Raw genomic sequence first — 54,270 nt, forward strand, 5'->3', positions numbered from 1 at the left:
CCCTGCGACGACAGCGAGATGAGCATACATGTGGGGGGCACCGCTCATGGCACCCCCCACATGTTGTGTGTCGGGCGCTTCCGTCCCTTGTGTCCTACGGCGTGTTCCCGAGCTCCAGGGCGTAGGCGAGCAGCGTGAAGTCCACCCCCGGGAGGGGCTGCCAGTCGCGTTCCGGGGCGCGGACGAAGCCCACGCGCGCGTAGATCCGGTGCGCCCCGGCCATCGACTGCTGGGTGGACAGGACGATCCGCGCGCAGCCCGGGACGGCCCGCGCGCGCTCGACGCACGCCCGTACGAGCGCCTCGCCGACGCCCCGGCCGCGGCCCTCGTGGCCGACGGCCAGCATCCGGAACTCGGCCTCGTCCGGGCCGGCTATGTCCGCCCACTTCCCGTCGCCGGTGGTGAAGGTCACCCCGCCGAGGACCGTCCCCGCCTCGTCGGCCGCGACGAGCACCTCCGCGTCGGCGGCGCGCCCGGCCACGTCGCGCAGCAGGTGCGCGTACTCGTCGTCCTCGCCGAACGCGAGGAAACCGTCGTCGCGGTAGGCCCGTACGGTGATCTCGCCGAGTGTCTCGTAGTCGTCGGGTCGTGCGGTCCTGATCGTGAAGTCCATGCGGCGCATTCTGCCGAGGATCAGCCGCCCACGCCCACGCTGTTGTCGGGCGCTCCGTCGCCCACGGGCGGCAGGTCGCCGCGCTCGACGGGCTGCCGGCCGCCGGCCGGCTTCTCGGGCAGGACGCCGTCCAGTTCGCGGTCGTCGGCGCGGTGCGCGTGCTCGGCGGCGGCGCGCAGCAGGTCCTTGCGGACGGTGGGCGGGGCGCCGACCTCGATGCGTACGCCGCCCTCGGCGCGGATGTACGTGTGCCGTTCGGCGGAGACGCGGTACCAGCCGGGCTTCTCCGCCGTACAGCGGTCGCCCCGCGAGGTGGCGGCGCACTCCTTGTCGCCGAAGGTGCCGCGTTCGGCGGTGAGCGTGATCTGGGTGCCGTCCGGGGCGACGTACGTGGCCTGGAAGCCGTCGTCGCCGACGACCCCGGCCGACTGGCGGGCGAGGGTGAAGCCGTCGGCCTCGGTGACGTACACGTGCTTCGGGTCCACCTGCGCGTACCGGGCGCGCTCCTCCAGCTCGGCCCTCGGCGGCGCACCGGGCGTCGGGGTGCCGGTCGCCTGGCCGGCCGGGTCACCGGCGGTGGTGCCGGTCTCGGTGCCGCAGCCGGCGAGGGCCAGGCTCAGGGGCACGAGCAGCAGACAGCAGGCGGATATCGCACGGGAGTTCATCCACCCATCCTCGCCCGGGAAACGACGGGGCCGCCGGGGTTCCCCCGAAGGGAAGGCCCGGCGGCCCGTGGTACGTCAGGTCGGAGCGTACCGAGGTCGGAGCGTGCTCGGGTCGGAGCGGCGGAGGGTCAGTGCCCGGCGGCGCCGACCTTCGGCAGCTCGGTGACGACACCCTTGTCGCCCGCGTCCGCCGTGTAGTCCTCCGGCGAGGTCTCGTCGACCCCGTCGGGCGTCCCGACGGCGCGCAGCACGAGGGTGAGGACGACGGTGACGAGCACGTTGAGCACGAAGGCGGTGAGGCCGATGTAGCCGATCTCGCCGATGCCCGGGATCTCCGCGGACGAGCCGCCGAAGTGCTTCTGCGTGGGGCTCGCCACCCCGTACGCCGCGGCCGTGCCGTAGATCATGCCGACGCCCCAGCCGACGAGCAGCGCCCAGCGGTGGAACCAGCGGGTGAACAGACCGCCGACCAGGGCCGGGAAGGTCTGCAGGATCCAGATGCCGCCGAGCAGCTGGAAGTTGATGGCGACGGTCTTGTCCATGGTGAGGACGAAGACCAGGGCGCCGACCTTCACCAGGAGCGAGACCAGCTTGGAGACCTTGGTCTCCTGTTCCGGTGTCGCGTCCGGCTTGATGAAGTCCTTGTAGATGTTGCGGGTGAAGAGGTTGGCCGCGGCGATCGACATGATCGCGGCCGGGACCAGCGCGCCGATGCCGATCGCGGCGAAGGCCACGCCCGCGAACCAGGACGGGAACATGTCCTCGAAGAGCTGCGGGATGGCGAGCTGACCGTTGCTCACCTTCACCCCGGCGGCGATCGCCATGAAGCCGAGCAGCGCGAGCAGGCCCAGCATCAGCGAGTACAGCGGCAGGATGGTGGTGTTGCGGCGGATCACCTCGCGGCTCTTGGAGGAGAGCGTCGCGGTGATCGAGTGCGGGTACATGAACAGCGCGAGCGCCGAGCCGAGCGCCAGGGTGGCGTAGGTCCACTGGCCGGCCTCGCCGGGCGCGAGGGCGCCCTTCGGCTTGCCGGTGGCCGGGTTGACGGCGGAGAACGCCTCGCCGGACTTGGCGAAGATCTCGTCGAAGCCGCCCAGCTTGATCGGGATGTAGATGATCGCCACCGCGATGACGATGTAGATCAGGGTGTCCTTGACGAACGCGATCAGCGCGGGCGCCCGCAGGCCGGACGAGTAGGTGTACGCGGCCAGCACGCCGAAGGCGATGAGCAGCGGCAGGTCCTTGACGAACCAGTTGGTGTCCTCGCCGCCGCCGACGCCCATCACGTCCAGGACGGCCTGGATGCCGACGAGCTGGAGCGCGATGTACGGCATGGTGGCGAGGATGCCGGTGACGGCGACCGCCAGCGACAGGCCACGGGAACCGAACCGGCCGCGGACGAAGTCCGAGGTGGTGACGTAGCCGTGCTTGTGGGACACCGACCACAGGCGGGGCAGGAAGGTGAAGATCAGCGGGTAGACCAGGATGGTGTACGGCACGGCGAAGAAGCCGGACGCGCCCGCCGCGTAGATGGCCGCCGGGACGGCGACGAAGGTGTACGCGGTGTAGAGGTCGCCGCCGAGCAGGAACCAGGTGACCCAGGTGCCGAACGAGCGGCCGCCCAGGCCCCATTCGTCGAGGCTCTGCTCGTTCTCGGCCCGGCGCCACTTGGCCGCCAGGAAGCCCATGACCGTGACGGCCAGGAAGAAGAAGATGAAGACGCCGAGCGCGACGCCGTTCACGCCGTCGTTCATCGCGCGTCACCTCCCTTGCGGGCACGCTGGTCGAACTGCCACAGCTTGTACGCGATCACGGTGAGCGCGGTCGAGATGAGCACCCACGCCATCTGGTACCAGTAGAAGAACGGGATGCCGATGAAGGTGGGGTCCACCTTCGCGTAGGAGCTCACCCACAGCATCGCGACGAACGGCGCGACGAGGAGGAGCCCGATCACCACCCTCAGGGGTGTGACGACTGGTGGATTTCCTTGCGTGGCTTGTGACATGGCTCCCGTCCCTGGCTGATCACCGCGTGAAGTGGGGGAAATCTAGGGGACGGGTTCGCCTCCGCGTAACCCCTGCCCGCATAACGGATCCGACTCACCGAGGCCGCGTTTTCGATCGAATCCGGCCATACGTAGCCATGGTTGGCCGGCATCGGGCCAACGGCATCTGTCTGATCCTCGTCGGGTGGCCGAAGACGCCGAACGGCCGCGTCCCGCCAGGGGGACGCGGCCGTTCGCCGTCTTCGATTACGGAGAGGAAGGGATCAGTCGAGCGGACGCTTGAGGCGTGCGACGAACTTGTAGCGGTCGCCGCGGTAGACCGAGCGCACCCATTCGACCGGTTCGCCCCGTCCGTCCACGGAGTGACGGGAGAGCATCAGCATCGGCAGGCCGACATCGGTGCCCAGCAGCCCGGCCTCGCGCGGGGTGGCCAGCGAGGTCTCGATGGTCTCCTCGGCCTCGGCCAGGTGCACGTCGTACACCTCGGCCAGGGCCGTGTAGAGCGACGTGTACTTGACGAGGGAACGGCGCAGCGCGGGGAAGCGCTTGGCCGAAAGATGCGTGGTCTCGATGGCCATCGGCTCGCCGCTCGCGAGCCGCAGCCGCTCGATGCGGAGCACCCGGCCGCCAGGGGTGATGTCGAGCAGCCCGGCGAGGGTGTCGTCGGCCGTCACGTACCCGATGTCGAGGAGCTGCGAGGTGGGTTCGAGGCCCTGGGCGCGCATGTCCTCGGTGTACGAGGTGAGCTGGAGCGCCTGGGAGACCTTGGGCTTGGCCACGAAGGTGCCCTTGCCCTGGATGCGTTCGAGCCGGCCTTCGACGACCAGCTCCTGGAGGGCCTGGCGTACGGTGGTACGCGAGGTGTCGAACTCGGCCGCGAGGGTCCGCTCGGGCGGGACCGGGGTGCCCGGCGGCAGGGTCTCCGTCATGTCGAGCAAGTGCCGCTTGAGCCGGTAGTACTTGGGTACGCGTGCGGTGCGGGTGGCGATCCCGTTGTCCGTCTCCGTACTGCCCGCGTCCGTGGCCATGGCCCGCCTTCCCGACTCCTGTGCTGTTGCCGTCACCGGCTCCTCCGTCTGTCGCGGCTCACATGGTGGCACGGACCGGTCACGGGTCTTCGCCCTCCCTCAGGTGTCGGTCCGATAACGGACGCGACTGCCCTTCTTATACACCCTTGACACCCCTAAAGGTCTAGGCCAAGCTCCGGGTACTGGTCTAAACCATTAAAGACCAGGTCCCAGCCCCACAGCTGTACTCGACGTATGTCTTCGCGCGGTGGGAGGGGGGAGCAGGCATCCCTGAGGAGGGTGGCGTGAAGCGCAAGCTCATCGCGGCGATCGGCGTCGCGGGCATGATGGTCAGCATCGCGGCGTGTGGTGGGGGCGACGACAAGGGCGGTGCGAAGGCCGGCGGCGACGCCAAGGAGCTGACCGTGTGGCTCACGGTCGACGCCCAGAACAACTGGCCCGAGCTGGTCAAGGCCGCCGACGACGCGGTGACCAAGAAGCACCCCGGCATCAAGATCAAGCACGAGTACTACGGCTGGCCGGACAAGAACACCAAGCTCGACGCGGTGCTCGCGACCGACAAGGCCCCGGACGTTGTCGAGATGGGCAACTCCGAGATGATCAGCTACATGGCCAAGGGTGCCTTCGCCGAGGTCGACCCGTCGAAGTTCGAGAACTCCGACAAGTGGCTCGACGCCCTCAAGGACTCGGTCACCTACAACGGCAAGACCTACGGTGTCCCCTACTACGCCGGTGGCCGCGTGGGCACCTGGCGCAAGGATGTCGCCGCCGAGGCGGGCGTCAAGGCCGCCCCGAAGACCTGGGCCGAGCTGACCGCCGCGCTCGACGCCATCCAGCAGAAGAAGGGCGACAAGTTCAGCGCCTGGTACCAGCCGTCGCCGGACTGGTACGCCGCGATGTCCTTCGTCTACGACGCCGGCGGCTCCATCGCCAAGCAGGACGGCGAGACCTGGAAGTCGAACCTCTCCTCGGCCGAGTCCCTCAAGGGCCTCACCGAGTACAAGAACATCGTCGACAAGTACATGCACGGCGACAAGACGAAGGACGAGGCCGACCGCCCCGTCGTCTTCGGCCAGGGCAAGTCCGCGACGATCTTCGCCGCCGGCTGGGAGGGCGCCACCGCCGCCGACCCGAAGACCGACAAGGTCGGCGGGCTGAAGGACAAGCTCGAGAACTTCGTGATGCCCGGCCCGTCCGGCAAGAACCTCCCGGTCTTCCTCGGCGGTTCGGACCTGGCCGTCCCGGTCAAGTCCAAGGCGCAGGACGTCGCCGCCGAGTGGATCGCCGCCTTCACCGGCTCCGAGGGCCAGAAGGGCCTCGTCGCCAAGGGCAACCTGCCCAACAACAAGGCGGACCTCGCGCCGCTGAAGAGCGACCCGGCCACCGCCGTCCCGGCGACCGCCGCCGAGTCCAGCTGGTTCGTCCCGACCGCCCCCGGCTGGGGCCAGGTCGAGAAGGGCCAGATCCTCAAGACGATGCTCATCGAGATCGCCAACGGCAAGAAGCCGGTCGAGCAGGCCGCCAAGGACGCCGACGCCGCGATCGACAAGGTCATCAACACCAAGTGACCTGATGTCGCAGGGCCCCGCCGATCCGGCGGGGCCCTGCCGCCCGTATCACGAGAGGGATCGCTGAGGAGCACGGGATGAGTGCCGCTGACACAACCACCGCGAAGGTGCCGCCGGTGCGGCAATCGCCCCCATCGGGCTCCGGGGCCTCGGGCCCGGCCCCTCAGGGCGGCAAGAGGAAAGGCGGGGCGGGCATCCCCTGGCTGCTCCTCGCCCCCTGTCTGATCGTGCTGATCCTGGTGCTCGGCTATCCGCTGGTGCGCCTGGTCACCCTCTCGTTCCAGCACTTCGGCCAGCCCCAGCTCTGGGGCTTCCAGGAAGCCGAGTCGGCCGGCTTCGACAACTTCACCGCGATCCTCGGCGACGGCGAGTTCTGGGCCGTCGTCCTGCGCACGGTGATCTTCGCGGCCGGCGCCGTGATCGTCACCATGGTGCTCGGCATGCTGATCGCGCTGCTCCTCCAGCGCGTCTCCGGCTGGGTCAAGGCCCTGATCAACATCGTGCTGGTGGCCAGCTGGGGCATGCCGATCATCGTCTCCACCGCCATCTTCAAGTGGCTCTTCGACGCCGACTACGGCGTGCTCAACTGGATGCTCAGCAGGCTCCCGGGCGTTGACATGATCGGCCACAACTGGTTCGCCAGCGGCCCGCAGGGCCTGGCCGTGATCATGCTCCTGGTGGTCTGGGGCGCCGTGCCCTTCGTCGTCATCACCCTGAGCGCCGGCCTCACCCAGGTGCCCAAGGAGCTGGAGGAGGCCGCCCGCCTCGACGGCGCCGGCGCGATCGGTGTCTTCCGCTACGTCACCCTGCCCATCCTCAAGCCGATCATCGTGATGCTCACGACACTGTCGGTCATCTGGGACATGGGTGTCTTCCCGCAGGTCTACGTGATGCGCAACGGGCACCCCGAGGCCGAGTTCCAGCTCCTCACCACGTACTCCTTCGACAAGGCGTTCGTCGTCAACGACTACGGCACCGGCTCCGCGATCGCCGTCGTCACCGTGCTGCTGCTGCTCGGAGTCGTGGCGGTGTACATGCGCCAGATGCTCAAGATCGGAGATGTCGAGTGAGCGTCACCAAGGCACCCGCCGAGGTCCCCGCCGTCGCCAAGGCACCCGCCGCCTCGCGTCCGCACCCGCGCAAGCCGCGCAAGACCAAGGCCGGCTGGAACCTGCTCGGCCTGCTTCTCTTCGTCACCCTCGGCTTCCCCGTCTACTGGATGCTCAACACGGCCTTCAAGCCGGCCAAGGACGCGATCGACCCCGACCCGCACTTCTTCCCGTCCACCTTCACGCTGGAGAACTTCCGGCGCGCGCTGGACATCGCGGACTTCTGGGGCCCGGTCGGGCGCAGCCTCGTCGTGTCGGCCGTCGTGGTCGTCATCGGCATCGCGGTCGGCCTGCTCGCCGCCCTCGCCATCTCGCGCTTCGCCTTCCGCGGCCGCAAGATCGTCATCGTCGGCATCCTCGCCGTCCAGATGGTCCCGCTCGTCGCGATGATCATCCCGGTCTTCCTGCTGCTCAACGACCTCGGTCAGTACGACAAGCTCACCGGCCTGATCATCACGTACCTGACCTTCATCCTGCCCTTCACGGTGTGGACGCTGCGCGGATTCATCGTCAACATCCCCAAGGAGCTGGAGGAGGCCGCCCAGGTCGACGGCTGCACGCCGACCGGCGCGTTCCTCCGGGTGGTCTTCCCGCTGCTCGCCCCGGGCATGGTCGCCACCTCCGTCTACGGCTTCATCCAGGCGTGGAACGAGTACCTCTACGCGCTGATGCTGATGAGCCAGCAGAACCAGACGGCCACCGTCTGGCTGTCCAACTTCATCACCAAGAACGGCACCGAGTACGCCCCCATGATGGCCGGCTCGACCATGATGGCCGTCCCCATCGTGATCCTCTTCCTCATCGTCCAGCGCAAGATGGCCGCCGGTCTGACGGCCGGCGCGGTGAAGGGATAACGGCGCCCCATGACCACTCTCGTACGCGGTGCGGACACCCTGACCCGTGACGCGCTCACGGTGCTCCAGCCCGGATTCGTCGGCACCACCGCCCCCGACTGGCTGCTCCGCCGCATCGGCGAGGGCCTGTCCTCCGTCGGCCTCTTCGGACGCAACGTCGTCGGCCCCGAGCAGCTCGCCGCGCTCACGGCGCGGCTGCGCGCCGAACGCGACGACGTGCTCGTCGCGATCGACGAGGAGGGCGGCGACGTCACCCGCCTGGAGGTCAACGAGGGTTCCTCGTTCCCCGGCAACTACGCCCTCGGCCACGTCGACGACGTCGAGCTGACCCGGGCCGTGGCCCACGAGCTCGGCCGCCGGCTCGCCGTCTGCGGCATCGACCTCAACTGGGCGCCGTCCGCCGACGTCAACTCCAACGCCGACAACCCGGTCATCGGGGTCCGCTCCTTCGGCGCCGACCCCGAGCTGGTCGCCCGGCACACGGTGGCCTACGTCGACGGCCTTCAGGCCGCCGGTGTCGCCGCCTGCACCAAGCACTTCCCGGGCCACGGCGACACCAGCGTCGACTCGCACGACGCGCTGCCCCGGATCGACGTGGACGCGGCCACCCTGCACGCGCGGGAGCTGCGGCCTTTCCGGGCCGCCGTCGACGCCGGTACCAAAGCGGTCATGAGCGCGCATATCCTGCTTCCCGCGCTCGATCCGGAGCACCCGGCCACCCTGAGCCCGCGGATCCTCACCGGTCTGCTGCGCCGGGAGCTGGGCTTCGACGGGCTGATCGTCACCGACGGCATGGAGATGCGGGCCGTGGCGGCGACGTACGGCATCGAGCGCGGATCCGTCCTCGCGATCGCCGCGGGCGCCGACGCCATCTGCGTCGGCGGCGGGCTGTCCGACGAGGACACCGTGCTGCGGCTGCGCGACGCGCTGGTGACCGCCGTACGGACCGGTGAACTGCCCGAGGAGCGGCTGGCCGACGCCGCCGAGCGCGTCCGCGCGCTGGCGGCCTGGACCCAGGCGCACCGGGCCAGGGGGGCCGCTCCGGAGCCGGGCGCGGCGCCACAGGAGGGGACCGCGCCCGGCGCCGGCGCCGAGGTCGGACTCGTCGCGGCCCGCCGGGCCCTGACGGTCACCCCGGGAGCGGCGCCGTTCGCGCCGCTCACCGAGGCTCCGTACGTGGCCTCCTTCACGCCCGTCGCCAACTTCGCGGTCGGCGACGAGACCCCCTGGGGCGTCGCCGCCGAGCTGGACCGGCTGCTTCCGGGCACCAGGGCCGGCTCGTACGGGACCGACGCCACGGTGGACGGCGTCCTGACGGCGGCCGGGGAGCGGCGCGTCGTCGCGGTCGTCCGCGATCTCCACCGCCACCCGTGGATGTCCGCCGTCCTGGACGCCCTGCTCGCGGCCCGCCCGGACACCGTGGTGGTGGAGATGGGGCTGAACGAGTCGGAGCCGCGCGGCGCCCTGCACGTCGCCACCCACGGCGCCGCCCGCGTCTGCGGCCGCGCCGCGGCGGAGGCGATCACCGGCCGCTGAGGCCGTCGCTCCGTCCTCCGACGAGGCATAGGCCGAGGCCCGGCACCTGGATCAGGTGCCGGGCCTTCGGCATATGCCTCGTCGGGGTCGCCGGTGAGGCTCAGATGCCCTGCCAGGCGGGCTTGTTCGCGAAGGTGTGGCGGAAGTAGTCCGCGAGCTTCAGCTTGGAGGCGGCGGCCTCGTCCACGACGACGGTCGCGTGCGGGTGCAGCTGGAGCGCGGAGGCCGGCACGAGCGCGGCGACCGGGCCCTCGACCGTCTGCGCCACGGCCTCGGCCTTGCCCTCGCCGGTGGCGAGCAGCACCAGGTGGCGGGCCTCCAGGATGGTGCCGATGCCCTGGGTGATCACGTGGTGCGGCACCTGCTCGATGTCGTCGAAGAAGCGCGCGTTGTCGACCCGGGTCTGCTCGGTGAGCGTCTTGATCCGGGTCCGGGAGGCGAGCGAGGAGCAGGGTTCGTTGAAGCCGATGTGCCCGTCGGTGCCGATGCCCAGGATCTGGAGGTCGACGCCGCCGGCCTCGGCGAGTGCCTTGTCGTACGCCTCGCAGGCCGCCTGGACGTCCTCGGCCGAGCCGTCCGGGCCCATGAACTGGTCCGCGGAGAGGCCGAGCGGCTCGACGACCTGGCGCAGCACGGTCGAGCGGTACGACTCCGGGTGCCCGGCGGGCAGGCCCACGTACTCGTCGAGCTGGGCTATCCGGGCGCGGGACGCGTCCACGGAGCCGTCCCGGACCCGGGCGGTCAGGGCGTCGTAGATGGGCAGCGGGGTCGAACCGGTGGCCACGCCGAGCAGCGCGTCGGGCTTGCGGCGCAGGAGGCCGGCGATGCCGTCCGCGATCAGTTCGCCGCCCGCCTTGGCGTCCTTGACGATGACAACTTCCACGCTGTGCCTGCCGATCTGATCAGGGGCTGGTGAGGACCGATGTGGTATAGACCAATCTTCCTCAAATCTAGCAGAGCGGGGGCCGTTTGTGCGGGTCCCGTACGGGCCTTGCGGGAGGCGGGAAGAGGCTCTTTCATCGTCTGTCCCACGGGCCCCGGCGGCCACTCGGAAGGAGGGGCCGGGGGCGGGCCGCGGCGGCGGGAGGAGGCGCGGGTGGGGCGCGGGGGAGGGCCCGGGAGGGGCGCGGAGGCCGGGGCCGAAAAGAGGCCCGGAAGCGGTCCGGGAAGAGGTCCGGAAAACCCGCGGGCCGCGGCGCCCGACGGGACCCTCAGCCCGTCCGGCACCGCAGCCCGGAGTTGCCCGGCCGTGGGTGTGCGGTCCCCGGCCGTGTGGAGGCCTCGGCGCGGTCAGGGCAGAGAGCGCCGGGTGCCTCGTCCATCCTCCTGTGCGGGGAGGATGGAGGCTTGCGGAAATCATTGTGGACTAGACCATTCTCGGCTGTCCATGCGTGTGAACGATCGTTTCCGCGCCCCCCATACTCCACCACGGATGCCCGGAGATCCAGGTTCACCGGCCCTTGAATCCACGGGTACGCTCGCACCCGTGCCCTCCATGAACGACCTCGTACGCCAGCACACCGCCCTCGGTGAGTCCGACCTCGAATGGCTCCACCTGCTGGTCTCGGAGTGGCAGCTGCTCTCCGACCTCTCCTTCGCCGACCTGGTCCTGTGGGTGCCCACCCGCGACGGCACCCGGTACGTCTCCGTCGCCCAGATGCGACCCAACACCGGACCGACCTCCTACCAGGACGACATGGTCGGCCATCTGGTCCCGCGCGGCCGCCGCCCGCTCCTCGACGCGGCGCTCGACGAGGGCCGGATCGTGCGCGAGGGCGACCCCGAGTGGCGCGAGGAGGTCCCGGTCCGGGTCGAGTCCATCCCCGTACGCCGCGAGGGCCGCGTCCTCGGCGTCATCGCCCGCAACACCAACCTGCTCACCGTGCGGACCCCGTCCCGTCTGGAGCTCACCTACCTCCAGTCCGCGTCCGACCTCGCGCAGATGATCGCCGCCGGCGCGTTCCCCTTCCCCGGCGAGCAGGTCGACATGGACTCCTCGCCCCGGGCCGGCGACGGGCTGATGCGCCTCGACGCCGACGGTGTCGTCCAGTACGCCTCGCCCAACGCCCTCTCCGCGTACCACCGGCTCGGCCTCGCCGCCGACCTGGTCGGCCAGGACCTCGGCCAGATCACCGCCGAGCTGGCCCCGTCCCGCGGCCCGGTCGACGAGGCCCTGGTCAAGATGGCCTCCGGCTACGCCCCGCGGGAGTTCGAGGTCGAGGGCGACGACGGCGTGATCCAGCTGCGCGCCATCCCGCTCAAGCCCAAGGGCCCCCGCATCGGTTCGCTCGTCCTGCTCCGGGATGTCACCGAACTGCGTCGCCGCGAGCGCGAGTTGATCACCAAGGACGCGACGATCCGGGAGATCCACCACCGGGTCAAGAACAACCTCCAGACGGTGGCGGCGCTGCTGCGGCTCCAGGCCCGCCGGATGGACTCCGAGCGGGGGCGCGAGGCACTCAACGAGGCGGTACGGCGCGTCGGTTCGATCGCCATCGTCCATGAGACGCTGTCCCAGAATCTGGACGAGCGGGTCGAGTTCGACGAGATCGCCGACCGGGTGATCTCGATGGTCGCGGAGATCTCCCCGGGCAAGGTCATCTGCCGGCGCAACGGCCGCTTCGGCATCCTGGACGCCGAGGTCGCCACCCCGCTGTCCATGGTGCTCACCGAGATCCTCCAGAACGCGCTGGAACACGCCTTCGCGCCGGGGGAGCAGGGCACCGTCGAGGTCACCGCCGTCCGCGGCGACTCCCGGCCGGCCTCCCGACTGCTGATCACCGTGAAGGACGACGGCCGCGGGCTGCCCGAGGGCTTCGATCCGCAGCGGGCCGGAAATCTCGGCCTCCAGATCGTCCGCACCCTGGTGGAGGGCGAACTCGGCGGCAGCTTCGACATGCAGCCGGGCGCGGAGGGCGGTACCCGTGTGGTGCTCGACATTCCCGTCCATCCGCAGAAATAGACGAACCGTCAGTCTTTCCTTGGTCTTTTCCAACAGCCTTATGGGAAAAGGCCGTTCGAAGGTGATCTTTGAAGTGCTTTCGAAGGCGTTCGGGCCGCCGGGCGGTGGATCACATAAAAACGGACGTGTCGCGGACACAGCAGCGAGCCCCGAACCGAATGAATCGGCTCGGGGCTCGAATGCTGTGGGTTACTGCGCGCGCTGCGGCTCAAGGGGCGGTGATTGCGCACACGATGTGCGCGCCGCCGACCTCAGTCCGTAACGGGTGGCTCAGGCGCTGGCGTTGCGCGCCCGGTTGCGGGCGGCGCGGCGCTTCATCGCGCGGCGCTCGTCCTCGCTGAGGCCACCCCAGACGCCGGAGTCCTGGCCGGACTCGAGCGCCCACTGCAGGCACTGCTCCATGACGGGGCAGCGGCGGCAGACGGCCTTGGCTTCCTCGATCTGCAGCAGCGCAGGACCGGTGTTGCCGATGGGGAAGAACAGCTCGGGGTCTTCCTCACGACAAACGGCGTTGTGACGCCAGTCCATGGCTGCTACCTCTCTTGGTGCTACTTGCAGGATGCTTGTGAATGTGAACGCTTTCACGAATCCCTCGACAAGGGAAGGGCCGACTGCCAGGTGAACTGGTGTGGTCCTGAGTTTGAGGAGGGGTTCTGGCTTTCAGTGGAGGCTGGTCTTGCGAGCCGTCCCGATCGCCAAGAAGAGACTCGCAAACCTCGGCAGCGGATACAACCCCTTCTGGAAAGTTTTTTTGGAATCCTCGGTGTCGGCTCCGTCACAGCCGTACATCTAGGGGGTGGATGGCAGCCTAAACGTTCGAGTGGAAGGACTTTCGGTCCTTCTGGTCACACAATCACACGCAGTGCACGGCGTACGCCTGTGAACGTCACGCTCGTACGCAGTCCGAGGTGGTCTCCGTCCATCTGGAGGGGGAGCGGCACCTTCGAATGCAAGGTGAAGTCGGTGAGGTCGTGCAGGGATATCGCGTGCTTGCCGCGCGGCCCGCGCTCCGGGGTCGACGTGAGCAGCTGGGTGCCGATCCGGGCCACCGACGCGGTCGACAGCCGGCTCAGTCCGAGCACGTCGAGCGCCGTGTCGAAGGACGCCTCCGGAGAGGCGTATACCGGACGGTTCCCCAGGTAGGTCCAGGGGGAGGTGTTGCAGATGATCGCGAGGACGAGATCCTCCACCGGATTTTCACCCGGGCGCTCCAGGGTGATCGTCCCATGCCGGCGGTTCCGCTCGCCCAGGAGCTGACGCATCACCTGACGCACATAGAGCGCGTGCGTCGAACGCTTGCCGCGTTCGCGCTGCTGTTCGACCCGGCCGATCACGCTCGCGTCGAAACCGAGCCCCGCGCAGAAGGTGAACCAGCGCTCCGGCACCGCCTCGTCCTCGGTGCCCGGCGTCCCGGACGCGAGCCCGAGGCTGACCGTCCGGGTGCGCCGCTCGCGCAGCGCGTCGAGCAGGGCGCCGGTGGCCTCGACGGCGTCGTTCGGCAGACCGAGCGCCCGCGCGAAGACGTTGGTGGAACCGCCCGGCACCACCGCGAGCCCCGGCAGCCGCTCCGGGTCGGGCCCGCCGTGCAGCAGCCCGTTCACCACCTCGTTGACCGTGCCGTCGCCGCCGAGCGCGACCACGAGGTCGATGTCGTCCGACTCCGCGGCCTTGCGGCCCAGGTCACGGGCGTGTCCGCGGTACTCGGTGGTCACCGCGTCCAGCTTCATCTCGCTGGCCAGCGCGTGGATCAGCACGTCACGGGTGCGCGCACTGGTGGTGGTTGCTGCCGGGTTGACCACGAGAAGCGCGCGCATGACCGCCAGCGTACCTACCCGGCGGTACACGGGCCCACTCCGGTGCCGGACCCGCTCCGGCTACCCTGCCTGGTATGAGCAGTGCCGACAAGCGCAGTACGGAGCGGGGCGCGCGGCCCGCGAACCAGGGCTCCGACCAGGGCGCCGACCAGGGCCGGGACCAGGGTCCGCGGCCCGGGCGGCTCACCGCCGCCGCCGCGGTGGCCGGCCTTGAGGCCCTCGCCCTCCTGGCGGGCGGCCTCTACCTCCTGGTGACGACTCTCACCGGCGATCCCGGGGATCCGACCTCCGCCCTGATGGGCGCGGTCACCCTGATCGCGCTCGGGCTGATCCCGTTCGCCGCCGCCCGCGGACTGCTGCTGCGGCGCTCCTGGAGCCGCGGCCCCGCGGTGATCACCCAGATCCTGGCGCTGCCCGTCGCCTGGCAGCTGCTCCAGGCCGACAGCCTCATGATCCCGGCGGGCATCGTCCTGGCCGTGATCGCCGTGACCGGACTCGTCCTCCTCACGAGCCCCACCACCACCGAGGCGCTCGGCATCAGGCGCCCCGGCCAGGACGCTTCGTAACCGCGTCACCACCGTCATATGCCAGGACCCGCCGTCGGGAGCCGTGTGCTCCGGCGGCGGGTCCTGGCATATGACCGGTGTACGAGGTGCGGGGACGTCCCGTGCTCACTCCTCCACGAGGAGCTTGTCCCGCAGCTGCGCGAGGGTGCGCGCGAGCAGCCGGGACACGTGCATCTGCGAGATGCCGACCTCCTGCGCGATCTGCGACTGTGTCATGTTCCCGAAGAAACGCAGCAGCAGGATCCGCTTCTCCCGGGGCGGCAGGTCCTCCAGGAGCGGCTTGAGGGACTCCCGGTACTCGACCCCCTCAAGGGCCTCGTCCTCCGCGCCCAGGGTGTCCGCGACCGCCGGCGACTCGTCGTCCGTGTCCGGCACGTCCAGGGAGAGCGTCGAGTAGGCGTTCGCCGACTCCAGCCCCTCCAGGACCTCCTCCTCGGAGATCCCGAGCCGTTCCGCCAGCTCGTGCACCGTCGGTGAGCGCCCGTGCTGCTGGGACAGCTCCGCGGTCGCCGTCGTCAGCGAGAGCCGCAGCTCCTGGAGCCGGCGCGGCACCCGTACCGCCCAGCCCTTGTCGCGGAAGTGCCGCTTGATCTCGCCGACCACCGTCGGGGTCGCGTACGTGGAGAACTCCACCCCGCGGTCCGGGTCGAACCGGTCCACCGACTTGATCAGGCCGATCGTCGCCACCTGGGTCAGGTCGTCGAGCGGCTCGCCCCGGTTGCGGAAGCGCCGGGCCAGGTGCTCCACCAGCGGCAGATGCATCCGGACCAGCCGGTCGCGCAGCTCGGCGCGCTCGGGGGAGCCCTCCGGCAGGTCGCGCAGCTCGACGAAGAGGGCCCGGGCCCCGCTGCGGTCGTGCGGATCGGCGGCCTTGTGACCCGCCGCGTGCCCGGCCCGGTCCTCGGCGGTTTCTCCGGCGTGCTCGTCGCGGCCCGCGTCGGCCGCGCGCTCGCTCTCGTGGCCGCCCGGGGCGGACGGTTCCTTCGGCGCCGCGCCGTGCTGCTCGTGCTCGCTCATCTGGTCCGCCTGCTCCGCGTGATCCGTAGCGACCTCGTCGGCCCCGGCCTCCGGACGCGGCCGTGCCTGCTGTTCAGGGACGCCGGCCGTCGCCTCCCCGTTCCTCACGCCGGGCCTGGCCCCGCGCCGCGCTGTTTGTACAGGCTGATGGAGACCGTCCGGTCGTCGGCCACGGTCGACTCCACCTTCCCGGCGAGCGCCGAGAGCACCGTCCACGCGAAGGTGTCCCGCTCCGGCGCCCGGCCGTCCGTCGTCGGAGCCGAGACGGTGACGTCGAGCGAGTCGTCGATCAATCGGAACACGCAGCTCAGTACCGACCCCGGCACCGCCTGCTGCAGCAGGATCGCGCACGCCTCGTCGACGGCGATCCGAAGGTCCTCGATCTCGTCGAGGGTGAAGTCCAAACGTGCCGCGAGACCGGCCGTGGCCGTACGCAGCACCGACAGGTAGGCACCCGCAGCGGGCAGCCGGACTTCCACGAAGTCCTGGGTCCCGGGCTCGCCTGCGATCTGGGACACCCTCACCTCCAAGGTGGCACATGCTCTTTCGGGGTCCGGGGAGGAGCTCTCCGGACCGGGGGCGGTACGCGGTGGTCGCGCAGTCCGCCGAGACGCTATCGCGATCCTTCCCGCCGTGTCGCCAGGGGTCCGGAAGGACCGCCTCCACTCGGCGGCCGCGGGAGAATCCGCGGAGGGGTGACGTACCCAGCCCTCAGACGATCGAACCGTCCACGAAGCACCAGCGCCAGTGTTCGCCCGGTTCGAACGTACGCATCACGGGGTGCCCGGTGGCGCCGAAGTGCGCGGTCGCGTGCCGCCCCGCCGAGGAGTCGCAGCACCCCACGTGCCCACAGCTCAGACAGAGCCGCAGCTGGACCGGGTGCGTGCCCTCGGCCAGACACTCGGGGCAGGTGGGGTTCAGCGGCTCCGGAACCGGGCGCGGCAGTTCGGCAATATGCGGGCACTCGCTCATGGTCGCCAGGTTACGTTGTGGCACGAGGGGCGTACGCGACCCGCGGAAGCCCGTGACGGGACCCGACGGGACCGACAAGGACGCGACGGCCGGGGAGACGAGGGCGGGCAGGCATGGACGCGTTGCAACTGGTGGCACTGGTCGCGGCGAGCGCCGCCGTCGCGGGCTTCGCCCGCCGGACCCCGGTGCCCGCGCCGCTGCTCCTGGTCGCGGTCGGGCTCGTCGCCTCGTACGTGCCGGGCGTCCCGGACTACACCCTCGACCCGCACATCGTGCTGCCGCTGATCCTGCCGCCGCTGCTCTACACGGCCGCGGTCGAGTCCTCGTACCTCGATCTGCGCGCGAACATCCGGCCCGTCGCCCTGCTCTCCGTCGGCTACGTGCTCTTCGCGACGGTCGCGGTGGGCTGGCTCGCGTACGCCCTCGTGCCCGATCTGCCGCTGACCGCCGCGCTGGTGCTCGGCGCGGTCGTGGCCCCGCCGGACGCGGTCGCCGCCACCGCCATCGCCCGCAAGCTCGGGCTGCCTGGCCGGATCACCACCATCCTCCAGGGCGAGTCCCTGGTGAACGACGCCACCGCCATCACCGCGTACAAGGTCGCCCTCGCCGCCGCGGTGGGGGAGGGCATCAGCTGGGCGGGCGGGCTCGGCGAGTTCGCGCTCGCGGCGGTCGGCGGCATCGGCGTCGGTCTGATCCTCATGGTGCCGATCCACTGGCTGCGCCGGCATCTGCGCGAGGCGCTGCTCCAGAACACGCTGTCGCTGCTCATCCCCTTCGTGGCCTATGCCGCGGCCGAGGAGGTCGGCGCCTCCGGAGTCCTCGCGGTCGTGGTGGTCGGCCTCTTCCTGGGGCACCGGGCCTGGCAGGTCGACTTCGCCACCCGGCTCCAGGAGGAGGCGGTGTGGAAGATGGTCGCCTTCGTCCTGGAGTCCGCCGTCTTCGCGCTGATCGGCCTCCAGCTGCCGTACGTGGTGCAGGGCCTCGGCCCGTACGGGATCGGGGAGGCCGCCGGGTACGCGGCCGGGGTGTTCGTCTTCGTGGTCGTGGTGCGCTTCGTCTGGGTCTTCCCCGCCACCTTCCTGCCCCGGTGGCTGTCCGTCCGGATCAAGGAGCGGGAACCGGAGGTGGGCTGGCAGGCGCCGGTGGTCGTCGGCTGGGCCGGGATGCGCGGGGTGGTCTCGCTGGCCATCGCGTTCTCCATCCCGGTCGTGGTGAACGGCGGCGAGCCGTTCCCGGCCCGCAACCTGGTGCTCTTCCTGACCTTCACCACGGTCATCGGCACCCTCGTCGTCCAGGGCCTGACCCTGCCGCCGCTCATCCGGGTCCTGAGACTGCCCGGGCGTGACCGCTACCAGGAGACCCTGGTCGAGGCGCAGGCCCAGAGCGAGGCGTCCCAGGCCGCCGAGGAGCGGCTGGCGGTCCTGCTGGAGGACGAGCGCAACGTCCTGCCGGGGCCGCTGGCCGACCGGCTCCGTACGGTCATGGAACGGCGCCGCAACGCCGTCTGGGAGCGGCTCGGCGCGGTCAACGAGCTCACCGGCGAGACCGCCGACGACACCTACCGGCGGCTGGCCCGCGAGATGCTCGACACCGAGCGCGAGGTCTTCGTACGGATGCGCGACGCCCGGCGGATCGACGACGAGATGATGCGCACGCTGCTGCGCCGGCTCGACCTGGAGGAGGCGGCGGCCTACCGGGAGACGGACTGAGGCGCGGAGCCGGACCCGGATTCGGGGCCGCGGCCGGTGGGCTCCGGCGCGCCCGTGATCACGGCGGCGATCCGGGTGCCGGGGGCGAAGACGCCCTCGGCGGCCAGCGTCACCACCCCGTGCAGCATTTTGGCCACATACAGTCGTTCGATGGCGAGTGTGCGCCATGGACCATGCCGCTCTTCGAAATCCTGTGCGAAAGCGTCGAGTTCCGGGGTGGTACGGGCGTAGCCGCCGCAGTGGAAGCGCTCGTCGAGCCACCAGTCGCCGCGCGGGCCGCCGAACGCCGTCTCCTGGAGCGCCCGGACCTCCGCGCCGAGGAAGCCGCCCTTGAGGACCGGGACGCCGAGCGCCCGCTGCCCCGGGGCGAGTCCGGCCGCGAGGCCCGCCAGGGTGCCGCCGGTGCCCACCGCGACGGCCGCCACGTCGGCTTGCCCCGCCAGCTCGCGGCCGAGTTCCACGCAGCCCTGGACGGCGAGGGAGTTGCTGCCGCCCTCCGGGACGACGTACGTCCGCGGCGGGGCGCCGGCCAGCGCGAGCAGTCGGGCCAGGGCCTCGGGCCGGTGCTTCTCGCGGTACGTGGCGCGGTCGGCGAACACCAGCCGCATGCCGTCGGCGGCGCACCGCGCGAGCGACGGGTTCAGCGGCCGGCCGGCCAGCTCGTCGCCCCGGACGACGCCGATCGTGGCGAAACCGAGGAGCCGGCCGGCGGCGGCCGTGGCCCGCAGGTGGTTGGAGTACGCGCCGCCGAAGGTGAGCACCGGGCGTCCCGCGGCGGCGCGGAGGTTGGGCGCGAGCTTGCGCCACTTGTTGCCGGGCAGGTCGGGATGGATCAGGTCGTCCCGCTTGAGCAGCAGGGACAGTCCGTACCGGGTGAAGCGCTCGTCCTCCACCGGCTCCAGAGGGGACGGGAGCCGGGGCCGCAGGCGGGCGGGATCGAACGCGTTCACCCGGACATTGTCGCCGGTCGGAATGCCGGTCGGAACAGCGGCCGGAACGGAGGTCGGAGCGTCGGGCGCGGGGGTCCGGGACCCGGTCAGCGCAGCAGTTCCGCGACCCGCTCCCGCATCGACGCCATGGTGAAGCCGCGCGGATCCACCTTGCCGGGCTGCCATTCCAGGTGGCCGATGACCGAGCGCTGGTTCCAGCCGTGCGCCCGGCAGACCGCCGCCGCGGCCTTCGCGATGGCGTCGAGCTGCACCTTGGGCCAGGGGTCCTTGCCGTCGCCCAGGTTCTCGCACTCGAATCCGTAGAAGTAGCGGTTGCCGTCGGTGGTGGCCTCGTTGTCCGGCGGGAGGCCCTGTTCGGCGATGACCGCGCGCAGGACGTCGGCGTCGCCGGCGCCCGCGTGGTTGGCCCGGCCGTAGCCGACCAGATGGACCGTGCCGTCCTTGGCGATCACGCCGTGGCACAGCGGCCCCGGCAGGGACGCGTAGCCGTCCCGGCAGATGCGGACGGTGCCGTCGATGCCCTGGGTGACGGTGTGGTGGATCATCACGCCGTGCACGGGACCCCAGGGACCCTTGGTGTTGCGGTTGTGGTGACTCCAGTCGCCGACCTCGACGACCGTCAGACCTTCGTCGCGCAGTGCGGAGAGGAAGCGGCTCGCGGACATGGGTGTGGCCATGACCGGCTCCTTTCAGGCCAGGCACGCGAGTGTGCGATGCCTCTTCCGGAGTACCGGAGGGCCGAGCTCCGTTGCCATCTGTTCGGGCGGTGTGCGAGCCGATCCGGACAGGGTGCAGCTGGTTCGCGGCCGGATCGTGCGGGGCTCGTCCCCGCGGTGCGCGCCCGTACGGGTGACCCGTATGGGTGCATTACGGAGCGGGCGGGGGTGGAAGGCGCGCGCTCTGCCCCGATCGGGTGTCTTTCACACCCACTCTTTTGTGTAATGGTGCGCACACGGTCCGTGCTGAAAGGCTTCCTCTCTCGCAGATGTGTCGTACGAGAGGGAGTTCCATGTCCGTTGGTTCGGTTGACGGCGGGATCCGCGCGGATCAGACCGCACCGCAGCAGAGTCTCGGCACCGCCGCCGCGCGGAACCTCGCCAGCACCACCAAGTCGGCCCCGCAGATGCAGGAGATCACCTCCCGCTGGCTGCTGCGGACGCTGCCGTGGGTACAGGTGAACGGTGGTGCGTACCGGGTGAACCGGAGGCTCAGCTACGCGGTCGGCGACGGCCGGGTCACCTTCGTGCAGACCGGTGGGCGGGTCGCCGTCATCCCCGCCGAACTCGGCGAACTCCCCGCCCTGCGCGGCTTCGACGACGCGGCCGTCCTCGACGAACTGGCGGCCCGCTGCCGTCAGCGCGACTACGCGGCGGGCGAGGTCATCGCCACCCGCGGCGAGTCCGCCGACCGGGTCCACCTGCTCGCGCACGGCAAGGTCGAGCGGGTCGGCGAGGGTCCGTACGAAGAGGAAACGATCCTCGGAGTCCTCGCCGACGGCGCCTACTTCGGCGAGGACGCGCTCACCGACGCGGACGCCACCTGGAAGTGGACCGCCCGGGCCGCCACCGCGGTCACGGTCCTGGAACTCACCCGCACCGAGGTGCTGAACCTCGCCGAGCGGGCCGGCAGCCTGGCCGGTCGGCTCGCGGAGTTCGCCGCGCTGCCCCAGCGGCCCGCCAACGCCTACGGCGAGGCGGCCATCGACCTGTCCGCCGGCCATGTCGGCGAGGCCGTCATCCCGCACGCCTTCGTGGACTACGAGGCGTCCCCGCGGGAGTACGAGCTGAGCCTCGCCCAGACCGTCCTGAAGGTCCACACGCGCGTGGCCGACCTCTACAACCACCCGATGAACCAGACCGAGCAGCAGCTGCGGCTCACGGTCGAGGCGCTGCGCGAGCGCCAGGAGAACGAGCTGGTCAACAACCAAGAGTTCGGCCTCCTCGCCAACTGCGACTACGGCCAGCGCGTCCAGCCGCACGACGGCGTGCCCGGCCCGGACGACCTGGACGAGCTGCTCTCCCTGCGCCGGAACTCCCGGCTGTTCCTGGCCCATCCGCTGGCCATCGCCGCCTTCGGGCGCGAGCTCAGCCGGCGCGGGCTGGTCCCCGGCTCGATCGACGTCGACGGCACCCGGATCACCACCTGGCGCGGGGTGCCGATCTTCCCGTGCGACAAGATCCCGGTCACCGACAACGGCACCACCTCGATCCTCGCCATGCGTACGGGCGAGTCCGACCAGGGCGTGATCGGTCTGCACCAGACCGGTCTCCCGGACGAGATCGAGGCCGGCCTGTCCTGCCGCTTCATGGGCATCGACGAGCAGGCGATCATCTCCTACCTGGTCACGGCCTACTTCTCGGCCGCCGTCCTCGTCCCCGACGCCCTCGGCGTCCTGGAGAACGTGGAGATCGGCCGCCGGCACTGAGCCGCGCGCCGCGCGCCGGGCGGGGGCACCGCCGAACCGCCCCCGCCCCCGCCCCGGCGCCCGCCCGCTCCTGCCCGCCCGTGCCGTGACGAAGGTGACTGCGAACAACATGACCACGATCAGCGTCGACGCCGCGACGACCGGGGAACGGAGCGCCCTGCTGCTCCTGGACCGGGTGCGCGGCGTCGTCGGCCCCCGGCTGCGCGAGGCCGTCGACACCCTGCCCGGCGAGCTGCGGCGCATCGCCGCGTACCACTTCGGCTGGGAGGAGGCCGACGGCGGCCCGGCCGCCGGACCGGCCGGCAAGGCCATCCGGCCCGCCCTGGTGCTCGCCGCCGCGCGGGCTCTCGGCGGCGACCCGGACCCGGCGGTGGGGGCCGCCGCCGCGGTGGAGCTGGCGCACAACTTCACCCTGCTCCACGACGACATCGTCGACGAGGACCCGACCCGGCGGCACCGGCCCACCGCCTGGGCGGTGTTCGGCCTCGCCGACGCGCTGCTCGCGGGCGACGCGATGTCCGCGCTCGCGCTGCGGCTGCTCGCCGAGGACTCCCATCCGGCGGCCGCGCCGGCGCTGGCCCGGCTCGCCGACTGCGTCGTCGAGCTGTGCGCGGGCCAGCAGACGGACTGCGCCCTGGAGCGCCGCCCGCCGCACGAGGTCTCCGTCGCCGAGGTGACGGTGATGGCCACCGCCAAGACCGGTGCCCTGCTCGGCTGCGCCTGCGCGCTCGGCGCGCTGTACGCGGGGGCGGACGAGGAGGCGGTCGCGGCGATGGACGCCTTCGGCCGGGAGGCCGGGCTCGCGTTCCAGCTGATCGACGACCTGATCGGCATCTGGGGCGACCCCGGGCGTACGGGCAAGCCCGCCGGAGCCGACCTGATGGCCCACAAGAAGTCGCTGCCCGTGGTCGCCGCGCTCGCCTCCGGGACCGCGGCGGGCGAGGAGCTGGCCGCGCTGTACGCCCGTCCGGCGCTGGACGCCGAGGCGGTCGTGGCGGCGGCGGACGCGGTGGAGCGGGCCGGTGGTCGCGACTGGGCGCAGAGCCAGGCGGCGGAGCGGATGGCGAGCGCGGTGGAGCAACTGTCCCGGGCCGTCCCCGACTTGTCGGCCGCGGGGGATCTGCTGGCGCTCGCGGAGTTCGTGACGCGGCGCAGTCGCTGAGGGGCCGGCGAAAGAGTCTTGCGTAACCACTCCATCTGGAGCACTATGGATGCAGTGGTCAACGCGACCACGCCTCTCGTGCCCCCGACGGAAAGAGACCGGCTTGCGCAAGCTCACGTACTACGTCGCCTGCTCCCTCGACGGATTCATCGGCGACCCGCACGGCGACGCCTCGTCCATGTACGCGTTCATGGACGAGGAGTACGCCGCCTTCATGAACACGGAGTACCCGGAGACGGTCCCGACCGCCTTCCGGGAGCCCGCGGGCCTCGTCGGAGTGCCCGGCCGGCGCTTCGACACGGTCGTCCAGGGCATGGGCTCGTACCGTCTGGCCCTGGACGCCGGCGTCGCCAGCCCGTACGCCCACCTCCGGGAGATCGTCGCGAGCCGCACGCTCGCCGAGTCGCCCGACCCGAACGTCGAGCTGGTCCGCGGCGACCTGGCCGCCCGCGTCCGGGAACTCAAGGCCGAGGACGGCCCGCTCGGCATCTGGCTCTGCGGCGGCGCCGAGGTCGCCGGACAGCTCGTCGACGAGATCGACGAGCTGGTCGTGAAGTCGTACCCGCAGGTGTACGGCTCCGGCCTGCCGATGTTCGCCGCGGGCTTCGCGCTCCGCGACTTCGCCCTCGACGAGGTGCGCACCTTCGGCAACGGGGTCGTGGTGCGCACGTACACCAGGAGGCGGTGACCGGGGCGCCGCCCTACCCTGGAGGCATGGCTGCCGAGGTGCCGCGGACGACGCGCGACCCCCGCGCCGAGCCGTTGTGCCCGGCGTGCGGGGAACGGCGGGGGCTGGTCGCCAGGCGGCACAAGGTCCTCGGGGCCTGGGTGCCGGAGTGGGATGTGCTGCCGTGCCGCAATCCGCGCTGCGAGCTGTACGAGGCGGCCGATCCGGCCGAACCCTCCGGGCGGGCCGGCTGAGCCGCGTACGCCTGCGTTCGCGGGCCGCGGGTCCGATGCCGCCGCTGACGCCCCGCGCTTTCACGCCCGATGTCGGCGCGCGTGCCCCTCTATCACGGGGGCGGCCGCGAAGACCGGCGAGAACGGGAGAAGTCCGGCTGCCGGGTGACCGGCCGCGCGCAGGAGCCGGTCATACCGCTACAGTCCGCGCATGTCATCGGAGTCGACACAATTCTGGACCGGCTGGTACCGGGACCGCCGTGGTGCGGAATCCATCGTCATCACGGCCGACGGGGGCCACGTGGCCACCCGTATCAGGGGAATCGAATACGCGGGCGCGAGTTTCGCCGCCCTGCACGCGGCGGACACGGACGGACCGGCCCTGACCGGGTGCGTCCTGGAGTGGGACCTGCCGCTCCCCGTCCTCGCGGACGGCGCCGCCGAGCAGGCGACGCTCAGCTGCCTGCTCACCCTCGGCGAACGCGCCGACCTCAGCCTCACGCTGCACTACGCGGGCGCCGCCTTCGAGTCCGGCATCGCGGGCGGCGATTTCGGCGAGGCGCTCGACCGGGTCCGGCGCCAGCTGCCGCCCGGGTCCGAGTTCGGCGGCAGGCTGGCCCAGGCCGCCTGAGCCGGAGACGCGACAGGACGACCCGTACGGCTGAAGGGGCCGTACGGGTCGTCCTTTTTACGAGACCGGGGCCGGGCCTGCGGTCAGCCGACCTTGAGGGCCGAGGTCAGCCCGTACTGCCACAGCTGGTTGACGCGGGCGCGCTCCGTGGCGTTCGGGCTGGAGTTCGTGCAGGACGTGCCGGGCCCGCCGCCGGACATCAGCTCGCTGCACGGCCCGCTGTAGTGGTCGGGGAGGCCGAGCACGTGCCCGGTCTCGTGGGCGGTGACGCGGGTGGAGTTGTACTGCTGGTTCTGCGCGTAGTCGAGGAAGATGTAGCCGTTGCCGTGTCCGTCGGTGCTCGCGTACGAGCCGCGGGAGTCGTTCCCCTCGTAGTACGCGAAGTCGGGGTTGGAGCCCTCGGCCAGCTTGACGTTGGTCACCGAGCTGTTCCATATCTGGGCCGAGCGGGAGATCACCGAACGGAAGCTGGGAGCGTTCGCGGTGCTGTAGACCACCGTGACGGCGGCGGCACCGGGCGCGGCGGCCCGCTTCTTCGCGACCGAGGCGAGCACGGCGTCGAAGAACGCCTGGTTGGCCTTGGCCTCCGCGACCGAACCGGTGTAGCCGGCGCCCGGGGCAGGTGCCGCGGCGGCGGCCGGGCCCGCGGTGGCGGTGAGCGTGAGGCCCGCGCCGAGGGCGGCGGTCAGCACGGACGTGAGGATCTTCGGGTGTCGCATGGGGGCTCCTCTTGTGGGGGTTCAGCAGAGTGTCAGGGGAGTCGGGGGGCCACGGGAATGATGCCGTTCAGTGATAACTCCGTGAAATCACTGGCGAGTTGACGCTCTGGTGCGCCGAGAGGCCCCGGCCTACCCTCGGGGCCATGGAGCTGGAGGTGAGGCATCTACGGGTGCTCTGCGCCATCGCGGACAGCGGCAGCCTGCACAAGGCGGCCCGTCAACTCGGTGTCAGTCAGCCGTCGTTGACCAACCAACTGCACCGCATCGAACAGGCCCTCGGCGCCGAGCTGTTCTCCCGCGGCCGCACCGGCTGCCACCCCACCCCGCTCGGCCGCACCGTCCTCGGCCGGGCCCGCCCCCTCGTCGACGGCATGACCACGCTGATCACCGAGACCCGGGCCGCCGCCGCCCGCGCGGCCGGCCCGCTGCTGCGCGTCGGCTCCACCGCCAGCCGCGCCCTGCCCGGCTGGCTGCGCCGGCTGCGCCACGACCTCGCCACCGACGTGTCGCTGCGCGTGGACGTCTCCGCGAACGACCTGCTGCGCACGGTCGCGGGCGGCGGGCTCGACGTGGCCTTCGTCCACGAGGTGGAGGGCTGCCCGCTGCGCGTCCCGGACGGCCTGCGCGGGCGCGTACTCGTCGAGCGGGAGCCCCAGTTCATCTCGATGGCCCCCGACCATCCGGCCGCCGCGCACGAGGTCGTGGACCTCGCCGACCTGGCCGACGACCGGTGGACCGTGGACCCGGCCGTCGACGGCGAATGGGACGGTCTGCGCCGCGTCCTGGCCGGCGCGGGCCTCGACCCGCCGGTGCTGCACGCCGACTACCACACCGCCGCGACGCTCATCGTCCACGGCGAGGCCGTCGGCCCCTGTCAGCCCACCTCGGGCCCGCGCGACGACATGGCCATCCGCCCGCTGCGCGGCGACCCGCTGGCCGTCCGGCTGCTGCTCTTCGCGGCGCCCGGCATTCCCCTCGACCGCCCGTACACGGCGCTCACAGCCGCCTATCGCGAGGCCGCCCTGCGCGCGACTCCGTACCGCCGCTGGCTCCACGCGGGCGGCACGGCGGGCCCCTGCCTGGACATGGCCTGACCTGGAGACGGGCTGAGCGGACCCTCGGCGATCAGCGGCGCCGGGCGAAGACCAGGGCGCCGAGCCGGCTCTCGGCGGACGCCAGGGTGGTCTGGGCCTCGACGGCGAAACCGGCCTCGTCGAGCAGGGCCGCCAGCCGGTCCGGGCGACGCAGATGCACGTACACCTTCATCGGGTGGCCGCCGTAACCCTCGGTCTTCAGCCGCGACCCGTCGCCGACGTGGAACGCGAGCAGCAGCGGGGCGCCGGGGCGCAGGGCCCGCTGGAAGTGGCCGAGAACGGACGGGACTTCGGCGTCGGGCACATGGATGAGCGAGTACCAGGCGACGAGCCCCGCCACCGAGGCGTCGGCCAGGCCGAGCGCGGTCATCGAGCCGGTCTCGAAGCGCGTGCCGGGATGCTCGCGCCGGGCCACCTCGACCATCGCGGGCGACAGATCGATGCCGTACGCGTCCACGCCCAGACCGCGCAGATACGCCGTGATCCGCCCCGGCCCGCACCCCACGTCCACCACCGTGCCCCCGCCGCCGTCCCGCACCGACGCGGCGAACAGCGCGAGCGCCGACCGCTCGTGGGGCGTCTCGTCGAGCAGATCGCGCAACAGGTCCGCGTAGCTCGCCGCGACGGTGTCATACGACGCGCGGGTGTCGTCCAGCCAGTCCGGGGTGTCCGTGTCGTCTTCCACGCGCGCAGGGTACGCGCCGACGCGGCCTGATACACGGGTGCGCCGCCGGCCGGGGATGCCGCACACTCGGCGGATGATCGTGCTGCAGCCCGTCGTGGAGACCTGTCCCGCCGAGGGCTTCGACCTCTGGCCGGTGGCCCCGTACGAGCCCTACGGCTTCCTTCCGCTGAGCGGCGCGATGAGCCCCGCCGAGGTGGGCCTGGCGGTGATGTGCGTCGCCGCCTGCAACAACGTCGAGGAGGCGCCCCGGAGCGGGGATCCGCTCGGAGACTTCCTGCGTGGACTGCTCACCCTGGACGACCTGTACGCGGCCGGCGGCCTGCGGGTCACCGACACCGCCACCGGCCTCGCCCTGACACCGGGCTGCCGCAACGGCCTGGACGAGCGCGGCGATTGGGACGCGGTCCTCGATGTCCGCGGCCGGGCCGGCTTCGGCCACGACCCCTCCCCGCTCGCCGAACGCGTCGGCGCCACGGTGCGCCTGACCCCCGACACCGAGCAGCCGGACAGCCCCGTGATCGAACTGCCCGTCGACACACTGCCCTTGCTGCTCGCCGGCGCGGAGCGCGACCTGGCCGACTTCCTCCGCCTGGCGACCGACTGGGCGGCCGCACACCTCGCCGACCGCGCCGCCCCGGTGTCCGCCGCCCTCGCCCGCGCCCTCGCCGTGCCCCTCGGCACCGAACCCGGCGGGCTCGGCTGAGCGTCGCCGGAGGGCGGGTCATACCCGGGTCTGATGCCGCGGTCCATTCCCTGCTCCGACGCCCTCGGGGAGGGCTGCGGGGCATCGTCGGGGCATGACGAATCGAACGGTCTTCGTGGGGACGTGGGGGCAGGGCGTCGGCGGCCGGCTGCGCACCGCGCTCCCCGTGGAGCAGATGGGCGTGTCCGGCTTCCCCGGCCGATGGGTGGGCGGCACCGCGATGGTGCTGGGCCCGCTCCTGATGCTGGCCGGGGCACTCCTGCGGGTGCGCGTCCCCTTCTTCTATCCCGACCAGCTCGCCGCGTACCAGGACCATCCGACGCTGATGGCGAGTGCGTACGGGCTGTTCGCCGCCGGCACCGTGCTGCTCTGGCCCGCCGCGGCCGTCCTCGCGGCCCGGATCGGCGCGCGGAGCGCGGGCTGGGGCCTGTGGGGCGGAACGCTGGTCGTCTTCGGCCTGTTCGCCCGGACCTTCCACGCGGGGGTGGACCACGAGGCGTTCCAACTGGCCCGATCCCAGGGCGCGGTGGCCGCCACCGAGGCGGTGTCCGCCGGCTACGGCGCCTTCCATGTCTTCGCCACGCTGAATCTCGCCATCCTCGCCGGCTGGATCGTCCTCGCTCTCGGCGCCTGGCGCACCCGCGTCCTGGGCCCGGTGCGGGCCGCCGCGCTCGGCCTGACGGCGATGCTGCCGCTCGGGGTCCTCAAGGGCACGACGCCGCTGTCGCTGGTGGCCCTGGCCGGGCTGTGCGCCGGGCTGGTGCCCCTGGGCCTCGCCCTGCTGCGCGAGGGGCCGCGGCCGAGGCGGGCGACGGTGCTGCGCTGGGTGCCGCTGACCGTGGTGGCCCTCGCGGCGATGACGCTGATCGGACAGGTTGGCTGAGTGATCGCGTACGGATACCGTCCGGGGGTGAAGACCACGGGCGGCGCGCACCTCCCGCTCCTCGACCTCGCCACGGGAGCGGTCCTGACGGCGGTCTACGTCGGCTTCGCCCGGATGGACGCCGAGGACGGCCAGGCGTACTTCACCGGCCCGTTCTGGCTGGGCTGCCTGATCGCCGCGGCGGTCGGCCTGCCCCTCGCCGTACGCCGTCGCCGGCCGCTGCCCGTGCTCGGCGTGATCCTCGCCGCGCTGGTGGCCGCCTCGTTCCTGGACCTGGTGCGTGAGCCGTACGCGGCGGCCGGCCTGGCGGCCTACCTGGTCGGTCTCGCCGAACCCGCGCGCCGTTCCGTGCCCGCCCTCGCCCTCGCGCCGGCGGTGGCGGGCGGCGCGGTCTACCTCGACGCGGCGGTGGTCACGCCGACCGAGGACCCCCAAGGAGCCCTCGGCCTGGTCGCGCTCGTGGTGCTGGTGATCGGCGGCGCCTGGAGCGCGGGCTTCGTCGTGCGGGGCCGGCGGGCCGAGGCCCGGCGGCGGCAGCGGCTGCGGGCGGAGCGGGCCCTGGAGGAGGAACGCCTCCGGATCGCCCGGGAGTTGCACGACATCGTCTCGCACAACCTCAGCCTCATCGCCGTCAAGGCGGGCGTCGCCGCCCATGTCGGGGACGCCGATCCGCGGGAGGCGGTGGCCGCGCTGAAGGTCATCGAGGAGACGAGCCGCTCCGCGCTGGCCGAGATGCGGCGCACGCTGGGTGTCCTGCGCGGCCAGGACGCGCCGCTCGTACCGGCGCCGGACCTCGGCGGCCTCGACGCGCTGGCCGGCGAGGCGCGACGGGCCGGGGTGGACGTCGATCTGGAGGTCCGCGGCCTGGAGACGCAGGGAGCGGCCGGCCTCACCGAGAGCCTGCGGACGACCGTCTACCGGATCGTCCAGGAGGCGGTCACCAACGTCGCGCGGCACGCCGCCCCGACCCGCTGTGCGGTCAGGGTCGTGGCGGACGCCCGCGAGATACGCGTCGACGTCACCGACGACGGTCCGCCGGCCGGCCGCGGCCGGCCCCGCCGCCGGCTACCGGGCGGGCACGGTCTGATGGGCATGCGGGAGCGGGCCCTGCTGTACGACGGCACCTTCGAGGCCGGACCCCGGCCGGAGGGCGGCTTCGCGGTGTCCGTCCGGCTGCCGAGGGACAGGGAGCACCCCGTATGACCGACGAGCCCCTCCGGGTGCTGGTCGCCGACGACCAGGCGATGGTGCGCGGCAGCTTCCGGGTCCTCGTGGAGCACACGCCCGGCATGACGGCCGTGGGAGAGGCCGCGAACGGCGCGGAGGCCGTCGAGCTCGCCCGCCGCGAACGCCCGGACGTCGTCCTGATGGACATCCGCATGCCGGAACTCGACGGCGTCGAGGCCACCCGCCGCATCTGCGCCGACCCGGACCTGGCCGGCACGCGGGTCCTCGTCCTCACCACCTTCGACCTGGACGAGTACGTGTACGGCGCCCTGCGCGCGGGCGCGGCGGGCTTCCTCCTCAAGGACACCCCGCCGACCGACGTCCTCACCGCCGTCCGGGTCGTCGCAGCGGGCGACTGCCTGCTCGCACCCTCGGTGACGGGCCGGCTGATCGCCGAATTCGCCCGCCGCCCGGAACCGGGACGGCCGCCCGCCCAGGCCCTGGACGGGGTGACGGACCGGGAGCTGGAGGTGCTCGGCCTCATCGCCCGCGGCCTGTCCAACACGGAGCTCGCCGCGCACCTCCACCTGAGCCTGGCCACGGTCAAGACCCACATCGGCCGCCTACTCGCCAAACTCCGCGCCCGCGACCGCGCCCAGCTCGTCATCGTCGCCTACGAGACGGGCCTGGTCACCGCCCGCGCCCACGTCCCCGGCCACGCGCCGTCCTGACCCCGCACGGGTACACCGAAGGGGCCCGGCCGGCGAGCGGTCGGGCCCCTTCAGGGCAGGTGGAGAGACGGAAGGTCAGGCCTTCTTGGTCTCCTAGTAATGGGGCGGGTCGGTGACCTGCGGCGATGATGGCCGCAGGTCGCTGACCTGGTCTTTTGGTGATGGGTGGCGATGGGGTGCGACGGTCTTGATCGGGTGTCCTGCGGACTGTGTGCGGACTGCCGCATCCCCGCTCTGGGGGAAGTCAGTCAAGGAAGGCCCCGCGGACGAACGCTTCGTCTGATGCCAGGGCGTGGTACGTCACGCCTTCCCACCCGTTCCGCTGTACCGCAAGGCGGGTGTGCGCCTCGGAAGCAAGATAGTCGCGGACCATGGTCTCGCCGCCGGCTCGGAATTGAGCGGTGAGAATCTGTCGAATGTTGGCCAAGGTTCTGTTGGCTTGCACGGCGTAGAGACTTCCCAATTTAAGGAGTTCGAAGTGATGATGGACCCGTGACGCGAGCAAGTCGTCCCATCCAGCGGGGGCAAGTGTGAAGAATTCAAGCCTCACAATTTCTTCGTGAATTACCCGCGCCTGGAGCCATCTTTCGCTGTCAATCCTGTCTACGTATGGGTGTAGCAGTGTATCCTCGGCGCATGTAGCCTCGTAGTCGCCTTTGAGGGTATTGCAGTCGCCGCAAGCTGGTACCAGGTTGAGAGGGTCGACGCAGAGCGTTGGAAACTTACTCTTCGGCATGACGTGATCAAGCTGTCGGACAATTCCGTGTCCGCACAATGGGCAGCGCTCATCGGTAGGTTTAGCCATGAGCTCGTCGTAAATTATGCGACAAGGTCCGCCCTTCCGCACCATTCCGTTGACGTACAGCCACCGCACAGCATCTTTTCCGTCCACTTCAGGGATCTGGAAGTCGGACGACTGGAGATCGTGAAGATTTCCGGAGAATGTGGAGTCGTGAAATTTCTGCGACGATTCCTTTACTTTTTCGATGGCGTTGATGAGCTTGGTTTTGCGCTTTTCTTCGCCGAATTGACGGACTAGAGATATGCAGATTGCGTAAGTCTCTTCTCCGGTCCGCGAGGGCGGATCTAGCGGCCACATCAACGGCGTCCGGGGTTACTGGCCTTCTCGGCGAGAAGGATTCGCACCAGTCCCTTTGCTTCCCCGCCAAGGCGCCCGCCGAAGTGAGCCAAGACCTCGTCGTACGTGTTCAGGTCGCCTACAGCTTGTTCAATTTCGGCATGGAAGCCAGACTCGCGGACCTCAAGTCCGAATATTTCGTGCGTAAGTACGCCTACATTCTCGCCAAATGTCTCGATGCGCGGCCTTTGGGGTTGCGCGTAGGGGCGATTTATCTTCCAGACGCAGGAGCTTGGCACTTCCTGCAGGACTACAGGGGAGTGGGTGGCAACGATGGCGACGCCATTTCGGACAGTCATTAGGTCTGACAGGGCCCTAATGAACGCCGAGAGCAATGGCGGATGCAAGTGGGCTTCCGGTTCATCCAGCAGGACGAGGGACTGCTCGGCCACGGTCTCAACGAGTCGCGTGATGGTGAGCAGGACGATCGCGTGCCCGGAACTGAGCTCGGAGAATAGTTGTCGGGCGGAGTTCGTTAGGTATTCAGAATCGGCATTTGCGTCGGCGAGCTGACTGGCGAGTTCGAGGACTGCAGAATCCGAGAACTGAGGGTCGCTGCTTAGCCGGTGAAGGGCGGAAAACCAGTGCTTCATGAGTCCAGATGCACGAATCTCGACAGCTGAGCGAGCGAATTCGAGCCCTAGATCGAATGGTGTCTTCCTGCCGTCCGGGTGGTTACCGTCTCCGAGGCCGATGTAGACGTGTTTGACGCCAGAGCTTCCGCCGCTGGGGATGCTTATGAAGGGGTCGAAGGCGCTGAAGGTAACAGATACCACGTTGACGAATCGCTCGCTGGCGACGCCTCCGTTAATTGGCAGGTGATCGATATTCCCGAAGGCTGGCAGATAGATGGTCGGAGGCTTGACGGATGCCTGCGCAATGTTTTTCAAGAGTGTGGTCTTTCCGACACCGTTTCTTCCTATTACAACATGGATGTTGCTAGGCGGGTTAGAGTGCGGAACTACTTCAAACTCGAAAAAGGAGGGGGCTTGTGATGGGGCATGCTGATGCGAGGTGTATCGAAACCTGTAGCCGGTCAGTACCCGGCCTCCCCTTGCGGCTCGCCTAAATTGAGTCAGGACGGTTTGGGGTTCGATCCCTCTCAGGAGTGACGTCTCAGTCACTCGTTGAGTTGAGGCGACCAGGAAGGCGTCGTGACTGAATGCAATATCCCCTAGGCTTCCAAGGATTTCCTCCCTGATGGCGGCGCCGAGATGCTGTAGCCTTTCGTAGTAATCGAGATCGCCGACTGAAAACCACTGGGGTGGCTCGTCGCGTGAATTTAGGGCTTGGAACGCCACGCCCTGAAGTGGGCTTGGGCCGGTTGGCTGTCCGACGCATGCGATCTTGACCTTGCCGATGTAGAGAGGAACGCTCCCGTCGCCGCTGGTGAACCAAAGGTCGAAGGTTGTGCGGTAGCCGAAGTCGTCCCAAGCGTCTGGAACCAGAGTCACGACACGCGGACCCACAGTTGAGGGCGTTCTTCCGTGATCCACAACCACGAATTGCATGAGACTCCTCGGCGTGTGCTGTTGTGGGGACGGCGGCGAGCATCGAAACCATATCTCGCCGTATGCCAGAGCCAGCTGGTTGCCGCTCGGCTACTTCTGCTGGGGCAGCGAGCTCACACCAATGTCCCTGGCGGGCGGCTCGATCTCGAAGTTGGGGTACTCGGTGACGCGGAGGGCCTCGACGTCGCAGGGCTCGTCGGTGTCCTTGATGCGGAAGCGGATGGTGCCGCCGGCTGCGAGGTCGGCGAGGTGCGGGTACTTGACCCGCACCTCGATGGTCTTGGCGCCTGCGGCGACGAGCTCGAAGTATTGGCGGTAGAGGTTGAGCTCGCGAACGCGGACGGTGCGGTCGGTCATGGGGGAGGCAACGCTCCTGGAAGACGGTCCGGTCATCAGGCGGCTGACCCTCGGCAGCCGAGGACGAATAGTGGAGTGCCTCTATTGCCAGCCGTCGAGGGAGACTTCCGGGCCGCCCGCGAGGTACTGGTGGAGGGCGCTTGAGGTGGTGTCCACGAAGTTCTCGGGGATGGTGCCGGCGTCGACCCAGCGAACCTGGGAATGCTTGCGGGGTTCGCGGTTCTCCGGTTCGCCGGTCCATTCGTGGGCGGCGAAGACGACGGTGAGGAAGCCGTTGGGAGCTTCGACGCCCCAGGCGCCGTGGATGATCTGGGCGACTTTGAGGGACTCGGGCTTCACCGTGAGGCCGGTCTCCTCGTAGAGCTCTCGGACCGCGGTCTCGGTGATGGGCTCGCCCGGTTCGCTCTTGCCGACGGGGAGGTCCCACATGCCCTGGGCGAACTTGGCGTTCTCGCTGCGCTGGAGGAGAACGACGCGGTTGGTGGCCTTGTCGTGGACGATGACTGCGGCGACCAGCAGGGTCATGGATTCGAGCGCCGGCTTGAGGGCCTTCGGCTGGTCGTCGGTCTGCTGGGGCACGGGGTTCCCTTCGTCGGGCCGGTTGCTGGGCATGTTAGGCGAGCGCCTCGCGGGCGCGGCGGGCGAGATCGGCGGCGCCCGGTACCTTGCGCCGCTGGTAGACCGCGAGGGTGGAGCGGATCGAGGTGATCGCCTTGCGCGTGCGGTCGGAGGTCATGCCTTCCATGAGGACCAGGGCCTGCGTCCAGGCGGCGACGGCTTCGTCGGCGCGGGCTTGGGCGGCGAGGCTGTCGCCGAGGTCTGCGTGGGTGAGGGCGTGGACGCGCTTGTACTTCTCCGGGTCCCAGCGGGTGAGGGCGTTGCGGTGCTGCTGCTCGGTGCCGATGTGGTCGGCGAGGTCGGTCAGGGTGCGGGCGGTGTGGCTGGCCACGGTGCCTGCGGCGGGACCGCTCACACGGGAGTAGCTGGGCTGGGGGCCGTCGTCCCGTAGGAGGGCGTCCTCGGCAGCGAGTAGGGCGCGCGCGGCCAGGGAGTTCTCGTCGGTGGCGGCGTAGGCGCGAGCGTGGGTGATGTGGAGGAGGGCCTCGGTCTGACCGTCGACGTGGCCGAGACCTGTGCGTAGGGCGCCTTCGACGAGGTCGACGCAGTGGTGGGGCTGTTTGAGGCTGAGGGCCTGGTGGGCGAGGGCGCGCATCATCCAGGCGGCGTGGCCGTGGGGGTCGGCTTCGCAGGCGAGCTTGTAGCCGACCTGGTAGTAGCGCTGGGCGGCGCCTTCCTGGCCGAGGTCGTGGTGTTTCCAGCCTGCGAGGTAGGCGAGTTCGGCGACGGCGCCGAAGGCGGCCCGGCGTAAGGCTTCGCTGGGGAAGCGTCCGCGCAGCATGGGGGCGGCTGTGTCGGCGAGGTACGCGGTGACGGTGGTCAGGCCGTGTCCGCCGCCGAGGCGCTCGTCGGCGGCGCTGAAGGCCGTGGTGATCTGGCGTACGACGTCCACGTCCTCTGCGCCGACGAGGGACGTGCCGGTGCGGGCGCGGAGCATGCGGGCGGTGGCTTCGTGGTCGTAGCCGAGCGGCATGGAGGCGCCGGCGGTGGTGAAGGCCGCGATGGCGAGGAAGCGGCGGCGCTCGACGTCGGCGCGGCCCAGGTCGGTGGCGGCGAGGACGGGGTCGGCTTCCGCTGGCGCTTCGCCATCGCTGGTCTGGAGGCTGATCTCGGTCTGGGTGATCGTGCGCCCTGCTCGTCGGGACAGCGCCTCGGCCAGGTACTGGCCTACCCGGCCGGAGGGGGCACGGGTGCCGTTCACCCAGTGCGAGATGGCCGACTTGTTGGTCTGGAGGATCTCGCCGTTCTCTGCGGCGATACGTCGCACGTCTCGGGCGAGGGCCTCGTAGGTGCAGTCGACCGCCGCGATGGCGTCGCGCAGACGGGAGTTGGGTTCTCTCTGCGCCGCCACGACCGCCTCCGCCCTGGAGCTGTAAACCGCGTATACCGCTTCAACTGCCTTCTACCGTACCCACTGAGCGTGACCACCGGTTCACTTATCAGCAGCCGCCCGGAACGGCGTGACCGTAATCCAGGCTCCCCCTTGGTCCGGGCGGCACCCCGAAGTTCCGTACGCACACACCGGGCTCGGGCATTCCTGTGCCCGAATCCGGCCAATCAGAGACGGAGAACACGGTGACCAGCATCGACACCACGGCCATCACGGTCGAGCTGCCCGAGGCGTTCGACCCGCGCTGGAGCCGCCTGCCCGGCATCCAGGTCGACGGCCGGCGCATCACGATCGACCCGGCCGAGTACTTCTTCCGCTTCGAGTCGAACACCTGGCTCGTCGCCGACTGGGAGCTCGTCAAGTCCCAGCTCCTCAACGTGGACGAGACGACCGAAAGCGCGGTCGAGCAGCTCGCGCTCGACTTCATCAAGCAGCACAGCGAGTCCACGGCCGACGCCGCCCGCGTCCTGGCCACCGCGTACGAGGTGTACGCGTACCTCTTCCGCGACGAGCACCTGGCCGGCCTCGGCCTGCCGAAGATCACCGCCGACCACCTGCGGATGCTCCGCGAGGCAGCCACGCTCATGGCGCTCAACAAGGTCGAGCTGGACGGGCACATCTCCAACGTCGGCCCGTGCTGGTTCTTCCCCGCCGCCACCTCCGTCGTCTTCGACCTGGACGACGAGATGGGCGGGATGCTCGACGAGGTCTACCACGGCGGCTGGTTCAACGAGCACCGCCGGATCGAGTCCATCAAGGCCCACGCCGCGCTCGGCGGCCGGCTCGTGCACGGCTGCCAGTCCGTGCCGGACCAGTCCGGCGGCGTGGTCGCGCCCTACGGTGCCTCGATGGCGAACTTCCGTGACGACCTCGCCGAGTTCAAGGCGGGCTGGATCGAGCAGGTCTACGCCCACCGCGTGAACCCCGCCGTGTAACCCACCCGATCAGGCTCCGGGGCGGGCCGGCATCTCTCGCCCGCCCCGGACGCCACCACCTCTTCCCGGAGCCCTCACGTGACCGAGAACCCCAGCGCCGAACTCCTCGACAACCTGCTCACCGCGACCGGCCAGACCACCGCCGCACGGGAGGAGGTACGCGTGTGGTCCATGTCCGGCGTCGAGCGCGTGACCTTCCCCGACGGTGCCACCGCCATCTTCAAGTACGCCAAGAAGCCCTTCGACAGCGAGGACCAGGCCCTCCGCCTGGCTCACACCCTCGGCGTACCCGTCCCCCAGGTCCACGCCTCCGCCGTCCTGGACGGCTGGCTCGGCATGCTCATGGAGGACCTCGGACCGTCCATCCGCGAGGCCGACGACCTCGACGGCGTCGCCGCGGCCGTGGTCCTGCACGGCACCCGTACGGCTCCTCCCTTGCCCGTCCTTGACCAGGAGCGGCTGCGCACGCTGCCCGCCCGGGCGCTGGAGCATCTCGGACGGCTACGCAAGGCCGACCGGTGGCAGGACGCCGACGACGTCGAGGACGCGCTCGACCGGATCGCCCAGGCCGCCGAGGCCCGCTCGGCCGGAGCGACGCTGGAACCGTTCGGCTGGGTGCACTCCGAGTTCCACCCCACCAGCCTCCACATCGGCGAGCGCGGCTGGCGGCTGCTCGACTTCGCCCGCGCCTTCACCGGCCCCGGCCTGCTCGACCTCGCCAGCTGGCACGGCACCATCGAGCCCCCGCACCCTGTGCGCGTGCGCGTCTTCCTGGAGCAGTACGTCACTGCCGGCGGCACCCCCGACGCCCTCGCCCGGCGCGGCGGGCTCACCGCCGAGAACTGGGCCCTGGGCTGGCACCGCATGTGGGCCGTCGAGCGGTTCATGGAGCAGTCCATCCGCTGGATCAACGACCCGGCCACCGACCCCGCCTACATCAAGGCCGTCCGCCGCCACCTCACCGACGTCCTCCACCTCCTGGAGATCTGACGTGCTCGCCCAGGCATCCCCCTGGCACGCCCACGCCGCTCAGCGCACCGCCGCTGGACTCGCCGAACCCCTGTCCGTACCCGCCCGGATGGAGTGGACCACGAGACCCGGCCAGGGGCCCGGGGCTGACGTCCTCGGCCCCGACCTGCGCGGCAAGCGACTCCTGGAACTCGGCTGCGGCCCCGGCCACAACGCCGCCCACCTCGCCACCCGCCACGGTGCCCACGTCACCGGCGTCGACCTGGTCGGCCTCCAGGTTCGCCGCGCCCGCTCCCACTACGGACGGCTGAACAGCCTCACCTTCGTCGCCGGCCACGCCCTGCACTACCTGCACGCCTCCGACGAGCAGTTCGACGCGATCTACTCCATCTTCGGCGCCGTCGGTCTCGTCGCCCCCGAGCTCCTGCTCCCGGCCATCGCCCAGCGCCTCACGCCCGGCCGGGTGCTCGTCTTCTCCGTCCCGCACCCGCAGCGTGGCGGCCGCAGCCCCTCGGGCGACGACCGTCCGCGCCGGGACTTCGTCACCCTTCCCGACCGCACCCGCCTACCCATCGCCCGCTGGGAGTTCTCCACGGACCGGTGGGAGAAGCACCTCAGCCAGGCGGGCTTCTGGCTCACCTCGGCCCAGGAGTTCCACGACCCCCGCATGGGCCACTGGCCCACCACCCTGCTGATCCGCGCTCGCAAGCTCTGACCGCCGCCCCTCGCCCCGGCCCCTGGAGGACCGATGCGCCCGCCCTACTTGCTCCTCGACATCGACGGCGTCCTCATACCCTTCCCCGACGAGCACGGCTCGACCCCGGCAACGCACGCCCGCCACGATGTCGTCCCCACCGGCCGGAGCACCGACAACCCGGTCACCGTCTGGCTCGACCCTTCCCACGGCCCCATGCTCATGGACGTGATCCGCACCGGCCTGGTCACCCCGGTCTGGTGCACCAGCTGGCGCCAGGACGCCACCACCCTCATCGGCCCGCTCCTCGGCCTTCCAACCCTGCCGTACGTCGATCTCCCGCGTCCGCAGATCACCACCAGCCACCCCAACGGCTACCTGTGGAAACGCGACCACGTCGACGCATGGCTGGGCGACGCCCCCGCCGTCTGGATCGACGACGACTTCACCAGCCTCGACCATGAATGGGCGGTGGAACGCACTGCGAAGGGAACGGCAACCCTCCTCATTCAGCCCGCCCCGCACCTCGGTCTACAGCCCGAGCACCTGACCGAGGTCACGAGATGGGTCGCGCAGTTACGCACAGCCCGCGCCGCCTGACGACTGATGCCCTCGCTGCCACGAGCAGCGAGGGCATCAGGGTGCGCTGCGGGCCCTGCACCAGGGCTACTGCCACAAGTCCGCTCCATCGCGCCCACTCGGGTCCATGGCCAAGAGATCTTCGTGCAGGCCCGAGAGGGCTCGACCAGTCGGGGCGCCGTCTTCGGCTGACTCCATGACGAGCCAGCCGACATCGATGCCCGATACGTTCACATCACTCCCGGTGTCGAGCTCGTCGAGTGTTGCGATCACTGCCTCATAGGCGACCGCTCGCGCCAGGCGAACGAGATCCTCCTTGTTCGCCCCAGCAGCAAGGAGCCGCTGGGCAACAGGAAGCTGATCGATGGCATCCGGATCGGCCCAACCGCCGATCGGACCGCGCCACAGACTTCGCAGCAGCATGAACCGCGCGAGGTGTGGAAGGTCCTCACAGATCTCCGACTTGGCCCAGACGCCAGCATCGGCTGCGCCGAGTGCTTCGAATCGGGCGCGCAGCGACTCCGCTGCCGCCCTTCCACGCGCGTCCAGACTGTTCAACCAAGCCTGCCACTCGTTTGAGGATTCACTCACCGTGACAGCATGCCCCACGCGTGCCTCGGCTGGAGATCCGCCAGCACTATCAGCAGCTTGGCAGCCCAAGCCGATCGCTACTCTGTTCGCATGACCGTGAACGGAGATCGCCAGTTCCCCGCCGCGCTCGCCGCTGCCATGGCAGTCAGGCTCGAGTGCATTGGCGAGGATGGTGTCGACTTCGAACCTTACGAGTCCTTCCTGACCGCCGATGAGACCACTGAGTGGTTCCGCGCGTGGACCGGCAACGGCGAGCTGAACGGCGACGACTTCCGCGTTTTTGGCCAGGACGGCACCGGCGGGTACGCAGCGCTATGGCTGGTCCGTGAAGGTCGGGAACTGGTAGAGCAGCCCGTTGTCTTCCTGGGCTCCGAGGGGGAGACAGGCGTTGTCGCTCGCGACCTGGGTGCCTTCTTGTGGCTGCTAGCTGACGGCTTCGGCCCGTGGGAAGCAGCCACCTCATACGAGCCCGAGCCGGATTGGGCTCCCCAGGCCAACCGCGACCTGGCGGCCATCGCGGAGCAATTCGCCCCGGACCGCCGCGCGTCGGCAACGGCGATCATCGCGCAGGCCACACAGGAGTTTCCCGACTTCGACGACACCATCATGAAGCTCTGCCGTTGAGCCGGACCCGATGCCCCGCCACGAGGCGTGGCGGGGCATCGGGGCGGGGTCAGCGGTGCCGACTGCGCTCTTCGGGCCTCATGGCCACTGGTGTGGCCGGAGGGTGTGGCGTGGCGGACATAACCGAGGTGCCGCTGGTGGTGCTTCGCCTGCGAGCTGCTTGCGTGCGCCGGTTCGGCTGAGCCGTGATGCGCCAGTTGAGGACCTCCGCAGGGAGCTCGGCGCTGTCGAGCTCTCGCTGGGCGCCCAGCTCGGCCAGGAGGCGTCGGGGGTTGTGGCCGGCGGTCTCGGCGTGGGCGAGGGTTGTGGTCAGGGCGGTCCAAGTAGGGTCGGCGAGGATTCGGTCGGCGTGGTCGGGGAGGGTCGCGCGAACGTCCTGCTCGTAGCGGCGGGCGGTTGCGGCTTGTGGTGCGCGGCGGGTCAAGTCCGCCAGGACGGGTGCGGCGGCCTGCTGGTAGCCCGCCTGTAGGTGACGGAGGGCTTCCTTGGCCGCAGCGGCCTGCTGTTCGTGGCCGCGCTGTTCGTGCCACTTGGCGGCGGCGCGGGCCAGGTGCACGGTGGCGAAGAGCAGGGCGATGGCGAGTCCGCCGGGCTCGCTGGAGGCGTAGGCGAGTTCCTTGGCGGCCTTGCGCAGGGCGGTGGCGGCTTGGTGGTCGGCGCGGGTGGCGGAGCGGCGGGCGCGGTTGAACGCCATCGCCGCCGCCCGTAGTTCCGCCCGGTGAGGGCCGGTCGTGGCGCTGGCGATGTTGTACAGGGCGTCGCCGAAGGCAGCCAGGTGGCCCTGGGCGGGGGCATCGTCATCGGAGTCGAGGACGGTGCGTGCCGTGTGTATGGCCGTGGTGGTGTGCCGCCACGGCTCGGCGGGGTCCGCCGCATACCGGGGGTGGTCGGCCACCTTCTGGTCGGGGAGGCGTTCGCGCAGACGGTTGATGGAGAGGTCGGGGGCGAGTTTGGAGCCGCCGTACCAGACGGGTTCGCCGGCCGCGTTGGTGTCGCCGGGTGCGGCGAGGCTGTAGCCGATGATGTCGCCGGTCTCGGGGCCGAGGCGTGTCTTGACCTTGATGCCGAGGGATTGCAGCACGGTGAAGTAGTCGGCTTCGGTTTGTACGGCGGCGGCGACCGCGTATGCCTGCTCGCGCAGCCAGTGCCGTGCCGTGACCGTCTGGCCCTGGCGTTCCGCCTTGGCGCGTTCGGCGCCGGTGGGGGTGCGGGGCGCGGTGAGGTCGCCGGACTTCAGGCGGCGCAGGCTGAACTCGGCCTCGATCTTGCGGCACTCGGCTTGGGCCCGCTGCCCGTCGCGGTGGGTGCGGGGGCGGCGCCCGTCGGCGCGGACGGTGGTGGCCATGAGGTGGATGTGGTCGTCGGCGTGGCGCACCGCGATCCACCGGCATGCCTTCTCGTCGCCTTCGGGGGCGATGCCGGCAGCGTGAACGATGCGGCGGGCGACCTCGGCCCACTCGGCGTCGGTGAGGTAGCGGTCGCCGGGCGCGGTACGGACCGGGCAGTGCCAGACGTGCTGAGGTGGTTTCTTGCCGCCCAGCTCGCGGGTGCGCAGGTCGACATGGTGGTCGAGGCGCTTGGCGAGCTGGGAGTAGGTGGCTGCCGGGTCGCGGCCGGGGTCGGGGGCACCGGCCATGTCCCAGGCGGCGACTATGTGAGGGTCGGTGTGTTCGTCGCGGCGGCCGGGGCCGAAGAGGTAGGCGATCAGTCCGCGGGTGTTGGAGCCGGTGGAGACGTCAGGAACCATGGGCAATGCCTTCCGCCAGGAGCTGGTCGATCAGCCGGTAGCTGCTCTCGGCCGCTTGCTCGACACGGTCCAGTACCGCCTCGGCACGCTCGGGCACTGTGCCTCGGTGGATGGCTGCGGTGATCTGGTTGAGGTTGCCGCCGATGCGGTTCAGCGCGACCGTGTGTGCCTCGACGGCCTCAATCAGCGGGCGGACCGGGGCGTCCTCCGGGCTGCCGACCAGCCCCGCCTTGCCGAGGGCGACGGCCAGGGCGGCGTCGCCGACGAAGCCGGCGAACTTCTGACCGCGCTGGTGAGCCGCCGCGCTGATCACGCCGACCGCGGTCCGCGTGAAGCGGATGGTCTTCTCCTGGTCGCGCTTCTCCACGGTGCGCTTGCGGTTCATCAGCGCGGGCAGGGCGGGGGCATCGAGGTCCCGCCAGGAGGGCTGCTCGGCGGGCGGTTGGACGTCGGCTGGCGGCTGAGTGCTCGGGGCGGCGGAGTCGGCTATGACCCCTTCCAGCTCGGGCGCCCCCTGGCGCTCGGCCTTCTCCTCCGCCACCCCTGGGGCGGGGGCAAGCGCGGACGAAGCCTCGTTAGAGGCTCGTTCGCTCCAGCTTGCTGCTGATCGGCGGGTCAGGCCGAAGAATCCCTTGCGGCGGCGGGTGGAGGCGTTGTCGGTGCTCGTGTCGGGCATGGTGGTGCTCCGGTGGTCGTGTGGGGTGGGGCTTCGTCACGTCCGTTGCATCCGTCCCGTAGCTGGTCAGGACAGGTACGGAGGCGGTCGCAGGTACGGAGTGATCCGTATCGGCGAGGAACTCCGTCCCCGCGCTGACCTGCGCGGGGACGGATGCGACGGATGGATACGGAGCTGGTGTCAGCGAGTGGGCCTGGGGCTGGCAGGCCCGCCGGGCGGGCCGATGGGCAAGGTCCCGGTCGGAGGGGTCAGTGGCTTGCCCTGGACTCGACGTGCGACCACGGTCTCGCCGGCTGCGGGTGCCGGTGGGACGGGGTCGGGGCAGTAGCGGGCCCAGGCGTCGAGGAACTGGTTGCGGGCGTACGCCTTGGCCTGCCTGCCGTTCTCGAAACGGTGGTTGGCCGGGCTGATGCCGAAGTCGCGCAGCAGGTTGGCCAGGTGGTATGCATTCAGGCCCCTCGTCCCGTACTCGGCCCACGGCGCCTCGGCGTCCTGGATGAGCGCGGCGAGCAGGTCGTGGCTGCGCAGCGCTTCCTGGTCGCCCTGTTGCTCGAAGACTCGGCGGATGTCCCGCAGCAGCCGGGTCTTAAGCGTCGTCTGCTCGTCCTGGACCACCTCGTTGCGCGTCATTGCCAGGCAGGCCGCACGAGCCCGCGAGGGCCAGTGCCCGCCGGCCAGGTCGGCGACGATGACCAGCGGTTCCCATGTGTCGGCGGCCCGGTCTTCGACCGGCATCTGTGGAACCAAGCCCTCTGCGGTGCTCCGCAGCGGGGCCAGCCAGGCGGTCAGCCGGTCGCGCAGCGCGTTCAGTTCCGGGACGGAATACCGCGAGCGGAACGGGGCTATGCGCTCACCCGGCTTTCGCTTCTGCATGCGGAGCACGACCGCCCGGTCCATGATCGTGTCCGGCAGGTCGCCGATGCCCGCCAGCGCGGCCATGGCGAAGGTGGGGAACGCGGTCGCCTTGTGTTCCGGGCCGGAGATCCGCCAGGCGGGGCGGTTGCGCTGGTGTCCGGCGTTCAGCAGGCCGCGCAGGTCCTCCTTGTCGCCGGCTTTGGGGCCGAAGATGGTGTCGGCCTCGTCCACCAGCAGCGTCGGCGGGTCCTCGCCGATGACGCGGAAGACCACCGCCGGTGAGGTGTTTACCGTCATCATCGGCTTGTGCACGGTCTCGTGGAGCACGTCCAGGACGCGGGACTTGCCGCAGCCCTTCGTTGGTCCCACCACCGCCAGGCGCGGCGCGTGCTGGAGGGCGGGCTGGATGTGGGAGGCCGCCACCCACAGGGTGACCGCGGTCAGGGCCTCCTCGCTCGGCAGCACGACGTACCGGCCGATCGCGGCGCGCAGCTCGTCCAGTACGGCGGTCTCGTCCTGGTCCCGGTCCGCCGTGAGGCTGACACTCTCGCGGTCCCCAGTTCCCCGTCCGGGTTCGGGGACCGTCCCCGGAGCACCGTGGTCAACCCGGACCGGCGGTCCGGGTTCGCCGTCCGACTGACCGGAATTCTCCGTCCGGTCCTCGGCTTCCGGACCGGTCCCATGGTCCGGGTTCCCGGTCCGGTCCGGTAGGCCGCTGAGCTGCGCGTTCTCCGTCGGTCCGGGTTCCTGGTCCGGGTTGACCGGATCTCCGGTCCGGGTTTCGGTCGCGGGTCTGTCCGGTCGATCGTCGGTCCCGAGAAGGGCGGGCCGGCCGTCCGCTCGGTCCGGGTTGAGCCACGGGATGCCCTGGCCGGGGACCGCGGCGGCAGGCCAGACGGCCTTGTGGGATGTGTTCGAGGTGGCGGGGGACGTAGAGTCCTCCATCGGCGTTCCTCTCAGGTGAGGGACGGGACGTGCAAGGTCCCGCCCTTCACCGGTTCGTTCGTTCAGGGATGGGCGATGTGCAGGGGAATCTCCGGCCCTCGGCGTTGGTGCGCCGGGGGCCGTTGCTGTGTCCGGGCCTGTCGGTGGCTCACGAGGCCAGACCCCATTCCTCCTGGCCGTCGATCAGCGTGCGCTCGTAGCGCAGCAGCTCGACCTCGGGGTACAGCACCCGCTTGCCGACCTTGATGCCGCGCGGCCCCTTTCCGATGTGGCGCCAGTAGCGGACGGTGCTCTCGGCTGTGCGGTAGCGCTCGGCGACCTCGGCGGTGGTCAGGTATCGCATGCATTCCCATTCGGCTAGGTGGCGATTCGATCTGCATAGAGTTGTACCCGACGATCCCCGGTTACCCAAATCGGGAAGGCCATGTTTCAATTTGGATAGCGATGGTGACGATGGAGGTTCGATGGCAGGCGACATGCCCGAGAGCGGCGAGGTGCCGCTGCTCTACAGCGAGGGGAACGTGGCCGCACGCGTCGCCCTGGAGCGCGAGGTCAGAGGGTGGAGCACGACCGAGCTGGCTGAGCGGGTGACCAGAGCCGGCGTCAAGATGAACCAGACGGCGGTCTGGCGCATCGAGAACGGCACTCCCCGCCGTCGCATCAACCTCGACGAGGCCCTCGCCTTCTCCCGCGTCTTCGAGCTCCCCCTCGAAGAGCTGATGTCCCCACCCCTGGAGGGGCTGGACATCGACAGCCGGCGCCTCGTCCAAGAGGCCGTCGAGGCGTTCTACGAGGCCCGCGACGCGCGCGACCGCCTCCATCACGCCGTGGTCGCCATCGCCGACCACATCAAGGCCCATCCCGACAGCTCGCGGGCCATCCACGAGCAGTGCCTCCGCCTCATGGGCGACGAGCGCGACGCCCGCACCCTCAGCAACGACATCGCGGACGGCAGCCACTACTGACAACCGACACGAAGGAGAGGCCACTTGGCCAACATTCAGAAGCGCCCCAACGGCAAGTGGAGGGCCCGCTACCGCGACCTCGACGGCAAGGAGCACGCACGCCACTTCGAGCGGAAGCTCGACGCCCAGCGCTGGCTCGACGAGGTCACGGCCAGCATGGTCACCGGCCAGTACGTTGATCCCCGCGCCGGCCGCGTGACGTTCGAGAAGTACGCCGAGAAGTGGGAAAGCTCGCTCATCGCGAGCGAGGCGGGCGAGCGCATCACCGACAACGCGCTGCGGCTGCACCTCGTACCGGCGCTGGGCGCCCGGTCCATGGCGGCGATACGCCGCAACGACATACAGGTGCTCTTCAAGCACCTCTCCGACCAGCTCGGACCCGGCAGCGTGCGGAACGTCTACGACGTCCTCGTGCGCGTCATGACGGCGGCCGTGGACGACAAGGTCATCGCCGCCAGCCCGTGCCGCAGGATCACCCTCCCCGCCATGCCGGACGAGGAGGTCACCCCGCCCACGGTCGAGCAGGTCGAGGCGATGGCGCGCGTGATGCCGCCGTACATCCGCGCGGCGATCATCACCCTCGCCGGATCAGGGCTGCGCATCGGCGAGCTGCTTGGCCTGAAGGTGTCGGACGTCGACTTCAAGGCCGGCACCATCCGCGTCGAGCGGCAGCGGCTCCAGTCCGGGAAGATCGGCCCGCCGAAGACCGCCAAGTCCCGGCGCACGGTCCCGGTCGGAGAGGTCGTCACCGACGCGCTCCTCGCGCATCTCGCTGCACGTCCGTCCAGAGAGTGGCTGTTCACCATGGAGGAGGGCGAGCCGCTCAACTACCGGCGGTGGAAGACCGAGTGGAATGGCGCCCGCAAGGCGCTCCAGGCGGCCGAGAGCGGGGCCGCCGAGTGTGAGGGCCGTAAGGCCGTCGAGCTGCCGCATATGGTCACCCACGACCTGCGGCACTTCTATGCCTCCGCGCTCATCGCCGGCGGCGCGAGCGTCAAGCAGGTGCAGCTCGTCCTCGGGCACGCGTCCGCCGTCATCACGCTGCGGATCTACGCGCACCTCTGGCCCGGGGAAGAAGACCGCACCCGGGCCGTCATGGACGCCGTGCTCGGCGGCCTGCGGACCGGGTGCGGACAGCTAAGCGAGCCGACCCGCGAAAGTGCAGGTCAGGCCGCCTAGAGGGAGATCAGGCCTTCTTGGTCTCCCAGAAGATGCGGTCGATTTCGGCGATGAGCTCCAGCGCCTTCTCGCCCGTCTTCGGGTCCGTCGACGCCTTGGCGGCCGAGAGGGCCTTCAGGGTGTCGTTGACGAGCACGTGCAGCTCGGGGTACTTCTCGAAGTGCGGGGCCTTGAAGTAGTCGCTCCACAGCACCGAGACGTGGTGCTTGGCGAGCTCCGCGCGCTGCTCCTTGATGACAGTGGCGCGGGCCTGGAAGTGCACGTCCTGGTTGGCGGACATCTTCTCCTGGACGGCCTTGACCGACTCGGCCTCGATGCGGGCCTGGGCCGGGTCGTACACGCCGCAGGGGAGGTCGCAGTGGGCGCTGACCTTCACCTTGGGGGCAAACAGGCGGGAGAGCATGCGGCTGTCCTTCCTCGTGATCGTCTTTTCAGGTGGGACATTACTCGGTGAGAAGGGTGTTTTCGTGAGCGCCCCCTGGGGCTTAGGACAAAAGTCCAGGGTCAGGATGGGACTCGTGGACGACTGGACCGGGAGGTATCCAATGGTGGAATCGGGGCATGCGGCGGGGCAGGAGACCGGGGCCCCGTTCGGGATCGCCGAGGTGACAGGGGTGTCGATGGTGCCCACCCTGCTCCACGGCGACCAGCTGTTCGTGCACTACGGGGCACGACTGCGGCCCGGGCAGGTGGCCGTGCTGCGGCATCCGCTCCAGCAGGATCTGCTCATCGTGAAGCGGCTGGTGGAGCGGCGGGACGCCGGATGGTGGGTGCTCGGCGACAACCCGGACACGGAGGGGGACAGCCGGGTCTTCGGGGCCGTACCCGAGCCGTTGGTCCTCGGGCGGGTGCGGGCGCGGTACCGGCCCGTCACCCCGGGGCGTCAGCGCTCGGCCGGGGTGCTGCTGGCCTGGCTGCTGACCTCGGTGCGGCCGGTGCGTTCGGCCTCCGCCGCCTCCTGGCGTTTGCGGGCGCGGTAGGCGGCCACGTTGGCGCGGGTGGCGCAGCGGTCGGAGCAGTAGCGGCGGGAGCGGTTGGTGGAGGTGTCGAGGTAGGCGTTGCGGCAGGGCGCGGCCTGGCACAGGCCGAGCCGATCGGCGCCGAACTCTGTCAGGTGGATGGCCAGCCCCATGGCGGCGATGGCGGCGAACCCCGCGGTCGCGTTCGACGGGTGGTCGGCGAGGTGCATGTGCCAGCGCGGCCGGCCCTCCTCGTCGAGGAAGTCGTGGCCGGAGATCTGCGGGCTGACCGGGAACTCCAGGAGGAGCGAGTTCAGCAGGTCCACCGCCTGGGTGTGGTCGCCCTCGTCCGCCGCCGTGAAGACCGCGCGCAGCCGGGCCCGGACCGAGCGGAACCGCGTCACGTCGGCGTCCGCCACCCGGCGGGACATCTGCGAGGCCTCGCCGAAGAGTTCGCGGACCGCCTCGACGGAGGTGAGGGAGTCCTTGCCGCGGGCCGGCTCCTCGGTGTTCACCAGACGCACGGCGTAGTCCGAGTAATAGGCCAGTTCCACTTGTAGTCCTTACTCCGGCGGGCTAGGGTCGGGGCGGGGGAAGGGTAAGCGACGCTTTCCCTTCGAGGGTATTACGAAGAGGGTGGAGGCAGAACCATGACCGACACGGCCCCTACGACCGACTGGGCCACCTGGCAGCGCAGCTGGGACCGTCAGCAGGAGTGGTACATGCCGGACCGCGAGGACCGGTTCCGCGTCATGCTCGACATGGTCGAAGCGGTCGTGGGACCGGAGCCCCGCGTGCTCGACCTCGCCTGCGGTACGGGAAGTATCACGGACCGGCTCCTCCGGCGGTTCCCGAATGCCACCAGTACCGGTGTCGACCTCGACCCGGCGCTGCTCACGATCGCCGAGGGCTACTTCGCCGGCGACGAGCGCGTCAGCTTCGTCACCGCCGACCTGAAGGACCCTGCGTGGACGCGGGCGCTGCCGCACGACACGTACGACGTCGTCCTCACCGCCACCGCGCTTCACTGGCTGCACAGCGAGCCGCTGGCCGCGCTCTACGGGCAGCTCTCCGGGATCGTCCGCGAGGGCGGCGTCTTCATGAACGCCGACCACATGATCGACGAGACCACCCCGCGCATCAACGCCGCCGAGCGCGCGATGCGGCACGTCCGGATGGACGCGGAGAAGGCCGCCGGGGTCCTCGACTGGGCCGACTGGTGGGCGCTCGCCGCGAAGGACCCGGCGCTCGCCGAGCCCACCGCCCGGCGCTACGAGATCTACGGGGAGCACGCCGACGGCGACATGCCCTCCGTCCGCTGGCACGCCGACATCCTGCGCACCGCCGGGTTCGCCGAGGCCCGCCCGGTCTGGTGCTCGCCCTCCGACACGCTGCTGCTCGCGGTGCGCTGACCGGGGCGGATGTACGGGCCGGCGTACGGCGCGGACGTACGGGCCTGCGTACGGTTCGGGGTACGACGGAGGGGGCGGTACGGGATTCCCGTACCGCCCCCTTCCGCGTGTGCGGCGGGCCGTCCTACAGCACCTTGGACAGGAACGCCTTCGTCCGGTCGTGCTGCGGGTCGGTCAGGACGTCGCGCGGGTGGCCGGACTCGACCACCACGCCGCCGTCCATGAACACCAGCGAGTCGCCCACCTCGCGGGCGAAGCCCATCTCGTGCGTGACGACGATCATCGTCATGCCCGACTCGGCCAGGTCCCGCATGACGTCGAGGACGTCACCCACGAGCTCCGGGTCGAGCGCCGAGGTCGGCTCGTCGAAGAGCATCAGCTTCGGCTCCATCGCGAGCGCGCGGGCGATCGCGACGCGCTGCTGCTGGCCGCCGGAGAGCTGCGAGGGGTAGTTGCCCATCTTCTCGCCCAGGCCGACCCGGTCGAGCAGCCGCTCGGCCCGCTCGCGCGCCACGGCGCGGGCCTCGCCCTTCACCTGGATCGGCGCCTCCATGACATTGGCCAGGGCCGTCATGTGCGGGAACAGGTTGAAGCGCTGGAAGACCATGCCGATGTCGCGGCGCTGGAGCGCGACCTCGCTGTCCCGCAGCTCGTAGAGCTTGTCGCCCTTCTGGCGGTAGCCCACCAGCTGGCCGTCCACCGAGAGGCGGCCGCCGTCGATGCGCTCCAGGTGGTTGATGCAGCGCAGGAAGGTCGACTTGCCGGAGCCGGACGGGCCGACCAGGCAGAAGACCTCGCCGTTCGCCACCTCGAGGTCGATGCCCCGGAGGATGTGCGCGGCGCCGTACGACTTGTGGACGCCTTCGGCCTTGACCATGGGCTCGCCGGTCATGCCGACACCTCCGAACGCTTGGTCGTGGTCAGGTTCGCCTTGATGCGCTGCCACGGGGTGGGCGGCAGGTTGCGGGTGGACCCGCGGGCGAAACGCCGCTCCAGGTAGTACTGGCCGACACTGAACACGCTGGTCAGCACGAGGTACCAGATCGAGGCCACGAACAGCATCTCCATCACGGCACCGGCCGTGTTGCCGATGTTCGAGGAGGCCCTCAGCAATTCCGTGTACTGCACGGCCGAGACCAGGGACGAGGTCTTCAGCATGTTGATGAACTCGTTGCCGGTCGGCGGCACGATGACCCGCATGGCCTGCGGAAGGACGACGCGCCACATGGTCTTCGGCTGCGACATGCCGAGCGCGTGCGCGGCCTCCGTCTGGCCCTCGTCGACCGACTGGATGCCGGCGCGGACGATCTCCGCCATGTACGCGCCCTCGTTGAGGCCGAGGCCGAGCAGCGCGACCATGAACGGCGTCATGACGTCGACGGTCTCGTTCTTGTAGATCGGCCCGAGGTTGATGTACTCGAAGATCAGCGACAGGTTGAACCAGACCAGCAGCTGCACGTACACCGGGGTGCCGCGGAAGAACCAGATGTAGAGCCAGGCGACCGCGCCCGTGACCGGGTTCTTCGACAGGCGCATCACGGCGAAGAGGACGCCGAGCACCAGGCCGAGCGCCATGGACGCGACGCTGATGACGATCGTGCTCCACAGGCCGCTGAGGATCGTGCCGTCGAACAGCTTGCCCCACACCGTGTCCCAGATGATGTTGCCCTGGGAGAAGGCGTAGATCAGCCAGGCGAGCAGCGCGACCACCACGACGGCGCTGACCCAGCGGCCGTAGTGCCGTACGGGAATGGCCTTGATGGCCTCGTACGGGGTGCCGGCGGGCAGGCTCGCGGGGGTGCCCGAGGAGGTCTTCGACAGGCTGGGACCGGACGGATCGCCGTCCGGGACCTTGCGGATCTTGTCAGTCATGACGACTGCCCTTCAGGTGGAGCGGAGGGTCACTGACCGGCGTTGACGGTGGCCGACTTCACGGCGCTGCCCTCGACCTGCCACTTCTTCAGGACCTCCGCGTAGGAGCCGTCCTTGATGATGGCGTCGAGCGCCTCCTTGATGGCGTCGCGCAGCTGCGTCCGCTCCTTGGAGACGCCGATGCCGAACAGACCCACGTCGCTCTGGCTGCCGACGACCTCGAAGTCGTTGCCGCCGCCCGAGGTCTTCGCGATGTAAGCGGCGACCGGGTAATCGTTGAGGTCGGCCACGGCGCCACCGGCCTTGACGCGGGTCTGCGCCTCGGCGTCGGTGTCGAACTTCTGGATCGTCAGCTTCTTCGAGCCGCACTTCTTCGCCTGGGCGTTGAAGGTGTCCTCGTAGATGGTGCCGCGCTGGACCGCGACGGTCTTGCCACACACGTCGTCGAGCGACTTCAGACCCTCCGGGTTGCCCTTCTTCACCAGCAGGGAGACGCCGGAGCTGAAGTAGTCGACGAAGTCGATGCCCTTGCCGATCTTCTTGCCCTCGTCGTCCAGGCCCTCCTGGCGCTTCTTGTTGTCCGTCATGGACGACATGACCAGGTCCTGGCGGCCGCTGTAGATCGAGGTGATCAGGCCGTCGAAGGTGCCCTGCGCGAACTCGAAGCGGACACCGAGCTGCTTGCTCAGCGCCTCGGCGATGTCGGGGTCGACACCCACGATCTTGGAGCCCTCGGTGAACTCCATCGGGGCGTACGAGGCGTCGGAGCCGACCTTGATGACGCCGGCCTTCTGGATGTCCGCCGGGAGCTTGGAGAAGAGGGGCGCCTTGCCGGAGTCGGCGGAGGCCGCGCCGCCCTTGGGCTGCTTCGCGCCCTCGGTCTGGTCGCCACAGGCGGTCAGCAGCATGGAGCCGGCGACCGCGATGGCGGCGACCGCGGCAAGACGGGAGGTGCGGGTCTTGGCGACGGCCGTGCTGCGCGTGGAGCGTGCGGTCATGGTCGGGTTCCTCCGGCGTGTTCGGGAGTTGCCAGGGGTCGCGTACGAATCTTCGAGCGCCGCGACCTCGTGTGATTACGGCATCCTGCCATTTGGACTGCCCGAAACCGACGGCCACGGATGTCAAAATCGGATAACGGGTGGTTCCGGACCCTCGGTGCCCAGTCCCCCCAAGGCGAAACCTTCTTCGGAGGGTCGCGGGTCACACCGCAAATTCTCCTGCCTATCTCGCTATTCGGACGAGAAGAACACCGTTATTCGGGTCGGGAAAGCACCTATCCGGACATCCGGTGACGTGTCGAACTCCATCCGTGTGTGGCTGCGCTCGGTATGAGCCACGTCACCGAGGCACTATGAACTCGTGCACGGGCCGGTCCGTCCGGTAAGAAGGATCCTCACACCCCTCATCCGGGGCTCAGGGCGCGTTGTGCGGCGCGCCCGCGCGGCTGCCCCACACGGCGGCCGCGGGACCCGCCCACCCCTCCTCAAGAAGGAGTGGCCACCCTCAAATGAAGAAGACTTAAGGGGTCATCCCAATGGCAGCGGAGATCGTCAATCATCGCAGCGAGAGCGGCACGGAAGGGGCTTCCGAGCCCTTCGATCCGGCCTTCGCGCTGCACCGCGGGGGCAAGATGGCCATTACGGCCACGGTGCCGCTGCGGGACAAGGACGACCTGTCCCTCGCGTACACGCCCGGCGTCGCCAAGGTGTGCACGGCAATCGCGGAGCAGCCCGACCTGGTCAACGACTACACCTGGAAGTCCCAGGTCGTGGCCGTCGTGACCGACGGTACGGCGGTGCTCGGCCTCGGCGACATCGGCCCGGAAGCCTCCCTCCCGGTCATGGAGGGGAAGGCCATCCTCTTCAAGCAGTTCGGCGGCGTGGACGCGGTGCCGATCGCGCTCGCCACCACCGACGTCGACGAGATCGTCGAGACCGTCGTCCGGCTCGCCCCCTCCTTCGGCGGCGTGAACCTGGAGGACATCTCGGCCCCCCGGTGCTTCGAGATCGAGCGCAAGCTCCAGGAGCGCCTCGACATCCCCGTCTTCCACGACGACCAGCACGGCACCGCGATCGTCTCCCTCGCCGCCCTGCGCAACGCGGCGAAGCTGACCGGCCGGACCCTCGGCGACCTGCGCGCGGTGATCTCCGGCGCCGGCGCCGCCGGTGTGGCCATCACGAAGTTCCTGCTGTCGGCCGGGATCGGCGACATCGCCGTGGCCGACCGCCGGGGCGTCGTCAGCCGCGACCGCGACGACCTCACCGAGGTCAAGCGCGAGATCGCCGAACTCACCAACAAGGCGGGCCTGTCCGGCTCCCTGGAGAGCGCCATGGCCGGCGCCGACGTCTTCATCGGCGTCTCCGGCGGCACGGTCTCCGAGGAGGCGGTCGCGGCCATGGCGCCGAACGCCTTCGTGTTCGCCATGGCCAACCCGAACCCCGAGGTGCACCCGGACGTCGCGCACAAGTACGCGGCGGTCGTGGCCACCGGCCGTTCGGACTACCCGAACCAGATCAACAACGTCCTCGCCTTCCCCGGCCTCTTCGCCGGCGCGCTCCAGGTCCGGGCCTCCCGGATCACCGAGGGCATGAAGATCGCCGCGGCCGACGCGATCGCGGGCGTCGTCGGCGACGACCTGGCCGCCGACTGCGTCATCCCGTCGCCGTTCGACGAGCGGGTCGCCCCGGCCGTCGCGGCCGCGGTCGCCGCCGCCGCGCGCGCGGAGGGCGTCGCCCGCCGCTGACCCGGCACCGCTCCCCAGGGCCCCGTACGGTTCCGCCGAACCGTACGGGGCCCTCGCGTCCGTCCGGGGGCCCGCGTGAGCGGGGGCGTGGGGGCGAGCCCAGGTGACCGTGCGGGTGAGGGCCGGTGCGGGGGTGTGAAGCCGTGGGACACGCGTCACATGGGCGCGTGGTTACGCGATCTCCCCGGCGCCGCCTAGGGTCGGGCCCATGTTCGCTGCCTACGCTGCCCGAATCGACCGCGACCAGCCCCTGAACGGCCTCGAACTGGGCGAACGCCCCGAGCCCGCGAGCCGGCCCGGCTGGACCACCGTCACCGTCAAGGCCGCCTCGCTCAACCACCACGACCTGTGGTCGCTGCGCGGGGTCGGACTGACCGAGGACAAGCTGCCGATGATCCTCGGCTGCGACGCCGCCGGCATCGACGAGCACGGCCACGAGGTCGTCCTGCACTCCGTCATCGGCCAGACCGGTCACGGGGTCGGCCCCGACGAGAAGCGCTCCATTCTGACCGAGCACTACCAGGGCACCTTCGCCGAACGGGTCACCGTCCCGGCCTGGAACGTGCTGCCCAAGCCCAAGGAGCTCTCCTTCGAGGAGGCCGCCTGTCTGCCGACGGCCTGGCTCACCGCCTACCGGATGCTCTTCACCAACGCCGGGGTGCGGCCCGGCGATTCGGTCCTCGTGCAGGGTGCCGGCGGCGGTGTCGCCACCGCGGCGATCGTCCTTGGCAAGGCGGCCGGACTGCGGGTCTTCGCCACCAGCCGGGACGAGGCCAAGCGCAAGCGGGCCGTCGAACTCGGCGCGGTCGAGGCGGTCGAGCCCGGGGCGCGGCTGCCGCAGAAGATGGACGCGGTCATCGAGACGGTCGGCGCCGCCACCTGGTCGCACTCCATCAAGTCGCTGCGGCCCGGCGGCACCGTCGTCATCTCCGGCGCCACCAGCGGCGACCGGCCCTCGCACGCCGAGCTGACCCGGATCTTCTTCCTGGAGCTGAAGATCGTCGGTTCGACGATGGGCTCCAAGGACGAGCTGGCGGACCTGC

Annotated in this window: 58 protein-coding genes, 1 pseudogene and 1 riboswitch (2 of these 60 cut by a window edge); of the genes and pseudogenes, 29 read left to right on the forward strand and 30 right to left on the reverse strand. The window is 70.4% G+C overall.

Translation table 11 applies throughout. From position 1 onward, the window contains the following. Positions 1–14: riboswitch (adenosylcobalamin-variant (AdoCbl-variant) riboswitch) on the reverse strand; it reaches 85 nt to the left of the window's first position. 80 nt (positions 15–94) lie between these two features. From ABZ693_RS00525 to ABZ693_RS00545, 5 genes are all read right to left on the reverse strand, one after another. Then, on the reverse strand, positions 95–613 hold the full coding sequence (locus tag ABZ693_RS00525; protein ID WP_359871730.1) for a GNAT family N-acetyltransferase: 519 nt from the start codon (positions 611–613) through the stop codon (positions 95–97). 20 nt (positions 614–633) lie between these two features. Further along, complete coding sequence (locus ABZ693_RS00530) at positions 634–1,278, reverse strand: hypothetical protein (RefSeq protein WP_359871732.1); 645 nt, start codon at positions 1,276–1,278, stop codon at positions 634–636. 128 nt (positions 1,279–1,406) lie between these two features. Then, complete coding sequence (gene mctP, locus ABZ693_RS00535; protein ID WP_359871734.1) at positions 1,407–3,032, reverse strand: monocarboxylate uptake permease MctP; 1,626 nt, start codon at positions 3,030–3,032, stop codon at positions 1,407–1,409. Continuing rightward, positions 3,029–3,283, reverse strand: a complete 255-nt coding sequence (locus tag ABZ693_RS00540; protein WP_359871736.1) for a DUF3311 domain-containing protein — start codon at positions 3,281–3,283, stop codon at positions 3,029–3,031. Before ABZ693_RS00540 ends, mctP begins: the two co-directional genes overlap by 4 nt. A 263-nt stretch (positions 3,284–3,546) precedes the next feature. Further along, entirely contained in the window at positions 3,547–4,311 is a 765-nt protein-coding gene (locus tag ABZ693_RS00545; RefSeq protein WP_359871738.1) for a GntR family transcriptional regulator, read from the reverse strand. A 284-nt stretch (positions 4,312–4,595) separates the two neighbouring features. Between ABZ693_RS00545 and ABZ693_RS00550 the strand changes: the two genes are divergently transcribed. The 4 genes from ABZ693_RS00550 to ABZ693_RS00565 all read left to right on the forward strand — a co-directional run bounded on the left by ABZ693_RS00550 (position 4,596) and on the right by ABZ693_RS00565 (position 9,378). After that, positions 4,596–5,879: an extracellular solute-binding protein gene (locus ABZ693_RS00550; protein WP_359871740.1), complete on the forward strand. Its 1,284-nt coding sequence runs from the start codon at positions 4,596–4,598 to the stop codon at positions 5,877–5,879. A 77-nt stretch (positions 5,880–5,956) separates the two neighbouring features. After that, complete coding sequence (locus ABZ693_RS00555; RefSeq protein ID WP_359871742.1) at positions 5,957–6,949, forward strand: carbohydrate ABC transporter permease; 993 nt, start codon at positions 5,957–5,959, stop codon at positions 6,947–6,949. Then, positions 6,946–7,842, forward strand: a complete 897-nt coding sequence (locus tag ABZ693_RS00560) for a carbohydrate ABC transporter permease (protein WP_435842309.1) — start codon at positions 6,946–6,948, stop codon at positions 7,840–7,842. The genes ABZ693_RS00555 and ABZ693_RS00560 overlap by 4 nt, the downstream gene beginning before the upstream one ends. 9 nt (positions 7,843–7,851) lie before the next feature. Further along, positions 7,852–9,378: a glycoside hydrolase family 3 protein gene (locus tag ABZ693_RS00565; RefSeq protein WP_359871744.1), complete on the forward strand. Its 1,527-nt coding sequence runs from the start codon at positions 7,852–7,854 to the stop codon at positions 9,376–9,378. Between the two features lie 100 nt (positions 9,379–9,478). Here ABZ693_RS00565 and nagB read toward each other — a convergent pair whose 3' ends face one another. Next, positions 9,479–10,261: a glucosamine-6-phosphate deaminase gene (nagB, locus tag ABZ693_RS00570; protein WP_359871746.1), complete on the reverse strand. Its 783-nt coding sequence runs from the start codon at positions 10,259–10,261 to the stop codon at positions 9,479–9,481. A 612-nt stretch (positions 10,262–10,873) separates the two neighbouring features. Between nagB and ABZ693_RS00575 the strand changes: the two genes are divergently transcribed. Next, positions 10,874–12,340 carry a sensor histidine kinase gene (locus tag ABZ693_RS00575; RefSeq protein ID WP_359872120.1) on the forward strand — a complete coding sequence of 489 codons (1,467 nt, stop codon included), beginning with the start codon at positions 10,874–10,876 and terminating at the stop codon, positions 12,338–12,340. A gap of 270 nt (positions 12,341–12,610) precedes the next feature. Here ABZ693_RS00575 and ABZ693_RS00580 read toward each other — a convergent pair whose 3' ends face one another. Next, the gene (locus tag ABZ693_RS00580; RefSeq protein WP_003953983.1) at positions 12,611–12,868 is read right to left on the reverse strand and encodes a WhiB family transcriptional regulator; all 258 of its coding nucleotides are present in this window, start codon (positions 12,866–12,868) and stop codon (positions 12,611–12,613) included. Positions 12,869–13,185: 317 nt separating this feature from the next. Then, the gene (locus ABZ693_RS00585; protein WP_359871748.1) at positions 13,186–14,154 is read right to left on the reverse strand and encodes a diacylglycerol/lipid kinase family protein; all 969 of its coding nucleotides are present in this window, start codon (positions 14,152–14,154) and stop codon (positions 13,186–13,188) included. 74 nt (positions 14,155–14,228) lie between these two features. On the opposite strand from ABZ693_RS00585, the gene ABZ693_RS00590 reads away from it, so the two are divergent. Further along, a complete protein-coding gene (locus ABZ693_RS00590; RefSeq protein WP_359871751.1) occupies positions 14,229–14,720 on the forward strand; it encodes a hypothetical protein in 492 nt (163 codons plus the stop codon). 105 nt (positions 14,721–14,825) lie between these two features. Here the strand turns inward: ABZ693_RS00590 and ABZ693_RS00595 are convergent, their stop codons facing one another. The 3 genes from ABZ693_RS00595 to ABZ693_RS00605 form a co-directional block, all read right to left on the reverse strand. Further along, positions 14,826–15,845 (reverse strand): RNA polymerase sigma factor SigF, encoded by a 1,020-nt coding sequence (locus ABZ693_RS00595; protein WP_435842310.1) that lies wholly within the window; start codon positions 15,843–15,845, stop codon positions 14,826–14,828. Further along, positions 15,842–16,255 (reverse strand): ATP-binding protein, encoded by a 414-nt coding sequence (locus tag ABZ693_RS00600; RefSeq protein ID WP_359871754.1) that lies wholly within the window; start codon positions 16,253–16,255, stop codon positions 15,842–15,844. Before ABZ693_RS00600 ends, ABZ693_RS00595 begins: the two co-directional genes overlap by 4 nt. Before the next feature lie 193 nt (positions 16,256–16,448). Further along, complete coding sequence (locus ABZ693_RS00605) at positions 16,449–16,709, reverse strand: UBP-type zinc finger domain-containing protein (protein WP_359871756.1); 261 nt, start codon at positions 16,707–16,709, stop codon at positions 16,449–16,451. 113 nt (positions 16,710–16,822) lie between these two features. Between ABZ693_RS00605 and ABZ693_RS00610 the strand changes: the two genes are divergently transcribed. After that, positions 16,823–18,418, forward strand: a complete 1,596-nt coding sequence (locus ABZ693_RS00610) for a Na+/H+ antiporter (RefSeq protein ID WP_359871758.1) — start codon at positions 16,823–16,825, stop codon at positions 18,416–18,418. Here ABZ693_RS00610 and ABZ693_RS00615 read toward each other — a convergent pair. After that, on the reverse strand, positions 18,400–19,368 hold the full coding sequence (locus ABZ693_RS00615) for a 1-aminocyclopropane-1-carboxylate deaminase/D-cysteine desulfhydrase (RefSeq protein WP_359871760.1): 969 nt from the start codon (positions 19,366–19,368) through the stop codon (positions 18,400–18,402). The genes ABZ693_RS00610 and ABZ693_RS00615 overlap by 19 nt on opposite strands. Before the next feature lie 86 nt (positions 19,369–19,454). Next, a complete protein-coding gene (locus ABZ693_RS00620; RefSeq protein WP_359871762.1) occupies positions 19,455–20,045 on the reverse strand; it encodes a peptidoglycan recognition protein family protein in 591 nt (196 codons plus the stop codon). Between the two features lie 332 nt (positions 20,046–20,377). On the opposite strand from ABZ693_RS00620, the gene ABZ693_RS00625 reads away from it, so the two are divergent. The 5 genes from ABZ693_RS00625 (at position 20,378) to ABZ693_RS00645 (ending at position 24,486) form a co-directional block, all read left to right on the forward strand. Further along, positions 20,378–21,793, forward strand: a complete 1,416-nt coding sequence (locus tag ABZ693_RS00625) for a family 2B encapsulin nanocompartment shell protein (protein ID WP_359871764.1) — start codon at positions 20,378–20,380, stop codon at positions 21,791–21,793. A gap of 109 nt (positions 21,794–21,902) precedes the next feature. Continuing rightward, positions 21,903–22,955, forward strand: coding sequence for a family 2 encapsulin nanocompartment cargo protein polyprenyl transferase (locus tag ABZ693_RS00630; protein WP_359871766.1), 1,053 nt, complete (start codon positions 21,903–21,905; stop codon positions 22,953–22,955). Between the two features lie 103 nt (positions 22,956–23,058). Then, positions 23,059–23,643, forward strand: coding sequence for a dihydrofolate reductase family protein (locus tag ABZ693_RS00635; protein ID WP_359871768.1), 585 nt, complete (start codon positions 23,059–23,061; stop codon positions 23,641–23,643). A gap of 26 nt (positions 23,644–23,669) precedes the next feature. After that, a complete protein-coding gene (locus tag ABZ693_RS00640) occupies positions 23,670–23,876 on the forward strand; it encodes a hypothetical protein (RefSeq protein WP_359871770.1) in 207 nt (68 codons plus the stop codon). Between the two features lie 190 nt (positions 23,877–24,066). Continuing rightward, entirely contained in the window at positions 24,067–24,486 is a 420-nt protein-coding gene (locus ABZ693_RS00645; RefSeq protein WP_359871772.1) for a DUF6304 family protein, read from the forward strand. An 83-nt stretch (positions 24,487–24,569) separates the two neighbouring features. Here the strand turns inward: ABZ693_RS00645 and snpA are convergent, their stop codons facing one another. Continuing rightward, positions 24,570–25,205, reverse strand: coding sequence for a snapalysin (gene snpA, locus ABZ693_RS00650; protein ID WP_359871775.1), 636 nt, complete (start codon positions 25,203–25,205; stop codon positions 24,570–24,572). A 143-nt stretch (positions 25,206–25,348) separates the two neighbouring features. Between snpA and ABZ693_RS00655 the strand changes: the two genes are divergently transcribed. Then, positions 25,349–26,299 carry a LysR family transcriptional regulator gene (locus ABZ693_RS00655; protein ID WP_359871777.1) on the forward strand — a complete coding sequence of 317 codons (951 nt, stop codon included), beginning with the start codon at positions 25,349–25,351 and terminating at the stop codon, positions 26,297–26,299. Between the two features lie 31 nt (positions 26,300–26,330). On the opposite strand, the gene ABZ693_RS00660 is transcribed toward ABZ693_RS00655, so the two are convergent. Further along, the gene (locus tag ABZ693_RS00660) at positions 26,331–26,984 is read right to left on the reverse strand and encodes a class I SAM-dependent methyltransferase (protein WP_359871779.1); all 654 of its coding nucleotides are present in this window, start codon (positions 26,982–26,984) and stop codon (positions 26,331–26,333) included. Positions 26,985–27,057: 73 nt separating this feature from the next. Here ABZ693_RS00660 and ABZ693_RS00665 point away from each other — a divergent pair, with 73 nt between their 5' ends. The 4 genes from ABZ693_RS00665 to ABZ693_RS00680 all read left to right on the forward strand — a co-directional run bounded on the left by ABZ693_RS00665 (position 27,058) and on the right by ABZ693_RS00680 (position 30,468). Then, on the forward strand, positions 27,058–27,687 hold the full coding sequence (locus ABZ693_RS00665; protein ID WP_359871781.1) for a hypothetical protein: 630 nt from the start codon (positions 27,058–27,060) through the stop codon (positions 27,685–27,687). 94 nt (positions 27,688–27,781) lie between these two features. Continuing rightward, a complete protein-coding gene (locus tag ABZ693_RS00670) occupies positions 27,782–28,570 on the forward strand; it encodes a hypothetical protein (protein WP_359871783.1) in 789 nt (262 codons plus the stop codon). A gap of 27 nt (positions 28,571–28,597) precedes the next feature. Next, complete coding sequence (locus ABZ693_RS00675) at positions 28,598–29,773, forward strand: sensor histidine kinase (protein ID WP_359871785.1); 1,176 nt, start codon at positions 28,598–28,600, stop codon at positions 29,771–29,773. Continuing rightward, on the forward strand, positions 29,770–30,468 hold the full coding sequence (locus ABZ693_RS00680; protein ID WP_359871787.1) for a response regulator: 699 nt from the start codon (positions 29,770–29,772) through the stop codon (positions 30,466–30,468). Before ABZ693_RS00675 ends, ABZ693_RS00680 begins: the two co-directional genes overlap by 4 nt. A gap of 244 nt (positions 30,469–30,712) precedes the next feature. Here the strand turns inward: ABZ693_RS00680 and ABZ693_RS00685 are convergent, their stop codons facing one another. Continuing rightward, complete coding sequence (locus tag ABZ693_RS00685) at positions 30,713–31,204, reverse strand: hypothetical protein (RefSeq protein ID WP_359871789.1); 492 nt, start codon at positions 31,202–31,204, stop codon at positions 30,713–30,715. A 3-nt stretch (positions 31,205–31,207) separates the two neighbouring features. Here ABZ693_RS00685 and ABZ693_RS00690 point away from each other — a divergent pair, with 3 nt between their 5' ends. Next, a complete protein-coding gene (locus ABZ693_RS00690; protein ID WP_359871791.1) occupies positions 31,208–31,507 on the forward strand; it encodes a hypothetical protein in 300 nt (99 codons plus the stop codon). Between the two features lie 59 nt (positions 31,508–31,566). On the opposite strand, the gene ABZ693_RS00695 is transcribed toward ABZ693_RS00690, so the two are convergent. The 4 genes and pseudogenes from ABZ693_RS00695 to ABZ693_RS00710 all read right to left on the reverse strand — a co-directional run bounded on the left by ABZ693_RS00695 (position 31,567) and on the right by ABZ693_RS00710 (position 35,443). Next, a complete protein-coding gene (locus ABZ693_RS00695) occupies positions 31,567–33,117 on the reverse strand; it encodes an AAA family ATPase (protein WP_359871793.1) in 1,551 nt (516 codons plus the stop codon). 144 nt (positions 33,118–33,261) lie between these two features. Next, positions 33,262–33,474: pseudogene (locus ABZ693_RS00700) on the reverse strand (ASCH domain-containing protein); the annotation flags it as partial. Between the two features lie 81 nt (positions 33,475–33,555). Beyond that, complete coding sequence (locus ABZ693_RS00705; RefSeq protein WP_359871795.1) at positions 33,556–34,086, reverse strand: NUDIX domain-containing protein; 531 nt, start codon at positions 34,084–34,086, stop codon at positions 33,556–33,558. Between the two features lies 1 nt (position 34,087). Further along, positions 34,088–35,443, reverse strand: coding sequence for an NsdA family TPR-like regulatory protein (locus ABZ693_RS00710; RefSeq protein WP_359871797.1), 1,356 nt, complete (start codon positions 35,441–35,443; stop codon positions 34,088–34,090). 224 nt (positions 35,444–35,667) lie between these two features. On the opposite strand from ABZ693_RS00710, the gene ABZ693_RS00715 reads away from it, so the two are divergent. The 4 genes from ABZ693_RS00715 (at position 35,668) to ABZ693_RS00730 (ending at position 38,680) form a co-directional block, all read left to right on the forward strand. Then, a complete protein-coding gene (locus ABZ693_RS00715) occupies positions 35,668–36,417 on the forward strand; it encodes a hypothetical protein (protein WP_359871799.1) in 750 nt (249 codons plus the stop codon). A gap of 78 nt (positions 36,418–36,495) precedes the next feature. Next, a complete protein-coding gene (locus tag ABZ693_RS00720) occupies positions 36,496–37,407 on the forward strand; it encodes a phosphotransferase family protein (protein ID WP_359871801.1) in 912 nt (303 codons plus the stop codon). 1 nt (position 37,408) lies between these two features. Beyond that, entirely contained in the window at positions 37,409–38,101 is a 693-nt protein-coding gene (locus tag ABZ693_RS00725; RefSeq protein WP_359871803.1) for a class I SAM-dependent methyltransferase, read from the forward strand. A 33-nt stretch (positions 38,102–38,134) separates the two neighbouring features. Then, a complete protein-coding gene (locus tag ABZ693_RS00730) occupies positions 38,135–38,680 on the forward strand; it encodes an HAD domain-containing protein (RefSeq protein ID WP_359871804.1) in 546 nt (181 codons plus the stop codon). A gap of 66 nt (positions 38,681–38,746) precedes the next feature. On the opposite strand, the gene ABZ693_RS00735 is transcribed toward ABZ693_RS00730, so the two are convergent. Next, entirely contained in the window at positions 38,747–39,250 is a 504-nt protein-coding gene (locus ABZ693_RS00735) for a hypothetical protein (RefSeq protein WP_359871806.1), read from the reverse strand. A 90-nt stretch (positions 39,251–39,340) separates the two neighbouring features. Between ABZ693_RS00735 and ABZ693_RS00740 the strand changes: the two genes are divergently transcribed. Beyond that, entirely contained in the window at positions 39,341–39,874 is a 534-nt protein-coding gene (locus ABZ693_RS00740; RefSeq protein ID WP_199570992.1) for an SMI1/KNR4 family protein, read from the forward strand. A 49-nt stretch (positions 39,875–39,923) separates the two neighbouring features. On the opposite strand, the gene ABZ693_RS00745 is transcribed toward ABZ693_RS00740, so the two are convergent. The 4 genes from ABZ693_RS00745 to ABZ693_RS00760 form a co-directional block, all read right to left on the reverse strand. Further along, positions 39,924–41,621 carry a mobilization protein gene (locus tag ABZ693_RS00745; RefSeq protein ID WP_359871807.1) on the reverse strand — a complete coding sequence of 566 codons (1,698 nt, stop codon included), beginning with the start codon at positions 41,619–41,621 and terminating at the stop codon, positions 39,924–39,926. Then, positions 41,611–42,162 (reverse strand): MobC domain-containing protein, encoded by a 552-nt coding sequence (locus ABZ693_RS00750; protein WP_359872122.1) that lies wholly within the window; start codon positions 42,160–42,162, stop codon positions 41,611–41,613. The genes ABZ693_RS00745 and ABZ693_RS00750 overlap by 11 nt, the downstream gene beginning before the upstream one ends. Before the next feature lie 315 nt (positions 42,163–42,477). Continuing rightward, positions 42,478–43,653 (reverse strand): DUF3631 domain-containing protein, encoded by a 1,176-nt coding sequence (locus tag ABZ693_RS00755; protein WP_359872124.1) that lies wholly within the window; start codon positions 43,651–43,653, stop codon positions 42,478–42,480. Between the two features lie 592 nt (positions 43,654–44,245). Further along, the gene (locus ABZ693_RS00760; RefSeq protein WP_359871809.1) at positions 44,246–44,440 is read right to left on the reverse strand and encodes a helix-turn-helix transcriptional regulator; all 195 of its coding nucleotides are present in this window, start codon (positions 44,438–44,440) and stop codon (positions 44,246–44,248) included. A 121-nt stretch (positions 44,441–44,561) separates the two neighbouring features. On the opposite strand from ABZ693_RS00760, the gene ABZ693_RS00765 reads away from it, so the two are divergent. Further along, a complete protein-coding gene (locus tag ABZ693_RS00765; RefSeq protein WP_359871811.1) occupies positions 44,562–45,062 on the forward strand; it encodes a helix-turn-helix transcriptional regulator in 501 nt (166 codons plus the stop codon). 24 nt (positions 45,063–45,086) lie between these two features. Continuing rightward, entirely contained in the window at positions 45,087–46,241 is a 1,155-nt protein-coding gene (locus tag ABZ693_RS00770) for a tyrosine-type recombinase/integrase (RefSeq protein ID WP_359871813.1), read from the forward strand. Positions 46,242–46,248: 7 nt separating this feature from the next. On the opposite strand, the gene sodN is transcribed toward ABZ693_RS00770, so the two are convergent. Next, a complete protein-coding gene (gene sodN / locus ABZ693_RS00775; RefSeq protein ID WP_359871815.1) occupies positions 46,249–46,644 on the reverse strand; it encodes a superoxide dismutase, Ni in 396 nt (131 codons plus the stop codon). A gap of 142 nt (positions 46,645–46,786) precedes the next feature. On the opposite strand from sodN, the gene sodX reads away from it, so the two are divergent. Beyond that, a complete protein-coding gene (sodX, locus tag ABZ693_RS00780; protein WP_359871817.1) occupies positions 46,787–47,221 on the forward strand; it encodes a nickel-type superoxide dismutase maturation protease in 435 nt (144 codons plus the stop codon). Here the strand turns inward: sodX and ABZ693_RS00785 are convergent. Next, complete coding sequence (locus tag ABZ693_RS00785; RefSeq protein ID WP_359871819.1) at positions 47,125–47,754, reverse strand: CGNR zinc finger domain-containing protein; 630 nt, start codon at positions 47,752–47,754, stop codon at positions 47,125–47,127. The two genes, sodX and ABZ693_RS00785, sit on opposite strands and share 97 nt — an antisense overlap. A gap of 96 nt (positions 47,755–47,850) precedes the next feature. Here ABZ693_RS00785 and ABZ693_RS00790 point away from each other — a divergent pair, with 96 nt between their 5' ends. Next, positions 47,851–48,612, forward strand: coding sequence for a class I SAM-dependent methyltransferase (locus ABZ693_RS00790; protein ID WP_359871820.1), 762 nt, complete (start codon positions 47,851–47,853; stop codon positions 48,610–48,612). 124 nt (positions 48,613–48,736) lie between these two features. On the opposite strand, the gene ABZ693_RS00795 is transcribed toward ABZ693_RS00790, so the two are convergent. From ABZ693_RS00795 to ABZ693_RS00805, 3 genes are read right to left on the reverse strand one after another with little or no spacing between them, the layout of a single operon-like run. Beyond that, on the reverse strand, positions 48,737–49,504 hold the full coding sequence (locus ABZ693_RS00795) for an amino acid ABC transporter ATP-binding protein (protein WP_359871822.1): 768 nt from the start codon (positions 49,502–49,504) through the stop codon (positions 48,737–48,739). Then, a complete protein-coding gene (locus tag ABZ693_RS00800; RefSeq protein WP_359871824.1) occupies positions 49,501–50,484 on the reverse strand; it encodes an amino acid ABC transporter permease in 984 nt (327 codons plus the stop codon). The genes ABZ693_RS00795 and ABZ693_RS00800 overlap by 4 nt, the downstream gene beginning before the upstream one ends. A gap of 29 nt (positions 50,485–50,513) precedes the next feature. Beyond that, positions 50,514–51,482, reverse strand: a complete 969-nt coding sequence (locus ABZ693_RS00805; RefSeq protein ID WP_359871826.1) for an ABC transporter substrate-binding protein — start codon at positions 51,480–51,482, stop codon at positions 50,514–50,516. A gap of 536 nt (positions 51,483–52,018) precedes the next feature. On the opposite strand from ABZ693_RS00805, the gene ABZ693_RS00810 reads away from it, so the two are divergent. Together ABZ693_RS00810 and ABZ693_RS00815 are read left to right on the forward strand one after the other, a co-directional pair. Next, positions 52,019–53,227, forward strand: a complete 1,209-nt coding sequence (locus ABZ693_RS00810; RefSeq protein WP_359871828.1) for an NAD(P)-dependent malic enzyme — start codon at positions 52,019–52,021, stop codon at positions 53,225–53,227. 208 nt (positions 53,228–53,435) lie between these two features. Further along, positions 53,436–54,270 carry the 5' portion of a zinc-binding dehydrogenase gene (locus ABZ693_RS00815; protein WP_359871830.1) on the forward strand. The gene runs 131 nt beyond the window's last position, so the window shows 835 of its 966 coding nt (coding positions 1–835); its start codon is at positions 53,436–53,438; its stop codon lies beyond the right edge, outside the window.

Source organism: Streptomyces laurentii, assembly GCF_040635425.1.
In the GTDB taxonomy this organism is placed as follows: Bacteria; Actinomycetota; Actinomycetes; order Streptomycetales; family Streptomycetaceae; genus Streptomyces; species Streptomyces laurentii.

Bases quoted from the DNA above. Each gene is read 5' to 3' on its own strand.
- ABZ693_RS00525 (WP_359871730.1), bottom strand. From the start codon at position 613: ATGGACTTCACGATCAGGACCGCACGACCCGACGACTACGAGACACTC.
- ABZ693_RS00530 (WP_359871732.1), bottom strand. From the start codon at position 1,278: ATGAACTCCCGTGCGATATCCGCCTGCTGTCTGCTGCTCGTGCCCCTG.
- mctP (WP_359871734.1), bottom strand. From the start codon at position 3,032: ATGAACGACGGCGTGAACGGCGTCGCGCTCGGCGTCTTCATCTTCTTC.
- ABZ693_RS00540 (WP_359871736.1), bottom strand. From the start codon at position 3,283: ATGTCACAAGCCACGCAAGGAAATCCACCAGTCGTCACACCCCTGAGG.
- ABZ693_RS00545 (WP_359871738.1), bottom strand. From the start codon at position 4,311: ATGGCCACGGACGCGGGCAGTACGGAGACGGACAACGGGATCGCCACC.
- ABZ693_RS00555 (WP_359871742.1), top strand. From the start codon at position 5,957: ATGAGTGCCGCTGACACAACCACCGCGAAGGTGCCGCCGGTGCGGCAA.
- ABZ693_RS00565 (WP_359871744.1), top strand. From the start codon at position 7,852: ATGACCACTCTCGTACGCGGTGCGGACACCCTGACCCGTGACGCGCTC.
- ABZ693_RS00575 (WP_359872120.1), top strand. From the start codon at position 10,874: ATGAACGACCTCGTACGCCAGCACACCGCCCTCGGTGAGTCCGACCTC.
- ABZ693_RS00580 (WP_003953983.1), bottom strand. From the start codon at position 12,868: ATGGACTGGCGTCACAACGCCGTTTGTCGTGAGGAAGACCCCGAGCTG.
- ABZ693_RS00585 (WP_359871748.1), bottom strand. From the start codon at position 14,154: ATGCGCGCGCTTCTCGTGGTCAACCCGGCAGCAACCACCACCAGTGCG.
- ABZ693_RS00590 (WP_359871751.1), top strand. From the start codon at position 14,229: ATGAGCAGTGCCGACAAGCGCAGTACGGAGCGGGGCGCGCGGCCCGCG.
- ABZ693_RS00605 (WP_359871756.1), bottom strand. From the start codon at position 16,709: ATGAGCGAGTGCCCGCATATTGCCGAACTGCCGCGCCCGGTTCCGGAG.
- ABZ693_RS00610 (WP_359871758.1), top strand. From the start codon at position 16,823: ATGGACGCGTTGCAACTGGTGGCACTGGTCGCGGCGAGCGCCGCCGTC.
- ABZ693_RS00620 (WP_359871762.1), bottom strand. From the start codon at position 20,045: ATGGCCACACCCATGTCCGCGAGCCGCTTCCTCTCCGCACTGCGCGAC.
- ABZ693_RS00625 (WP_359871764.1), top strand. From the start codon at position 20,378: ATGTCCGTTGGTTCGGTTGACGGCGGGATCCGCGCGGATCAGACCGCA.
- ABZ693_RS00630 (WP_359871766.1), top strand. From the start codon at position 21,903: ATGACCACGATCAGCGTCGACGCCGCGACGACCGGGGAACGGAGCGCC.
- ABZ693_RS00640 (WP_359871770.1), top strand. From the start codon at position 23,670: ATGGCTGCCGAGGTGCCGCGGACGACGCGCGACCCCCGCGCCGAGCCG.
- ABZ693_RS00645 (WP_359871772.1), top strand. From the start codon at position 24,067: ATGTCATCGGAGTCGACACAATTCTGGACCGGCTGGTACCGGGACCGC.
- snpA (WP_359871775.1), bottom strand. From the start codon at position 25,205: ATGCGACACCCGAAGATCCTCACGTCCGTGCTGACCGCCGCCCTCGGC.
- ABZ693_RS00655 (WP_359871777.1), top strand. From the start codon at position 25,349: ATGGAGCTGGAGGTGAGGCATCTACGGGTGCTCTGCGCCATCGCGGAC.
- ABZ693_RS00665 (WP_359871781.1), top strand. From the start codon at position 27,058: ATGATCGTGCTGCAGCCCGTCGTGGAGACCTGTCCCGCCGAGGGCTTC.
- ABZ693_RS00670 (WP_359871783.1), top strand. From the start codon at position 27,782: ATGACGAATCGAACGGTCTTCGTGGGGACGTGGGGGCAGGGCGTCGGC.
- ABZ693_RS00680 (WP_359871787.1), top strand. From the start codon at position 29,770: ATGACCGACGAGCCCCTCCGGGTGCTGGTCGCCGACGACCAGGCGATG.
- ABZ693_RS00685 (WP_359871789.1), bottom strand. From the start codon at position 31,204: ATGCCGAAGAGTAAGTTTCCAACGCTCTGCGTCGACCCTCTCAACCTG.
- ABZ693_RS00695 (WP_359871793.1), bottom strand. From the start codon at position 33,117: ATGCAATTCGTGGTTGTGGATCACGGAAGAACGCCCTCAACTGTGGGT.
- ABZ693_RS00705 (WP_359871795.1), bottom strand. From the start codon at position 34,086: ATGCCCAGCAACCGGCCCGACGAAGGGAACCCCGTGCCCCAGCAGACC.
- ABZ693_RS00730 (WP_359871804.1), top strand. From the start codon at position 38,135: ATGCGCCCGCCCTACTTGCTCCTCGACATCGACGGCGTCCTCATACCC.
- ABZ693_RS00740 (WP_199570992.1), top strand. From the start codon at position 39,341: ATGACCGTGAACGGAGATCGCCAGTTCCCCGCCGCGCTCGCCGCTGCC.
- ABZ693_RS00745 (WP_359871807.1), bottom strand. From the start codon at position 41,621: ATGGTTCCTGACGTCTCCACCGGCTCCAACACCCGCGGACTGATCGCC.
- ABZ693_RS00760 (WP_359871809.1), bottom strand. From the start codon at position 44,440: ATGCGATACCTGACCACCGCCGAGGTCGCCGAGCGCTACCGCACAGCC.
- ABZ693_RS00765 (WP_359871811.1), top strand. From the start codon at position 44,562: ATGGCAGGCGACATGCCCGAGAGCGGCGAGGTGCCGCTGCTCTACAGC.
- sodN (WP_359871815.1), bottom strand. From the start codon at position 46,644: ATGCTCTCCCGCCTGTTTGCCCCCAAGGTGAAGGTCAGCGCCCACTGC.
- sodX (WP_359871817.1), top strand. From the start codon at position 46,787: ATGGTGGAATCGGGGCATGCGGCGGGGCAGGAGACCGGGGCCCCGTTC.
- ABZ693_RS00790 (WP_359871820.1), top strand. From the start codon at position 47,851: ATGACCGACACGGCCCCTACGACCGACTGGGCCACCTGGCAGCGCAGC.
- ABZ693_RS00795 (WP_359871822.1), bottom strand. From the start codon at position 49,504: ATGACCGGCGAGCCCATGGTCAAGGCCGAAGGCGTCCACAAGTCGTAC.
- ABZ693_RS00800 (WP_359871824.1), bottom strand. From the start codon at position 50,484: ATGACTGACAAGATCCGCAAGGTCCCGGACGGCGATCCGTCCGGTCCC.
- ABZ693_RS00805 (WP_359871826.1), bottom strand. From the start codon at position 51,482: ATGACCGCACGCTCCACGCGCAGCACGGCCGTCGCCAAGACCCGCACC.
- ABZ693_RS00810 (WP_359871828.1), top strand. From the start codon at position 52,019: ATGGCAGCGGAGATCGTCAATCATCGCAGCGAGAGCGGCACGGAAGGG.